Source organism: Cryobacterium sp. TmT2-59 (assembly GCF_004403545.1).
Taxonomy (GTDB): Bacteria; Actinomycetota; Actinomycetes; order Actinomycetales; family Microbacteriaceae; genus Cryobacterium; species Cryobacterium shii.
Map to the genome: position 1 here is coordinate 1 of NZ_SOGM01000062.1, position 56653 is coordinate 56653.

The window sequence follows — 56653 nt, forward strand, 5'->3', positions numbered from 1 at the left end:
CCAACTCGGCTTTGGTCTCGGTGAGTTCATCAGGATTCACGCCTGAAAATTAACAGATTCCAGCGACGATTAACAGCCGACACGCCCAACCTAACTAAGAACTACTAGGGGGTGGGGGCGTCCACGGCGCCACCGTACCGGCGGTTTCGGGACGCGTAGAGTTCCACCGCCCGCCACAGGTCGACGCGGCTGAAGTCCGGCCAGAGCGTGTCCAGGAAGACCATCTCCGCGTAGGCGCTCTGCCAGAGCATGAAGTTGCTGGTGCGCTGCTCCCCCGAGCTGCGCACGAACAGGTCGACGTCGGGCAGGTCGGCGGTGTACAGGTGCCTCTGAATGGCCTTCTCGGTGATGCCGGAGGGCTTCAGCCTGCCCGCGGCGACGTCCTCGGCCAGCGCGCGCACAGCATCCGCAATCTCGGTGCGCCCGCCGTAGTTCACGCACATGGTCAGGGTGAGCACGTCGTTGCCGGCGGTGAGACGCTCGGCGTACTGCAGTTCGGTGATGACGGATGCCCAGAGCCGGGGCTTGCGCCCGGCCCACCGCACCCGCACGCCCCACTCATTGAGCTGGTCCCGCCGGCGGTGCAGAACGTCCCGGTTGAACCCCATCAGGAAGCGCACCTCATCGGGTGAACGTTTCCAGTTCTCGGTGGAGAAGGCGTAGACGCTCAGGTGCTTGACCCCGATCTGGATGGCGCCGGCGACGACGTCGAGCAGCGCTCCCTCCCCCGCCTTGTGTCCCTCCACTCGCGGGAGTCCGCGGGCGTTGGCCCACCGGCCGTTGCCGTCCATGACGACGGCCACATGCTCGGGCACGGCCTTCGCGGGCAGCGCCGGCGGATACAGGCCGGTCCAGTCGAGGGGCTTGTAAGCCACCGCGTCCTTGTGGGTGAACGGCTTCTGGCCGAAGGGGTTGGGGATCATCGACTGACGTGCTCCAAGGATCGGAGGCCGCGCCCGAGATGCCACTGCGTATACGCGGCGACGATTCCGGTGGCCTGGGCTCTGGTCTGGTCCGGGGTTGATTGTGCGTGCTCCCAGTCGCCCGTGAGAAGGGAGGCGAGCAGTGCGATCGTGGCCGGGTCGAGCCTCGGCGAGCCGGGGGCGGCGCAGTCGTCGCAGACGATCCCGCCGACCTGCACGACCACGGCAGAGTGGCTGCCCTTGGCGCCGCACCGGGAGCAGTCCTCGAAGCTGGGCGCCCAGCCGGCCATCGACAGGGCGCGCAGCAGGTAGGAGTCGAGGGTGAGGCCGGCCCCGTGCTCCCGGCGGGAGAGGGATCGGAGAGCGCCGACGAGCAGCAGGTACTGCTGCAGGGACCCCTCCGCCTCGGTCAGTTTGTCGGCCGTCTCGACCATGGCGCTGGCGGCGGTGTAGCTCGGGTAGTCGTCGGCGATCAGGGCGCCGTAGGAACCCAGCGATTCGGCCTGGGTGATGATGTCGAGGGTTCGACCCTCGTAAAGCTGCACGTCGGCGACCATGAACGGTTCGAGCCTGGCCCCGAATTTGGAGGCGGTGCGACGCACGCCCTTGGCGACCGCGCGCACCTTGCCGTGCTGCCTCGTGAGCATGGTGACGATCCGGTCGGCTTCACCCAGCTTCTGGGTGCGCAGCACGACGGCTTCATCACGATATACAGGCACCCGTCGATTCTCCCACCTGGAAGCCACGCGCGCGGCCGAGCGGCCGGCCGCCGCGCCGGGCGGGGGCTTTCAGTGGTTTCATTAGGGGTGCCCTCCACGTCTTTCTTCATCCCGCTCTGGCTCGACCTCGCCGCCGTCGCCATCGGCGCCATTCAGGGCGCCATGTTCGCGGGGCGTTTCACGGATCGGCGTTTCGACCTGCTCGGGATCGCCCTGATCGGAGTCACCGTGGGCCTGGGCGGCGGGCTGCTCCGCGACATCCTCCTCGACGGGGTGCCGGCGGCGCTGCAGAGCAACTGGTACCTGCCCGTGGCCGCCGGAGCCGCCCTGCTCGGAATGCTGCTGCAGAGTCTGTTCAACCGCCTCGGCCCGTTCATCATCGCCCTGGACGCCGTCACCATCGGCCTGTTCGGTGCCCTGGGCACCAGCAAGGCGCTCGCCGCCGGCTTGCCGGAGGTGCCCGCCCTGTTCGTGGGGGTCGTCACGGCCGTGGGCGGGTCGGCCCTGCGCGACATGATGCTGAACGTTCCCATCGCAGTCATGCACGTCGGCTCGTTCTACGCGGTGGCCGCCGGGGCGGGCAGCGGACTCCTGGTGGTGCTGTTCCTGTTGCAGGTTCCGATCACCATCGCCGGGATCAGCTGCGTCATCGTGACCACGGTCATCCGGGTACTCGCCGCCCGCTACGGCTGGAGCCTGCCGCAGCAGCGGGCGATCGGCAGTTGGCCCCGGTGGAGACGACGCGAGAACGTGGTCGCCTTCCGCCGGGGCCGCAATCGCGGCATCTGACAATCCCCCCTCACGACGAATTCCGCTCTCGCCTTTCACCCGATCCGGGGTGAGACTAATGAGAAGAACTCACATTGTTTGGAGGATCCTCATGAACAAGTTCAAGGGCAACCCGCCCGAATCGATGCCGGACCTGATGCCGGTGCTGTCCCGAGGCAAACACCGGAACCCGCGCTCGGGCGCCTGTTTCATGGAGTTCGCGTCCTATCTCGCGGGCGAATCGTGGACGGACCATCCGGCCTGCACCCATCCTCTGCTCGCCTCCCTGGCGAGAATGGTGAACGACTGCACCTCGGACACCGCCCGGGCACGCCTGGTTCCCCTGATCCCGTCGGTGATCGGGCTGAACGGCGACAATCCGCAGGTTCGCCTGCTGATCGCCCTCCGCGCTGCCGCCTCCGCCCTGCCGGTCACGAGCGCCGACCACCAGCGCGCGCTGGCGGTGGGGATCCTCAACTGCGAGCGACACCTGACCCACACCGACGGCGAACTCAGCGACGACATCGCCGGCCGGATCCGGACGGCGTTCGACTCCGCACCGGAAACCGAACGCTGGGCGCGGGAGTTCATCTCCTCCATGGGCTCCTGGACGCGAAGCAAGTTCACGGACCGCACCGCGGAGACCATCATCCGGGTCTCGGTGCAGGGCATCGCGGAGGCCTGCACGCCCGATCCGGACGGCCAGCTCTACGCGCTTCTGTCCGGGGCGATCGAGGATTGCACGGCCGCGATGGCCCCGACCCGGTCGGCGGAGAAGATGCTCCACGGGGAGCCGGTGGCTCAGGCGAACCCGGTGCGCACAGAGCCGGTGCGTACGCACACCGCGCACGTCTAGCAGCCGCCGCACCGCGCAACCGCGGACGAAGAACGCCGTTCCGCCCGAGGGCCGCCGACTGGCGGCGATTCTCGGACGGAACGGCGTTTTCGGTGTGCCCGGGCCTCGGGCCTACCCGGGTGGACGGGGTCGGACCGGGTCGGACTAGACGCTGACCTCGGCCAGGGCGCGGTTGGCGGCTTCGGAGCGGATGCCGCGGTTCACTGCGGACACGACGGACTTGAGCGACGCGGTCGAGATGTCCGCGTCGATGCCGACGCCCCAGAACCGTTTGCCGTTGACGTCCAGTTCGACGTACGCGGCGGCGAGGGCGTCGCCGCCGGCCGACATGGCGTGCTCCACGTAGTCGTAGAGGGTGATCGCGATGCCGCGCTCGGCCATCACGCCGAGGAACGCGGCGATCGGGCCGTTGCCCGAGCCGACGGCGCTGGACACTGTGTCGTCGTCCCGCAGGTCCACCGACAGGTCGACCGTGCCGGAGAGATCGCTCGACGTGCGCGTGGAGTGCAGCTCGAAGCGGCCCCATTTGGCGTCGGGGGTGGTGTGGCTGGCCGGCAGGTACTCGTCGTTGAAGATCTCCCAGATCTGTTCGCTGGTGACCTCGCCGCCTTCCTGGTCGGTCTTGGACTGCACGACGCCCGAGAATTCGATCTGCAGCTTGCGTGGCAGGTCGAGGGCGTGGTCGGTCTTCAGCAGGTACGCGACCCCGCCCTTGCCGGACTGGGAGTTGACCCGGATGACGGCCTCGTAGCTGCGGCCGAGGTCCTTCGGGTCGATCGGCAGGTACGGCACGGCCCAGACCAGGTCGTCGACGGAGCGGCCGGTGGCTGCGGCATCCGCGGCCATCGCCTCGAAGCCCTTCTTGATGGCGTCCTGGTGCGACCCGCTGAACGCTGTGAAGACGAGGTCGCCGGCCCAGGGGCTGCGCTCGGGCACCGGCAGCTGGTTGCAGTACTCGGCGGTGCGCTTGACTTCGTCGATGTTGCTGAAGTCGATCTGCGGGTCGATTCCCTGCGTGAACAGGTTCACGCCGAGGGCGACCAGGTCGACGTTGCCGGTGCGCTCCCCGTTGCCGAACAGGCAGCCTTCGATGCGGTCGGCGCCGGCCAGGTAGCCCAGCTCGGCGGCGGCGATCGCGGTGCCGCGGTCGTTGTGCGGGTGCAGGCTGATCAGCACGTTCTCGCGGTGGGCGAGGTGCCGGCCCATCCACTCGATCGAGTCGGCGTAGACGTTGGGCGTGGCCATCTCCACCGTGGCCGGCAGGTTGATGATGACCTTGCGCTCCGGCGTCGGCTCGAGGATTTCGAGTACCTGGTTGCAGACGTCGACGGCGAACTCGAGCTCGGTGCCGGTGTAGCTCTCCGGGGAGTATTCGTAGTAGACGGTGGTGCCCGGGATCGTGGCTTCCATCGCGCGGCAGGTGCGGGCACCGAACAGGGCGATGTCGATGATGCCCTGCTTGTCTTCACGGAACACCACCTCGCGCTGCAGGATGCTGGTGGAGTTGTACAGGTGCACGATGGCCTGCTTCGCGCCCGCGATCGACTCGTAGGTGCGACGGATCAGGTGTTCACGCGCCTGGGTGAGCACTTGGATGGTGACGTCGTCCGGGATGGCGTCCTCGTCGATCAGGCTGCGCACGAAATCGAAGTCGGTCTGGCTCGCCGAGGGGAACCCGACCTCGATTTCCTTGTAGCCCATGCGCACGAGCATGTCGAACATGATGCGCTTGCGCTCGGGGCTCATCGGGTCGATCAGGGCCTGGTTGCCGTCGCGCAGGTCGACGGCGCACCAGCGCGGCGCCTGCTCGATGTGCCTGGACGGCCAGGTGCGGTCGGGCAGGTTGACCCGGAACTGCTCGTGGTACGGGCGGTATTTGTGGATCGGCATCGCCGATGCGGTCTGATTGTTCTTCATGATCCTTCATCTCCTCGCGAATGGTGGTCAGCCAACGACAAACTCCGCGACGAGGGAGGCCTCAGATTAGGACTCGTCGCGGCAGCTAAGGAGGAGCACACCGGCATGCATTCTGTTAATTTAGCACCGATTCCCGGCTCGCGTGATTGCATTCTCGGCAGCGAGGGTTTCAGCCGAGGCTGCGGGCGAAGGCAACGGCCTCCCGCATGGACAGCGACGGCAGGTAGGCGCGGGCGAGAGCCAGCCCGATGGTCGGCAGCGCGACCGGATCCGGGTAGGCCATGAACAGGGGGTGGAACTCGGGCTGGAACTTGCGTTTGAACGCCAGCAGGGACTGGAAGCCGTAGACCGGCTCCAGCGCTCGGCCGAGGAAGTTCACCACCCGTGCCGCCAGGCTGCCGTCCCGCTCGTCGCTCGCTCCTCCCCCGGTGCGGGCCAACGGGGCCGCGGACAGGCTGAGGAACTCGATCTCGGGTCGTTCGCTCTTCGTCTGTGCCGTCTGCGCGATCAGGAATTCCATCACCCCGTTCATGCTGTCCGGTCGGCGGCGCATGAAGTCCAGCGTCCAGCCGATGACGACCCCGTCGCGGTAGCTCGGCAGCCAGCTGGTCACGGCGTGCACGTGGTCATCGGCGTCGATCGCCAGCATCAGTCGCACCGCCGGGTCACGGAGCTCATCGAGTCCGCCGAGGGTGAAATCGAGTTCCGGCAGCTCCTTCTCCTGCACCCACTGTTCCGAGATCTCGGAGATCTGCACGGCCTGCAGCAGGGTCAGGCTGCGATAGTCCGTCCATTCCGCCCGCACCCCGGCGCGGTCGGCCCGGTTGATTGACGAGCGGATGTCTTGCCACTTCTTGCCCCTCGTGTCCCAGGTGCGCGGCCGCAGGATGGTCTCCTCCCCGATGCCCATGGACCGCCAGCCCATTCCGGCGAAGGTGGGCTGCCAGTGGTCGTGGAGGCTGTAGAAGACGGGCACCCAGCCGTTGTCGTCGCACATCGTGGCGAAGTCCGCGATCGCCTGGGCGCCGTCTTCGATGGGGCCGACCGGTTCCGTCGTGGTGATCGCAACGCCGTTGAACACCCGGTAGGCGATGGCCGTCGTTCCGGACGGGCTGAACCAGATCGAGTTGCCGTCCCAGGTGGTCATGAAGGCCAGGGACCCGCCTCCGCCGCCGCGGATGAGTAACTTCCGCAGCCTGGCCTGGTCGTTCCCGCCCCCGGACCCGCTGCTGCGGATGCCCTGGATGGCGCCGACGATCACGATGATCCAGAACGCGGGGCCCACCCACTGGTAGAGCGCGGTCGTTACCCAGTCCGTCGGGAGGAAGGAGAGCCGCTCCAGGCGGAGGAAGCCGACCGGAATGAACCGCTCCGGGACATCCGTCACGAGATCCAGCAGGGTCACCGTGGGGCGGAAACGGTCGCGCAACAGCCAGCCGCCGGTGACGTAGAGCGAGGCCAGTGCGAGGAAACCCGCCACGATCGAGAGCGCGAAGCGCCGACGCACGCCCGGACGGCTGCGCACCGGGAATCGCCGGAGGTTCGCGGCGATCAGGATCGCCGTCGCGACCGGCACGAGCACGGAAACCACGAGCACGAGTGCGACTTCCCAGTAGCGCAGGGGGTGCCACCGCCACACGTACGGCTGGCCGGAGATCGGCAGGAGCCCGTAGTACCAGGCGCCGAGCACAGCCATTGCGGCGTTGACGACGATCGCGAGCCAGGCGCCGAAGCGCCGTCCCCTGGCGAGGCCGTAGGCGGCGACGAGCAGGGTGACCAAAGGGAGCAGGCTGACCAGGACGGGCCCGACGCCGCCGACCCGTTCCAGGGTGAGCTCGTGCACGCACTGCCGGGTGATGTCGCCCAGCAGGCACCGGTCGACGACGTCGCCGGCCGCCGGCACGTCCTGAGTGAGCAGGAGGCCGAGCGGCGCCAGCACCCCGAACCGGGCGCCGGAGAAGATGGTGATGAGCGGTCCGACCGCGAGCACTCCCACGACCGCGGCGAGGAGCGTGCGGGTCTCATGGTGTGAGCTGCGCCGCCAGGTGAGGTCGATCGGCCGCGGGCGGAAGGCCGCCCCGAGGCCGAGACCGACGAGGGCAGCGATCAGACGGTAGACATCCGAGGGCTGGCCGGAGTACAGCAGGAGGACCAGCGCGCCCGAGATTGTGAACACGCGGATGCGGCGGCGCCACAGCGGTCCGGCGTAGAAGCTGGCGGCCATGATGGTTCCCACGATCGGAGTGAAGGGGTCGAGCGACCAGAGTTCGCTCACCCGTCGGGACCAGAACTCGCCGCCGGCGACGCCGAGACTCTGCCCGAGGATGCCGAGGCCGGCACCAAGGACGGCCGTGACGACGAACGCGATCGCGGTGCGGACGCCGCCCATCAGCCGTTCGGCCTGGCCGAGCACGACGACCGCGGCGAAGAGCGCCAGGACGACTTCTGCGGCGTTGTCGACGAAGAAGACGGAGGTGAGGGGGCTCCACCAGTGGCCGTTTTCGACCACCGATTCGTACCCGGTGCCGAGGATCCCCCTCAGGGCGGGCGACGGTCCGGTGAGCGGCCCCGTGACGAGGGCCGCCAGCAGCAGCAGCGCGTACCCCATGGCCAGGGGCTGCCCGGCCACCAGGCGCCGCAGGCCTGTCACGGTGAGGCCGGTAATCCGGTGGTTGTCGCGATGACCGGGAGCGCGCGTGTCCAGGCGTAGATGACCGTGTGCCAATCGTGTGCCGTGCCCGGTGACACGATGAGTTCCGTGGTCGCGCCCGCCCGGCGCGCTGCGGTCTCGAGGGTGTGCGCCCAGGCCAGGTAGCGGGCGTCGTCGGCGCCGACGGCGAAGATGATGTGGAGCGCCGCGTAGGGGGCGTGCGCGGCCAGGATGGCGGTCGGCGCCGCGGCGGCGTAGGCCGCCGCGCTGCCGTCGAACCCGATCTGGATGGTGTGGTCCGGGCTGCCGGACTTCGGCGCTATTTCGCCCGATATGTCGAAGATCGTGCCGTACAGCTCCGGGTGCGCGGCTCCGAGCTGGATCGAGCAGGTGCCGCCCTGGGAGAAACCGGCGATGGCCCAGCCGGTCGGCGCGGCCGCCACCGCCAGGTGCGACCGGATCCAGGCCGGCACGTCGACCGTCAAATAGGTGGCGGCGTTGCCGAGCGGGGAGTCGACACACATCGGGTTCCTGTCCGGGGCGCCCAGTTGGTCGGGCACGACGATGATCGGCGTGAGGCCGTGGTGCGCGGCCGCGTAGGCGTCGAGGATTTCGGCGAGCCGGTCGGAGGTGAAAACGTCCGACGGGCTCCCCGGCTGCCCGGAGAGCATCTCCACGACGGGCAGGATCGGCGGCCGGTCGACCAGGGCCGCGGCGGGCAGGTACACGAATGCGGGCCGCGCTGCGAAGCCGGAGGTGGATGCCGGGATGGTGACCTTTCCGATCGCGCCGCCGGTGGACCCGACCGGCGCCCGCTGCATCAGGTCGAGCGAGCCGTAGAGCGGGAGCCCCAGGGCAATCCGGAGGGTGGGGTACTCGCCGAATTCGGCGTTGATTCCCGCGGCCGTGCACAGCAGGATCAGGGGAATGGCGGCGACGGCGACCGTGCGACGCCATCGGGTGCTGCCGATGAGGTTGGTGACGGCGAGCACGAGCGCGGCGAAGAGGGCGGTCACCCACACGCGGGTCGGCAGGGACATGGACACTCCGAAGACATCCCAGACGTCGCTGAGCAGCCAGACCAGCACCCAACCGGACACGGCGGCGGCGGCAACGCCCGCGAGGAAGACGAGCGCACGACGGATGCTCAGGCGGCGCAGTGCCAGCACCACGACGACGACACCGGTCAGCGCGTACAGCCCGAGGAGGAACGGGCCGGCCAGGAGACTGGTGTCGAGCAGATCGGTCATGATGCGAATCCTCCGCCACCCACTCTCACACCGACCACGGCGAAGTGGCACGCGGGAGACCGGTTCTGAAGGACACTTCAGGAACCGCCGCCGTCGTTACAGAGAATTTACGGCTGGCATTCAGACTCGCCAGCCCGGGCGACGCCGAGGACGATGAGGCACTGGGCCGCGATGTAGCTGAGCATGACTAGGAAGCCGCTCTCCCAGATTCCCGCGTCCGGTACGAATTTGTTCAACGCCAGCAGGGAATCGGAGACCAGGACAGGGCGGCACCGACCGCGACCGGGGCGGAGCACGGGGTCACGGTGATCGCCATGGCCGTGGTCATGGAGGCGTAGATGGTGACCGGCACCAGCATCCCGCCGCGGTGCGGGCGCGAGCACGAGCATCAGCCCGCGGCGGACGGGCCGGCTAGAAGCCGAGGCGGCCCAGCTGTTTCGGGTCGCGCTGCCATTCCTTAGCGACCTTGACCCGCAGCGACAGGAAGACCCGTTTGCCGACGAGGGGCTCGATCTGCTTGCGGGCGCGCATGCCGACATCCTTCAACCGGCTGCCCGACTTGCCGATGATGATGCCCTTCTGGCTGTCCCGTTCGACAAACAGGTTCGCGTAGACCTCGACCAGTTCCTGGTCGTCGCGCTCGATGATGTCGTCGATGGTCACGGCGATCGAGTGCGGCAGCTCGTCGGTGACGCCCTCGAGCGCCGCCTCGCGGATGTACTCGGAGATGCGCGACTCGAGGCTCTCGTCGGTGACCGCGTCGGCCGGGTAGAGCGGCGCATCCGAAAGCGGAAGCAGCCGCAGCAGCTCGGCGCTGAGGATGTCGAGCTGGATGCGGCTGGTGGCCGAGATCGGCACGATCGCTTCCCAGTCGCGCAGCTCGGAGACGGCGAGGAGCTGGTTGGCGACACTCGTCTTGGAGGACGTGTCGATCTTGGTCACGATGGCCACCTTGCGGGCCCGGGGGAAGTTGTCGAGCTGCTCGTTGATGAAACGGTCGCCCGGGCCGATCGGCTCGTTCGCCGGGATGCACAGGCCCACCACGTCCACGCCGGCGAGGGTGGACTGCACCAGGCTGTTCAGACGCTCCCCGAGCAGGGTGCGCGGCTTGTGGATGCCGGGGGTGTCGACCAGGATCAGCTGACCGTTCTTCTGGTGCACGATCCCGCGGATTGCTCGCCTGGTGGTCTGCGGCTTCGAGGACGTGATGGCGACCTTCTCCCCCACCAGCGCATTCGTCAGGGTGGACTTTCCCACGTTGGGGCGTCCCACAAACGACACGAAGCCCGCGCGGAATCCATCTTCTTTAGTCATGACCATTCACTCTCTCATCGTCCGACACCCCGAGGAATGCGGTCTGTGCATCAATCAACGCTTGGTCTCGTTCCACCAGCACGGTGCTGATGCGCTTGCGGCGGCCCTCTGTGCGTTCCGCGGTGAGGACCAGCCCGCTGGTGGAGGCGACCGACCCGGCCACCGGCAACCGTCCGAGCGCCTTGGCCAGAAGTCCGCCCACCGAGTCGACCTCGTCGTCGTCGAGCTCCAGGTCGAACAGCTCGCCGAGCTCATCGACCGGCAGCCGGGCGCTCACCCGGAACCGGCCGTGGCCGAGGTCTTCGACCTCGACGACGTCACGGTCGTATTCGTCGGAGATGTCCCCGACGAGTTCCTCGATCAGGTCTTCGAGGGTGACCAGTCCGGCGATCCCACCATACTCGTCGACGACCATCGCGAGGTGGTTCGACTCCAACTGCATCTGCCGCAGCAGGGCGTCGGCCTTTTTCGATTCCGGTACGAACACCGCGGGCCGTTCCAGTTCACGGACGGTCAGGCTCTCCACGTTCGGGGGGCGTTCGTAGACGAGCCGGGCCACATCGCGAAGATAGAGGATGCCCGTGACGTCGTCGACCTCACCGTCGATGACGGGCACGCGCGAGAACCCCTTGCTCAGGAACAGGCCCATGGCCGCGCCGAGCGAGGAATCCGCCTCGATGGTGACCATGTCGGTGCGCGGAATCATCACCTCACGCACCACGGTCTCGTTGAACTCGAAGATTGAGTGGATCAGCTCGCGGTCTTCCTCCTCGAGCACGTCGAGCTCGGTGGCCTCGTCGACCATGCTCAGCAGCTGGTCCTCCGAGGTGAACGTGGCGAGCCGGGTGCGGCCGGGGGTGACCCGGTTGCCGAGCGCCACGAGCGCGTTCGCGATCGGCCCGAGCAGCACGCGGAGGAAGTGCACCAGCGGCGCCGTCGCCCGGAGCAGCCCGGTGGGGTGCGCCCGCCCGACGCTGCGCGGGCTCGCCCCGACCAGCACGAAGGACACCGCGGTCATCAGCAGGGACGAGAGGAGCAGGGCGAGCCACAGCTGCTCGATGGTGGTCGCGAACACGAGGGTCACGAGCACGGCCGCCGTGGTCTCGGCGATGATCCGCACGAAGCTGATCGTGTTCAGGTGCGCCCCGGTGTCGGCGGCGATCGCCGTCAGGGACCTCTTCGCCCGTGATTTCTCGGCCAGCTCGGCGATGTCGGCCCTGGACTGCACCGTGACGGCGGCGTCCACGGCGGCCATCAGGCCGCCGAAGGCGACCAGCACGATGGCTGCCGCGAGAAACCACCCGACGATCATCGGTTGCGGAGGCGTTCCTGCAGGGCGAAGCCGATCAGGATGTCCCGCTGGATGCCGAACATCTCCTTCTCTTCGGCCGGCTCGGCGTGGTCGAACCCGAGGAGGTGCAGGGTGCCGTGGGTGGTCAGCAGGAGCAGTTCTTCGAGGGTGCTGTGGCCGGCGGTCTCGGCCTGGGCCTGCGCGACCTGCGGGCAGAGCACGATGTCGCCGAGCAGTCCAGGCGGCGTTTCGGCGTCTTCGGTGCCCGGGCGCAGTTCGTCCATCGGGAAGCTGAGCACGTCGGTCGGCCCCGGCTCGTCCATCCACTGCACGTGCAGCTGTTCCATGGCGCCCTCGTCGACGAGCACGATCGCCAGCTCGGCATCCGGGTGCACGTGCATGGAGTCCAGCGCGTACGCCGCCAGGCGGAGGATGGCGGCCTCATCGACCGGGATGGCCGATTCGTTGTTGATTTCGATGCTCAAGAAGGTCTCCGTTTCGGAAGGCGGTCACGGGGGGTGTTGGGGCGGCCCGGCCCGCGGTTGGCGAATTCGTGCGCCTGCTCGGTCTCGTAGCGCAGGGCCTGCTTCTGGGCGTCGTATTCGGTCCACGCGTCGACGATGCGGCCGACCAGAGAGTGGCGCACCACGTCGTCGCTGGTCAGGCGCACGAAGGCGATCTCGTCGACGCCTTCGAGCACGCGGCTGACGAGCCGGAGCCCGCTCGATCCGGCCGGCAGGTCGATCTGGGTGATGTCGCCGGTGACGACCATCTTGGAACCGAAGCCCAGCCGGGTCAGGAACATCTTCATCTGCTCCGGCGTGGTGTTCTGCGCCTCGTCGAGGACGACGAAGGAGGAGTTGAGCGTGCGCCCGCGCATGTACGCCAGCGGGGCCACCTCGATGGTTCCGGCGGCCAGAAGTTTGGGGACGAGCTCCGGGTCCATCATCTCGTTGAGGGCGTCGTAGAGGGGCCGCAGGTACGGGTCGATCTTCTCGGTCAGGCTGCCGGGCAGGAAGCCGAGGCGTTCCCCGGCCTCGACGGCGGGGCGGGTGAGGATGATCCGGTCGACCTCCTTGCGCTGCAGCGCCTGCACGGCCTTGGCCATCGCGAGGTAGGTCTTGCCGGTCCCGGCCGGCCCGATGCCGAACACGATCGTGTCGGTGTCGATGGCGTCGACGTAGCGTTTCTGCCCGATCGTCTTGGCACGGATGCTGCGGCCCCGGGAGGTCAGGAGTGCCGGGCCGAGGCGCTCGGACGGACTCGTGCTGCTGTCTTCTCCGAGCATCCGTGCCGACGTGCTCACCTCGGACTCGGCCAGGTCCCGGCCCGAGCGGATCATGACCAGGAGTTCCTCGATCAGCAAGCGCGCCGCCTCGACCGGGCCCGCCTCACCGGAGAGGGTGATCTCGTTGCCGCGCACGTGCACGGTGACGCCCGGGTGCTCCTTCTCGATGGTGGCGAGAAGGCGATCCTGCGCACCCAGCAGACGCACCATGGCGATGCCGTCGACCTGGACGCGGACCTCGGCCCGGCCGGGCTCGTGGGAGTCAGCGGAACCCAAGCGATCCCTCCCCGAGTGCTGGATCCCCGGGCTGCTGGGCCAGGAGATGGGCGTGGACGTGGAAGACGGTCTGACCGGCCGCCGCCCCGGTGTTGAAGACGAGACGGAACTGCCCGTCGGCGAGGTCGGCCGCGAGTGCGTCGGCCACGGCCACGAGTTCGGCCAGCAGTCCGGGGTCGCCGGCCGCCAGTTCGACCACGTTGCGGTATTCGCCGGTCTTGGGCGTGATGACGATGTGCACCGGGGCCTGGGGCGCGATGTCGTTGAAGGCGATGATCCGGTCGGTTTCCGCGACGATCGTCGCCGGGATCTCGCGCGCGGCGATGCGGCTGAAAATGGACGGTTCTGCACCGGTGGAAGACATGTCTCTATCTTAAGCTTCCCGGCTACCAGCGGCCGAGCGTCGCGTTCAGGATCGCCAGGGCGGCCGGCCCGGCGGTGGATGTGCGCAGCACGTTGTCGCCGAGTCGCACCCGGGTGGCCCCGGCCTGCTCGAGCAGGGTGAGTTCCGCGGGCGAGATGCCGCCTTCGGGGCCGACCACGAGCAGGATGTCGCGGTCGTCGGTCGGTGCGGCCTGCGAGGTGAGGCGTTCGGTCGCGGTGGGCTCCAGCAGCAGCATGCGGGTGGAGCCGGCCAGGGTCGCCAGCGTCTTCGTGCTCGCCAGGTCACCGACCGCGGGCAGCCAGGCCCGGATCGACTGCTTGGACGCCTCACGCACGATGCTCGACCAGCGGTCCCGGCCCTTGGCGATCTTGGCGCCCTCCCAGCGGGTCACCGAGCGCGAGGCGGCCCACGGGATCACCCCGTCGATGCCGAGTTCCGTGGCCGCTTGCACGGCCAACTCGTCCCGGTCACCCTTGGCGAGAGCCTGGACCAGGCGGATGCGCGGGGTCGGCGGCGCGCTGACGGTCACCGTGTCCACCCGCAGGGTGAGCAGGGACGCCTCAGCGCCGACCACGGTGGCGCCGAGCATCAGCCCCGCGCCGTTTCCGATCTGCAGGTGCTCTCCCGGGCGAACCCGGCTGACGGTGACCGCGTGCCGCGCCTCGGCGCCGCCGATGCCGACGACGCCCCCGACCGTGCAGTCCGAGGCCCGGAGGGCCTCATCGATGAAGAAGTGTGCCATGGACGCCTAGCCGCGGAACCGATCGCGGAGCTTGGCGAACAAGCCCTGCTGGAAGGCGCTGAGCGCCGGCGCGGGGGCCTTGTGCCGGGCCGCGAACGCTTCGATCAGTTCGCGTTCCTTGTGGTCCAGGCGCGTCGGGGTGGTCACGTGCACGCCGATCTTCAGGTCGCCGCGCCCGTTCCCGCGCAGGCGAGTCACCCCGCGCTCCTTGATCGTGATGACCTCCGCGCTCTGCATACCGGGCTTGATCTCGACCTCGATGTCCCCGTCGAGGGCCTTCACCGTGGCGGTGGTGCCCAGGATCGCATCCGTCATCGGCACCTCGAGGGTGGCGAGCAGGTCGTCGCCGTCGCGGCTGAAGACGTCGTGGTGGCGCACCTTCATCTCGAGGTACAGGTCGCCGTTGGGGCCGCCGGCCGGGCCGGCCTCGCCGCTGCCGGGCATCTGCAGGCGCAGTCCGGTGTCGACGCCGGCCGGGATGTCGACGGGCACCGTGCGGCGCGCGCGCACGCGGCCCTGGCCCTGGCAGGTGACGCAGGGGGTCGCGATGATCGTGCCGTAGCCGCGGCAGGAACCGCAGGGGCTGTTGGTCATGACGTTGCCCAGCAGCGACCGGACGGCACGCTGGATGTTGCCGGTGCCGTGGCAGATGTCGCAGGTTACGGGCGACGTGCCCGGCTGGCAGCAGGTGCCGCTGCAGCTGGTGCAGACGATGGCGGTGTCCACCTCGAGCTCACGGTGGGTGCCGAAGATGACCTCGTCGAGGTCGAGTTCGACCCGGACCAGTGCATCCTGGCCGCGCTCCCGGCGGGACCTCGGGCCGCGGGTGCCGCCGCCTCCGCCTCCGCCGAAGAAGGTCTCGAAGATGTCCCCGAAGTTGCCGAAGTTGGCGTCGGCGTACCCGTTGCCGCCGCCGGAGCGGCCGTTCCCGCCGCGGTCGTAGTTGTCGCGCTGCTTCGCGTCGCTCAGCACGTCGTAGGCGTGCGTCACGGATTTGAACCGCTCCGACGCGTCCGCGCCCGGGTTCACGTCGGGGTGCAGCTGCCGGGCGAGCTTGCGGTACGCCTTCTTGATCTCGTCGGTGGTGGCGTCGCGTGCAACGCCGAGTACTTCGTAATGGTCAGCCAAAGCTGGCTCTCCTCGATATGTTCTGATACGTGGTGCTCCCCCGGCTTCTCGGCACGGGGAACTGGTCAATTCTCGCCGAGTAGGCGTGAAAGGTAGCGGGCGACCGCGCGCACGGCCGCCATGTTGTTGGAGTAGTCCATCCGGGTCGGGCCGAGCACGCCGAGGCGGGCCAGGTTGCCACCCTGCGACGAGTAGCCGCTGGTGAGAACGGATGTCTCGGCCAGCCCGAACGGCGCGTTCTCCCGGCCGATGCTGACGGACACACCGTGCTGGTCGGTGGCCATCTCACCGAACAGGCGCAGCAGCACGACCTGCTCCTCGATGGCCTCGAGCACCGGGTAGATGCTGCCGGTGAAGTCTTCCTCGGTGCGGACGAGGTTGGCCGCCCCGGCCATCACCAGCCGGTCCTGCCGGTTGGCCCCGACCTGGTCGTGCAGGGTTCCGGTGATCAGGTCGACGGCTTCCTGCTGCTCGAACGGTCCGAGCACGCCGGCTCCGGTCAGGGCGGCGGCGGCCTCGCTCATGCTGAGTCCGACCAGGGCGTGGTTCAGGCGGGTGCGGAGTTCGGCCAGAACGGGCTCGTCGAGCTGCCGGGGCAGGTCCACGATGCGTTGCTCGACCCGGCCGGCATCCGTGATCAGCACCGAGAGCAGGCGCGTCTCGGACAGGGGCACCAATTCGACGTGGCGCACCTTCGCGCGGGACAGCGAGGGATACTGCACCAGGGCCACCTGGTGGGTCAGCTGGGAGAGCAGGCGCACGCTTCGCGCCAGAACCTCGTCGAGGTCAGCGGACTGGCCGAGGAAGGTCTCGATCGCCTGGCGCTGCGCCGCGGACAGCGGACGCAGGTCGGCCAGGTGGTCGACGAAGAGGCGGTAGCCCTTGTCGGTCGGGATGCGGCCGGACGAGGTGTGCGGGGCCGCGATCAACTCTTCCTCTTCGAGGAGGGCCATGTCGTTGCGGATCGTGGCCGCCGAAACTCCGAAAGAGTGCCGGTCGACGATCGATTTGGAGCCGACCGGCTCGCGGGAGGCGACGTAGTCTTGAACGATCACGCGCAAAACTTCGAGGCCGCGGTCAGACACCATGTTGTCGCCTCCTCCCGTTCATCCTGAGCGCAGTGCACTGGCACTCTTCGTATGAGACTGCCAATCATACCGCGACCGGCTGTGGTTCCCCATTGCTCCCGCATGATTGACGGCAGTACCTTAGGCATGTAACAAGCGTCCCCCCTGTGCACCGAAAGGCACGATCATGAGCAATTCCACTGAGCCAACACCCGACGATTCGAACTGGGGACAGCGGCCGCCGCAGCCTCCGTACCAGCCCGCTGCTCCGACCGCTGCGGCACCCCTGACGGAGGCGGAAGACCGGCAGTGGGCGTCCCTCGCGCACCTCGGCGGCATCCTGAGCTTTGCGCCGTCACTCATTATCTGGCTGGTCTTCAAGGACCGCGGCCGCTTCACCAACGTCGAGGCGAAGGAAGCGCTCAACTTTCAGATCACGCTCCTGATCGGTTATTTCGCCATCAACTTGGTCGCCAACGTGATCGGCTTCCTCACCTTCGGCCTCGGGGGCGTCATCGGCATCCTCGCCTGGGCGCTCTACATCGTCGGGGTCGTCCTCTCCGTCCTCGGATTCCAGAAGGCCAGGGAGGGAACGCACTACCAGTACCCCTACGCCCTTCACTTGATCAAGTAGCCGCTTGATCGGTAGCCGCTTGATCGGTAGCCGCTTGATCGGTAGCCGCTTGATCCCGTAGCCCGGCACCAGCCAGAACAGTCAGAAGGAGCACGAATGTCCGAGTCCACCCCACCGCAACCGCCCGCCGGCCAGTACCAGGCCGCGAGCCAGATGAACCCCGCAGACGAGAAACTGTGGGCCACCCTGATCCACATCGGCGGGATCCTGTTCAATTTCCTGCCCGCCCTGATCGGCTACATCGTGCTCAAGGATCGCGGCCCGTTCATCCGGGCGCACACGGCCACGGCGCTGAACTTCCAGATCACGTTGTTGATCGCGTACACCGTCGGGGGGCTCCTGACCATCATCCTGGTCGGGTTCCTCATTCTCGCCGCAGCGGGCATCCTGAACATCGTGTTCGGCATCATGGCCGCCCTCGCCGCCAACAAGGGCGAGTACTACACCTACCCGTTGACGATCAAGTTCGTCAACTAGGGCCAGTCACTAGCGGCAGACACTGGTCGCCCCGAGCCAATTCGACGGAGATTTTGATTTAAAAACACGGATGCGGGCTGTTCGGCCCCGATTCCGGCAAAATCTCCGTCGAATTGGTTCCAGGACGGGCTGAGGGCAGTGGGTGCGCCCGTCAGCGCGGCAGTGGGTGCGCCCGTCAGTCGGCGAGGAGGCGGCGCACGACCGCATCCGCCAGCAGGCGTCCCCGCAGGGTCAACTCGACCGTTCCGCCGAGGGCGGCCCGGGCGTCGATCAGTTCGTCGGCGATCAGTCCGGCAACCTCCCGGCGCCCGAGCGGGGTGAGCGTGTCGATCCGGATGCCCTCACGGATGCGGGTGCGCAGCAGCACCCGTTCCACTTCGCGGGTCGCCGCGTCCAGGGTTTCGCGCCCGGCCGCCGGTGAATCCCCGGCCCGGATGCGGTCGGCGTACGCCGACGGATGCTTGACGTTCCACCAGCGCACCCCGCCGATGTGGCTGTGGGCGCCCGGCCCGACGCCCCACCAGTCCTGGCTGCGCCAGTAGGCGAGGTTGTGCCGGGAGCGGTCCGCGTCATCCGTGGCCCAGTTGCTGACCTCGTACCAGCCGTACCCGGCGGCGGCGAGTAGTTCGTCGGCCAGTTCGTAGAACTCGGCCTGCATGTCCTCGTCGACCGGCACCAGCTCGCCGCGTTTGATCTGGCGGGCCAGTTTGGTGCCTTCCTCGACGATCAGGGAGTAGGCGCTGATGTGGGTGGGGGCCAGCGCGATGGCGTGTTCGAGGCTGGTGCGCCAGTCGAGCAGGGTCTCCCCCGGTGTGCCGTAGATCAGGTCCAGGGACACGTCGAGGTCGGCGTCGCGGGCCCACTGCACGACGAGCGGCACCCGCTCGGGATCATGGGTGCGTTCCAGGGTGGCGAGCACGCTCGGCACGGCGGACTGCATGCCGAAGGACACCCGGGTGAAGCCGGCGTCGGCGAGGGTGGCGAGGTAGGCGGCATCAACGGAGTCGGGGTTCGCCTCCGTGGTCACCTCGGCCCCCGGGGCCAGGCCCCAGGTGGAACGCACGGCCTGCAGCATCCGGATCAGGTCGGCGGCCGGGAGCAGGGTCGGGGTGCCTCCGCCGAAGAAGACGGTCGCCGCCGGGCGCGCGGGCACGCCGGATGCCTCGAGGATGCCGCCTGCCGCCTCGACCTCGCTGATCGCCTGGCCGGCGTAGTCATTTTGGGACGCGCCCCTCAGCTCGGTGGCGGTGTAGGTGTTGAAGTCGCAGTAGCCGCAGCGCACCCGGCAGAAGGGCACGTGCAGGTAGACGCCGAAGTCGCGGTCCGCGGCCCGGTGCGCGGCAGTGGCCGGCAGCAGGCCGTCGCGGGGTGCGGGGTCGCCGAGGGGAAGGGCACTGCCCACGGGTCTATGCCCCGCCGATCGGGTGCAGCGCCCGCAGGTAGCGCTTCGTGAACTTCGCCTGCTGCAGCCGCAGCACCGGCGCGCCCAAGCGGTAGAACCAGGTGCTGGGGCGGGAAAAAGCCCGGATGGTGAGCCAGACGGAGTCGTCCTCCCGGTGGTCGACGATGAAGGACTCCTCGCCGCTCTCCGGGTGCCCGGCCATGGTGCCGTAGGCGAAGCCGACCTGGTCGGGCTCGTCGACCACGTAGACCACGCGCACCGGGGCGTCGATGGTGAACGGGCCGACCTTGACCGAGAGGTGCGCGGACATGCCGTTGACGATGTACGGGGTGCCGTCCTCGGCGAACGTGGCCTCGTCGGCGGGCTGCTTCTGGTCGCGGACGGCCTGCCCGTCGGCGCCGAAGACCAACCCGGTGTACTGCTCGCCCGTGCCGCCCTGCAGATCGGTCACGGTCATGCCGCTGCCCCGCTGCAGGCCCCAGGTCATCAGTGACTTCGAGGCCAGCTGGAAGCGGTCCGCGCCGCTGCCGAGACGAACGCTGCGCACGATCGGCCGGTAGCCCTTGGGCGGGTACCGGAGAAGGTCGGGCGCGAGGGTGCCGCCGATGGACGCGTAGGTGACGGCGGTGTCGGTGAAGGTGGCGCGGCGCATCCGTTTACTTCTTCTCTTTCTTGGCGGGCTCGTCGCCGGACAGTGCGGCGATGAAGGCCTCCTGCGGCACCTCGACCCGGCCGACCATCTTCATGCGCTTCTTGCCCTCTTTCTGCTTCTCGAGCAGCTTGCGCTTGCGGGAGATATCGCCGCCGTAGCACTTGGCGAGAACGTCCTTGCGGATGGCGCTGATGGATTCGCGGGCGATGATGCGGGCGCCGATCGCGGCCTGGATGGGCACGTCGAACTGCTGCCTGGGGATGAGCTTCCGGAGGCGTCCGGTCATCAGGACCCCGTAGTCGTAGGCCTTGTCGCGGTGCACGATCGCGCTGAACGCGTCGACCTGTTCGCCCTGCAGCAGGATGTCGACCTTGACCAGGTCGGCCTCCTGCGAGCCGATCGGCTCGTAGTCGAGGGATCCGTAGCCGGCGGTGCGGCTTTTGAGGTTGTCGAAGAAGTCGAACACGATCTCGCCGAGGGGCATCGTGTAACGGATCTCGACCCGGTCCTCACCGAGGTAGTCCATGCCGAGGAGGGTGCCGCGGCGGCTCTGGCAGAGTTCCATGATCACGCCGACGTAGTCCTTGGGGGCGAGGATGGCGGCCTTCACGATCGGTTCCTCGACCTTGGCGATCTTGCCGTTCGGGAACTCGCTCGGATTGGTGACCGTGACGGTCTTCTTGTCGTCGGTGGTGACCTCGTAGATCACGCTGGGCGCGGTGGTGATCAGGTCGAGCCCGAATTCGCGGTCGAGCCGCTCGGTGATGATTTCAAGGTGCAGCAGGCCGAGGAAACCGCAACGAAACCCAAAACCGAGGGCCACGGATGTCTCGGGCTCGTAGACCAGGGACGCGTCGGAAAGCTTGAGCTTGTCGAGGGCCTCCCGCAGGGCCGGGTAGTCGCTGCCGTCGATCGGGTACAGGCCCGAGTACACCATGGGCTTGGGCTCGGTGTAGCCGGGCAGAGCCACCGTGGCGGGCCGGAGGGCCGTGGTGACCGTATCGCCGACCTTCGACTGGCGCACGTCCTTCACGCCGGTGATCAGGTAGCCGACCTCGCCGACGCCGAGTCCCTTGCTGACCGTCGGTTCGGGCGAGGTGACGCCGATCTCGAGGATCTCGTGCGTCGCACGGGTCGACATCATCTGGATCTTCTCGCGCGGATTGAGCTTGCCGTCGATCATGCGCACGTAGGTGACGACGCCGCGGTAGCTGTCGTAGACCGAGTCGAAGATCATCGCGCGGGCCGCGGCGTTGGGGTCGCCGACCGGGGCGGGGATGAGGCTGGTGGCCCGGTCGAGCAGTTCCGCGACGCCCACGCCGGTCTTGCCGGAGACCCGGAGCACGTCGTCGGGGCTGCCGCCGATCAGGCTGGCGAGCTCCTTCGCGTACTTGTCGGGGTCGGCGGCCGGCAGGTCGATCTTGTTCAGCACCGGGATGATCGTGAGGTCGTTCTCCAGCGCCAGGTACAGGTTGGCCAGGGTCTGGGCCTCGATCCCCTGCGCGGCGTCGACGAGGAGGATGGCTCCCTCGCACGCGGCCAGGCTGCGGGACACCTCGTAGGTGAAGTCCACGTGGCCGGGGGTGTCGATCATGTTCAGGGCGTAGGTCTGGCCGTCGAGCTCCCACGGCATGCGCACGGCCTGGCTCTTGATGGTGATGCCGCGCTCGCGCTCGATATCCATCCGGTCCAGGTATTGGGCGCGCATCGACCGGTCGTCGACGACGCCGGTGATCTGCAGCATCCGGTCGGCCAGGGTGGACTTGCCGTGGTCGATGTGGGCAATGATGCAGAAGTTACGGATGAACTCGGGCGGGGTGGCGGCCGGTTCAAGCGCCGTGAGGGGTCTCGGTGACATGGTCTGGCAATTCTCCCATAGCTGGCTGGTTCCCGGTTTCGCCCGGCACCGGCGAACCAATTCGACGGAGATTCTCTTGTCGCAAACCTTTTTCGGTGCGTTCCGAGCGGTTTCGGTCAGAATCTCCGTCGAATTCGTTCAGGAAGGAGCGCCATCCGCCCCGTCAGGCGTGCGCTTTAGTCAGGACTGTCGGTGGCTGCACCTAGCCTGCTGTCATGTCCACTTCGGTCGGCACCACCCAGAAGCAACTCGGTCTCCTCTTCGACGCCGTCGCGGCGGCCGACCGGGTGATCGCCCGGAACCACGCGGTGCGAGCCGCCGCCGTCGATGAGGCCCGCCGGTTCAGCGAAGCCCACGCCGCGGAGATCCCGCTCGGCCCGCACTCCCGCTGGGACCGCGACGAGATCGCCCGCCGCGAGTTCTCCAGCGAGCTCGCCGCGACGCTGCACCTGCCCGAGCCCACCGCGGACAACCTGATCGCCGAGAGCCGCGCCCTGACCGAAAACCTTCCCGGCACCCGGGCGGCGCTGGAGGACGGGCTGATCAGCTACCGGCACGCCCAGACTCTGATCGGGCAGGCCTGCTCGATCCCTCTCCCCGGCCTGCCCGCCTTCGAACAGGCCCTGCTGCCGGCCGCCCAGAACCAGACCGTGGCCAAGCTCAAGCACACGGCCCGGGTGCTGCGGGAACGCCTGCACCCCGAGACCATCACCAGCCGCCGCGCCCGGTCCATCCTGGAACGCACCTCCTGGCTGCAGGCCGAACCCGATGGCATGGCCACCCTTCATCTGAACACCGGGGCCGAGCTCGTGCAGTCGATCTTCACCCGGGCCAACGACATCGCCGTCAGCCTTCTGGGTCCGGGCGAGCAGCGCACCCTCACCCAGGTGCGCACCGATGTACTCAGCGACCTGCTCATCAACGGTGTCACCCCGACCGGGGTCGGCGACGGAGTCCGGGCCACCGTCCAGGTCACCGTTTCCGTGATGACGCTCCTCGGACACAGCGAGGAACCCGGTCACCTCGAGGGCTACGGGCCGATCGATCCGGACACGGCCCGGGACCTGGCCTCGCGGGCGCCGAGCTTCACCCGGCTGCTCACCCACCCGGAGACGGGCGTCGTCCTGTCGGTCGGGCGCGACAGATACAAGGTTCCCAAACGGATGCGCCGCTTCCTGCGGCTCCGAGACGAGACCTGCCGCTTCCCCGGCTGCAACAAGTCGGCGCGGCGAGCCGAACTCGACCACACCCACGACTGGCATCTTCTCGGCCAGACCGCGCACGACAACCTCGCCCACCTCTGCAAGGCCAACCACGCCCTGAAATCCGAGACCCGATGGCAGGTGGCCCAGACGCCGGGCGGCATCCTGACCTGGACGTCACCGACGGGCCGGGACTTCGTCACCGCGCCGGCCAGGGTGCTCCCCACCGGGCCACCGGGAACCGCACCGCCGCTACTGCCGGAGGACGCGCCGTTCTGAGCGGACAGGCACCGTTTGTGCATGTGCGGAACGTGGATGTGCGGAAATTCAGCACAATCTGTCGAGATCCCTGCCTAAATGGGGAGATGACCCCAGCCACCCCGGTCCTCTTCGTCCACGGGATCCGCACCTCGGCCACGATGTGGCGGCGCCAGTTGTCCGCCCTGGGCGAGACCGGGCATCCGGTCCTGGCGATCGATCTGCCCGGGCACGGCTCGCGCATCGACGAACCATTCACCGTGGCGGGCGCCCTGACAGCCATCGATCAGGGCGTCGAGGCCCTGGGCGGCCGGGTGTTGCTGGTCGGGCTCTCCCTGGGCGGCTACTACGCCATCGAGTACGCCGCGCGGCACCCGCAGAAGGTGATCGGGTTGGTCGCCGCGGGAAGCTGCGCGATTCCGGCCGGGTGGCCCCTGGACGCCTACCGGAGCCTGGCCCGGCTCGTCCGCCGGCTGCCCGACCACGGATTGTGGCTTCACACCGCACTCGTGCGGGCCCTCCTGCCGCGAGACGGGGCCGCAGACACGCTCGCCGGCGGGGTTCCGCTGAATGTGATGGATGCCGGCCTCGGCGCCACCGGCACGCTCCGCCCGCTCGACAGCCTCTCTCGCTACCCCGGACCGGTGTGGCTGGTCAACGGCTTTTTCGATCAGTTTCGGCTGCACGAACGCCGCTTCCTTGCCGCCTGCCGGGACGGTCGTCTCGTGATCGTTCCCCGGGCCTCGCACCTGGTCAGCCTGGCCCAACCGGAACGGTTCACGGCGGTGCTCGGCGAGATCCTCCGGGAGGTCGCCGCCGGCCGGGCCCGGCCGAGTGTCGGGCCGGGCGAATAACTGGTATCGTTTCCTGTTGGCTTGCGTGTTGGGTCCCACCCCACACGATTATTGCCGTTCGGCGCCCTCTACCGCCAAGCGGCCCATCCGAACAAGAACCTAACGAAAGCGTATAAACGTGGCAAATATCAAGTCGCAGATCAAGCGTATCGGCACCAACAAGAAGGCCCAGGAGCGCAACAAGGCCGTCAAGAGCGAGTTCAAGCGCGCGATCCGCGCGACGCGCCTCGCCGTCACCGCTGGTGACAAGGACAAGGCCGTCGCCGGCCTCGCCCTGGCCTCGAAGAAGCTCGACAAGGCCGTCAGCAAGGGCGTCATCCACAAGAACCAGGCTGCGAACAAGAAGTCCGCCATCGCGAAGTCGGTCGGCGCACTCGTCTAGTCTCCAACTGACCTGGATCCGGGCCGTCTGACGGTCCCGACCTCGTGCTCGAAAAGCCCCCGCCGATTCGGCGGGGGCTTTCGTGTGTCCGGGGCTACCCAGTTGGGCGAGTCAGCGCTCGGCGGCCAGGTCAAGCCCGGTCAGCGGCGGCGCGGTCAGCTCTCGCCCTTGCGAGCGATCACGCCGATCAACCGCTCGAGGGCGAACACCGGGTCGCGCTCGGCGCCCTTGACCGCGGCATCCGTTTCGGCCAGGGCCACGACGCAGCGCGCGAGTCCCTCGTCCGACCAGCCGCGCAGGTCGCGCTGGGCCCGCTCCACCTGCCACGGTGCCAGACCGTACTGGGAGGCCAGCTGGGCCGAGCCGCCTCGCACCCCGCAGAGTTTCGCCATGGTGCGGATCTTCATCGCGAACGCCGCGACCACGGGCACCGGATCCGCGCCGGAGGCCAGCGCGTGCCGCAGGATGACGAGGGCCTCGCCGCGGTGCCCCGCGATCGCGGCGTCGGCCACCTTGAAGGCGTTCGCCTCGACCCGTCCGCCGTAGTACCGGTCAACGGTCGTTTCGGTCACCTCGGCGCCGGTGTCGGCGATCAGCTGCTGGCAGGCGGCGGACAGTTCGGCGAGGTCTCCCGAGAACGCCCCGACGAGGGAGCGGAGCGCGCTGGGCGTGACCCGTTTGCCGGCGGCCTTGAATTCAGAGGATGCGAAGTCGTGCCGGTCGGTGTCCTTTTTCAGCTCGGCGCAGACGACCTCGATGCCGCCGCCGGTTCCGGCCCGGATCAGGTCGAGCAGCTTCTTGCCGCGCACCCCGCCGCCGTGCCGGAGCACCAGGTAGGTGTCTTCCGCCGGGTTCTGCAGGTAGTCGATGGCTTCGGCGAGGAAGGTGTCGCTGCACTTCTCGACCGAGCTCACGCGGATCAGCCGCGGTTCGCCGAACAGGGACGGGCTGGCCACGGTGAGCAGCTCGCCGGGCGAGTAGCTGTCGGCCTGCACATCGCTGATCTCGAGGCTGGGGTCTTCCAGTTTGAGGAAATCCCGCAGCTGGCGGATCGCTCGCTCGGCCAGGAACACCTCGGTTCCGGAGACCAGCACGATCGGCGCCGGACGCACCTGATGCCAGGCCAGCTGCGGGATCGCAGCCGATTTCGGTGCGGCCTTGGGCGCGCTGCGGGGTGCGGTGCGGCCGGCTGAGGCGGTGCGTGCGGCCACTCGGTTCCCTTCGTTGCTGGTTCCACAGCCAACTGGTCGACAGCGTGCTGGTTCACACCCGTGGAGGAGCTCACACCGGTGGCGCGATTCAAGCCTAGTCGGGGCCGCCGACCGGCACGGTCTCCGTCCACACGGTGAGGGCACCGCCGCCGTCCGGGGCGGGCGCGACCACGATCATCCCGCCGAGGTCCGTGCGCAGGGCGAGCGTGCCCGCGGATGCCAGCATGCCGAGGAGGGCGTCGGTCGGGTGCCCGTAGCCGTTATCTCGGCCCACCGAGATGAGCCCGACGGTGGCTCGCAGGTCGGCATAGAGTTGAGGGCTCTGGTCCCTCGACCCGTGGTGGGCCACCTTGACCACGTCCACGGTGGCGAGTGGGGCGACCCGGCGGAGGGCGTCCTGCGGTTCCTGGCCGAGGTCGCCGAGGAAGATCGAACGGATTCCGCGCCCGTCAAACCCGATGGTCACGCTCCCGGCGTTGCCGGTCTGCATCGCCGGGGAACCCCGAACGGGCCAGAAGATCTCCCAGCGCAGTGCGCCGAGCGTTCCGGTGTCGCCGCGCGCGGCCTGACGCACGTCCGCGCCGCCCCGCGCAAGGCGCAGGTGGAGGCGCTCGTCCTCTGCGTTCTCGGGGACGCCGACCAGGGCCGTTCCGACCCGGCCGATCACGGCCTCGACGCCCCCGATGTGGTCGAGGTCGTAGTGGGTGAGCACGAGCAGATCGATCCGGTCGATTCCGAGGGTGTCGAGGCATTCCGCCAGGAGCGCCGGATCAGGCCCCACGTCGACCAGTGCGTAGAGGTCCTGATCCCGCACCACGACCGCGTCACCCTGCCCGATGTCGCAGGCCGCGATCTGCCAGTCCGCCGGGAAGGCCACGGCACGTCCCACGCCCGACCCGATCAGGGTCCCGGTGTAGGCGCCGCCCGCCAGGACGAGCACGGCGACGGCGGTCGGCGGCCACCAGCCCCGGACCGCCCCCGGACGGCGGAGAACGAGCGCCACGAACGCGACGGTCAGGATGCCCGTGGCAGCCACCCCGACGACTCCCCCGAGCCACGGCAGCCGACTCCCCGGCAGGAGCGCGCTCGTGCGCGCAATCGCCGCGATCCAGGCCGCGGGCAGCCAGGCCAGGTACAGGACTCCCCCGGCGATCCCCGGCAACCAGGGCAGGAGCAGGCAGGCCACCAGGCCGACCACGGTCGCGAACGGGGCCGCCGGGCCCGCCAACAGGTTCGCCGGCACCCCGTACAGCGGAAGCGTCGGGGTCAGCAGCACCAGAACGGGCTGGCAGGCCAGCTGCGCGGCGAGCGGGATTGCGATCACCGCTGCCAGCGCGGTCGGCATCCAGCGGCTCAGCACCCGGGTCAACGGACCGGCGAGCACCAGGAGCCCGCCCGTGGCCAGCGCCGAGAGCGCGAAGCCGTAACTGCGCGCCAGCCACGGATCTGCCACCAGCAGAACCACGACGACCAGGGCCAGCAGCGGCACACCCCGGCCCGGCCGGCCGGACGCGACGGAGAGCATCAGGATCGTGGCCATCAGCGCCGCGCGAAGCACGCTGGGCTCCGGTGTCACGAGCACCACGAAGCCCAGCAGCGTGGCGAGGGACAACGTGATGCGCATCCCGCGTCCGAGCCGCAGGTACCCGCCGAGCAGCATGATCCCCGCGATCACCACCGCGCAATTCGCGCCGGACACCGCGGTGAGGTGACTGAGCGAACTCGCCTTCATCGATAGGTCCAGATCCGCGCTCACCTGGCTGGTGTCACCGATCGCGAGTCCGGGCAGCAAGTCACCCCCGTCGCCCGGCAATTCCCGGGCCGCCTCGACGAAACGGGTTCTGAGTGCGTTCGCCCAGGCCAACCACCATGGGGGTGCCGCCACGGACTCTGCCCGGCTCCGACCGAAGAACAGCGCCGCAGCGGAATCCCCCGGGTCCGTGGCCCGAAGGGATCCGTCCAAACGCACGACCGAGCCGATCTGCAGGCTCGCGGTTCCCCGGCCGGAGGACTCGGCGAAGACCAGCACGGGCACGGAGACTCGCGACGAGCGCTTGCCCTCGGTCAGCTCGGTGACCGTGCCGCGGAATCTGACCCGGGCTCCCGTTCCCCCGGTGCCGAATCCGCCCGGAGACGCGGTCTCCACCGGCACGGACCACACCGTGATGAGCGCAGAGGCGTTCGCATGACGACTCGCCGCGGCACGCACGTCCGCCGGCAGCCGGGCCGGCCCCGAGACCAATACGACCGAAGCGACCAGGGCGGAGACCGCGAGGCTCACCCCGACGGTGGCCCAGAGTGGACGCCACCGGGCACGTCGGTCGAACACCGCGGCCACGACGAACAGGCCCGCCCCCAACCAGAGCCCAACGGCGGCAGAAGCGGGAACGCCGCCGGGTGCTCCCACGAGGACGCCGGCGGCCAGCCACGCCGTCGCCGCCGGCACGACCAGGCGCAGGTCGATCCCTGTCGTGGACTCCATCTGTGGAGGTTAGGTGCGGCGGCGCCGTCACCCCAGGGCCCACTGCATCTGTGGCCCGTTTACCCAGGTCCACGGCTGTGGAGGTCCGGTGGTTGGCTCACGATCCACCGACTACGCTGGGCCCAGCCGATGAGACTGGGGGGGCTTATGCCAATTCACGATGAGAGTTCGATTGCGGAATCCGCGGAGCAGACGGACGGAAAGAGACTGCGGGGCCCGGGTTTTTGGCTGAGAATCGCCGTTGCGGTCGTGGCCGTCGTGTTGTTGGCGATCCGCGGCATCCGTTCGTACGACAACGGCGGCAGCGGGCCGATCGTCCTGGCCCTGGTCATCGCCGGTGGGATGGTCGGTGCTTTGCTGCTCTACTTCGGTGTCTCGAATGCGCGCCGGATCGATCGAGCACAACGAGCGTTTCCTTCGGCTTGGATCGTCCCGGTCCTCGTGGCACCGCTCCTGGCTCAGGAGCTGTCGGCGCTGACGACCGCCCTGGGGCTCGCACCGTCGCGGGTGAATCCGACCAGATACGCGACCCTTGTCGTCGACGACCAGAGCGTGCAATTCCTGTCGGGCCGTGCCACCGGGAGCCCTGCGGCGGCCTTCCCCTCGAACCTGGTTCGGAGCTTCACTGTCGGATCCGTGCAGATCGGGATGCGCATCATGGCCACCATCGAGGTCGAGGTGGCCTCATCCGAGCGAACCTTGGTGCTGCCGGTCACCCCGATGAGGAGCCGCGGCAACTGGCTGCGCGCGGTGCCGGATGCCGATATCGCGCGGCTGGCCGAAGATCTGCGACGCGCGATCGGTGCCGGGGGGATATAGCCCTGACGGCTCAGCCGCGCACCGACCTGGGCGAACGGTCCAGGTCGGCGGATCGACCGGTCAGGAACGGCATGCAGCACCCCGCGAGCAGGGCGCCGATGCCGCCCCAGACCAGGTCCCCAATGGTATCGACGTAGCCGACGAAGATCTCACTGTCGATGAACGTGTGCCCGAACCACTCGAAGACCTCCCACAGCACTCCGAGCGACAGCCCCAGTGCGGTGGTCATCACGATGGCCGAAATCGTCGGTCGCCGCAGCGTCCCGGTGTCGGCCAGGACTCCCAACCTCACGAACAGGAGGTAGCACAGTGCGGCGCTGAGCCCGTTGGTGACAAGGTGAACCGGGAGGTCCCACCACCGAGTCGAGATGTAGATCTGTAGCACGCTGCTCCACACGGCGATGAGAACCACCGTGCCGAAGGCGATGTCGACGCTCGGCCGGACGCCGATCACCCGGGGAAAGAACATTCCGACGAACACGACCGCGAGGCTCAGCCCCGCGATCGTGCCCCAGCCGAGGGCTGCGATAACGATGCCGATCAGGGCCAGCACCCGCAGCCCGTCGGCGACCGTCTCGGCCGCTCCCGACGGTGTGCGCAGGAGTGAACGGATCATGGCAGCACCTCAAAGGGTTCGGATGTCCCGGCCGAGCGGCCCCCGCACCGCACAACGGCCTGCACGGGTTCATGGTCGGATGCCGCCCGGCCGTCGAACCGGGCCGCGTTGATGCCCACACTGAGCACGTCGACTCCGTGCCCCACCAGGATGAGGTCGATGCGCTTGCCGCCGGGGCGACGGCGTCGGTAGTTCGAAAAGGTCCCCCACTGCGGCGTCAGCCGCTCGACTGCGACCTCCCAGGAGTCCAGGAGCGCCCCGTCGGCTATCAGCCTGCGGTACACGGCCGAGCCCTCGTCGGCGTTGAAGTCGCCGGTCAGCACGATCGCGGCGCCGGGCTCCGCGGCGCGCGCGGACCGCACGAGGTCCAGGATGTACTTCGCCGACTCCAGTCTCGAGCGCCAGGAGAGGAAGTCGAGATGGGTGTTGAAGGCGAGCAACCGTGCTCCGGTCGCCGTATCGGTGAATTCGGCCGACACGACGATGCGCCGCACCAGGTTTCCCCACGACCGGGAGCCCGGCGTCTCCGGAGTCGCGGACAGGGCCTGTTGCCGCCAACCCGTCAGTTCCAGCCGCCGCGAGTCGTAGAACACCGCGCAGTGCTCGTCAGCTCCGGCGGCATTGCGGCCGCGGCCGACCCAGCCGTAGTCCTCTCCGAGGGAATCCGCGACGAATTCGACCTGATCGGCCAGGGCTTCCTGCACGCCGAGGAGCGTGGGCTGCTCGGCGCGCAGGATACGTCGTAGCAGAGGCTTCCGTGTCACCCACCGGTCGGGACTGCCCGGCTGCATCCGGGGCATGCGTCGACGGATGTTGTAAGTCATCACGTGCAGGTCGGGGGCGGTCACCGGACCGATGAGCGAAACATCCGTCATCGGACCCAGAGTACGCTCGCCACGCGCAATCCAGAACCCGGTGCGTGGGCGTCTCGTCTCAGCTGCGAACGTAGGCCGCGAGGTGCTGCCCGGTGAGGGTGGAGCGGGCGCCGACGAGCTCGGCGGGTGTGCCCTCGAAGACGATCCGGCCGCCGTCGTGCCCGGCGCCGGGGCCGAGGTCGATGATCCAGTCGGCGTGCGCCATCACCGCCTGGTGGTGCTCGACGACGATGACCGACTTGCCCGAGTCGACGAGCCGGTCGAGGAGGCGGAGCAGCCGTTCGACGTCAGCGAGGTGCAGCCCGGCGGTCGGCTCGTCGAGCACGTAGACGCCGCCCTTCTCCGCCATGTGGGTGGCGAGCTTGAGCCGCTGCCGTTCACCGCCGGACAGGGTGGGGAGCGGCTGGCCGATGGTCAGATAGCCGAGCCCGACCTCGGCGAGCCGGTTCAGGATGGCGTGCGCGGCCGGTGTGCGGGCCTCGCCGGCGCCGAAGAATTCCTCGGCCTCGGCCACAGACATTGCGAGCACCTCGCTGATGTCGCGGCCGCCGAGGTGGTATTCCAGCACCGAGGCCAGAAACCGCTTCCCCTCACACTCCTCGCAGGTGGTGGCGACGCCGGCCATCACGCCCAGGTCGGTGTAGATCACTCCGGCGCCGTTGCAGGTGGGGCAGGCCCCTTCGGAGTTGGCGCTGAACAGCGCCGCCTTCACGCCGTTGGCTTTCGCGAAGGCCTTGCGGATCGGGTCGAGCAGCCCGGTGTAGGTCGCCGGGTTGCTCCGGCGGGAGCCGCGGATCGCGCCCTGGTCGATGGACACCACTCCTTTGCCGGCGGGGATCGAACCGGCGGGGATCGAACCGTGCACGAGCGAGCTCTTGCCCGATCCGGCGACGCCGGTGACGACGACCAGCACCCCGAGCGGGACGTCGACGTCGACGTCCCGCAGGTTGTGCGCCGTCGCGCCGCGGATCTCCAGCGCGCCGGTGGGCGTGCGCACCGTCTCCTTGAGGGTGGCGCGGTCGTCGAGATGGCGCCCGGTGAGGGTGTCGCTGGCCCGCAGCCCCTCGAGGGTGCCTTCGAAGCAGACGGTACCGCCCGCGGCTCCCGCGCCTGGGCCGAGGTCGACCACGTGGTCAGCGATCGCGATCATCTCCGGCTTGTGCTCCACGACGAGCACGGTGTTGCCCTTGTCACGCAGGCGCCGCAGCAGGTCGTTCATTCGCTGGATGTCATGGGGATGCAAACCGATCGTGGGCTCGTCGAAGACGTAGGTGACATCCGTCAGTGAGGAACCGAGGTGCCGGATCATCTTGACCCGCTGGGACTCGCCGCCGGACAAGGTGCCCGTCGGGCGATCCAACGAAAGGTAGCCCAGACCGATCTCCACGAACGACTCGAGGATGCGCTGCAGTGCTCCGAGCAACGGAGCCACGGACGGCTCGTCGATGCCCCGGACCCAGTCGACGAGGTCGCTGATCTGCATCACGGCGGTGTCGGCGATGTTCAGGCCCTGGATCTTCGAGGATCGAGCGCCCTCGTTGAGCCGGGTGCCGCCGCACTCGGGGCAGGTCGCGAAGGTGACCGCCCGGTCGACGAAGGCGCGAATGTGCGGCTGCAACGCGTCGACGTCCTTGGACAGGAATGACTTCCGCATCTGCGGGATCAGGCCCAGGTAGGTCAGGTTGATCCCGTCGACCTTGATCTTGGTCGACTCCTTATGGAGCAGGTCGTTCAGCTCCTTTTTCGTGTAGTTGCGGATCGGCTTGTCGGGGTCGAACCAGCCGCAGCCGCGGAAAATTCGCCCGTACCAGCCCTCCATCGAGTAGCCGGGGATCGTGAGCGCGCCCTCGTTCAGGGACCTGGCGTCGTCGTAGAGCGCCGTCAGGTCGATGTCGCTCACCTTGCCCATGCCCTCGCAGCGCGGACACATCCCGCCGGTGATGCTGAAGCTGCGCTGTTCCTTGACGGTCTGCCCGCCGCGTTCGATGGAGACGGCACCCGCTCCGCTGATGGAGGCCACATTGAAGGAGAACGCCTGGGGTGAGCCGATGTGGGGTTGCCCGATCCGGCTGAAGGCGATTCGCAGCATCGCGTTGGCGTCGGTGGCGGTGCCGACGGTGGAACGGGGGTTGGCGCCCATCCGCTCCTGGTCGACGATGATCGCCGTGGTCAGCCCGTCGAGCACGTCGACATCGGGCCGCGCCAGGGTCGGCATGAACCCCTGCACGAAGGCGCTGTAGGTCTCGTTGATCAAGCGCTGCGACTCCGCGGCGATCGTGCCGAACACCAGCGAGCTCTTGCCCGAGCCGGAGACGCCGGTGAACACCGTCAGGCGGCGCTTCGGGATCTCGACGCTGACGTCCTTGAGGTTGTTCACGCGTGCGCCCTGCACGCGGATGACATCGTGGCTGTCGGCGGCGCTCATCGGTTCTCCCTGTGTTCTGCCGGAGGGTCACCTGCCGGGCGCTGTGCTACCGGGCGGTTCTGCCGGGCAATCTGGCCGGCTACCAGCGGTTCACCCGATTCTCCCGTATCGGCGCGGGCGCGACAACGGTTGCCGCCCCTGATCCGGTGATCTGGGTATCCGCCGGCTGTCAGTGGTCCTGGATCAATGGTCCTGGATGAGCCCGAGCACGTTGCCGTCGGGGTCGGAGAACGTGGCTACCAGGCGGCCGGCGCCCACGTCGTGCGCGGGTTCTGTGACGGTGGCGCCCGCTTTGGTCACCTCGGCCAGCTTCACCTCGATGTCGGGCACGTGCCAGTAGGCGACGGGTGAGGTCAGGCCCTGCGGTCCCCCGCCCGGGACCAGCCCGATCTGCTGCCCCTCCGCCTCGAACCCGACGTAGTAGGGCCCGTCGGTCTGCGGTTCGACGCCGAGCAGGGCGGCGTACACCGCCTTGGCCCGCGCCAGGTCGGAAACGGGATGCAGCACGGTCTTGATCCCCTGGGTGGAAGAGGTGGTCATGGTACCTCCTGACGTCGGTGTGGCGCGGTCATCTGGTCGTGGAGATGTCCACGGCGATCACTGTAGCCGCGGCCCGGTGACTCCCGCTAGGCAAATGAGTCCTCGCGGAACGGTCGACGCGGGGCGCGGATCCGCGGTTCCGAGCGGTTGCTCCCGCGGGGTGCCCGAACCAATTCGACGGAGATTTTGCCCGAAAGTGCCCGAAACAGGCCGGATAGACATTTTTAGATGAATATCTCCGTCGAATTGGTTCAACGACGGGGGACGGGGACGCTCGGGACGGGGACGGGGACGGGGACGGGGACGGGGGGGGACGGGGGGGAGGGGGAGGATCAGACCGTGATCAGGGCGGCCAGGCCCTCGAAGGTCTTGTCGCCGATGCCGGTGACATTGCGCAGGTCGTCGACGCTGGCGAACGGGCCGTTGGCATCCCGGTAGTCGAGGATGCGCTGCGCCATCGCCGGCCCGATCCGGGGCAGGGTGTCGAGTTCGGCCAGGGTCGCCGTGTTCAGGTTGACGGGAACCGTGGCGGCGCCGGTGCCCCCGCCGGCCCCGCCCCCGGCCGCCCCGCCGGCGGGCGACCGCGGCGGCGTCTCGCCGAGTTGGGGCAGGTAGAGCTGTTCGCCGTCGGCAACTCGGCGGGCGAGATTCGCGCCCGCGGGATCGGCAGTCTCGGTGAGGCCGCCGGCGGCGGCCACGGCATCCATCACCCGGGCCCCGACGGACAGCTCGTAGAGGCCGGGACGCTGCACCGCGCCGAGGACGTGCACGAAGAGGACGGCGCCCGCGGTGGTGGCCCCCGCGGTCGAGGGCGTGGCGCCCAACGGCTGGGCGCCCGAGGGAACAGCGCCCGAGGGAACAGTTCCCGGCGCCTGAGTTGCAGACGGCAGTGTGCCCGGAGCCGTGCCGCCGGCGGCGCCGGCCGCGGCCACCACCTGGTGTCCGGACTGCTGGCCCACGGCCGAGACGACCACGGCCGTCGCCAGCGCGGCGATCAACAGCACGACGGCGGCGCCCACCCCGATGCGGAGCCGGGGGGCCGCGCGCGCATGCGCGGCCGGGGCCAGGCGATCGAGAGCGGATACGACCGGATCATGAGCCATCCCGGCAGGCTAGGCCGCCCGGGGGTACTCCCCCGGGCGGCCAGCGCCGAACTGTGCTCCCGCGCCCTGGACGCGGCCCTGTGGAGGCGAGGCTAATTTCTGCGGGTGACGATGCTCACCAGCCGCGGCTCCCGCACGATCACGTGCTGCACCTCCCGGTCGCCGATCCGCCGGATGACCTCGGCGGACGCGCGGGCCAGGCGTTCTAGGTCCTCGCCCGAGATCTTGGGCGACACCTCGATCCGATCGCGAACCTTGCCGTCCACCTGGACGACCGCCGTCACCGATTCCTCGACGAGCAGGGTGGGGTCCGCCTTGCGCCACTGCACCAGGGCGACACAGGGGTCGTAGCCCAGGTGCTGCCACATGTCTTCGGCCGCGTAGGGGGCGAACAGGTTCAACGCCATGGCGGTGACCTCCGCGGCTTCGCGCACCGCGCCATCCGCGGGGCCCGCGCCCGTGTCGATCACCTTGCGGGTGGCGTTGACCAGTTCCATCAGGCGGGCGACGACGACGTTGAACTTGAACGACTCGACCAGGCCGGGCGCGTCGGCCAGGAAACGGTGCGTGACCCGGCGGAGTGCCGCATCACCCGACTTCCACTCGACGTCGGGTGTGCTGGTCACGTCCCGGGCGACGCGCCAGGCGCGGGCCAGGAACTTGGCCGAGCCGACCGGCGAGACATCCGCCCAGTCGATGTCGTCTTCCGGCGGGCCGGCGAAGGCCATGGTGAGGCGCACGGCGTCGACGCCGAACTGGTCGACCTCCTCCGTGAAGTACACCAGGTTGCCCTTGCTCTTGGACATCTTGGCGCCATCGAGGATGACCATCCCCTGGTTCAGGAGAGCGGTGAACGGTTCGGTGAACGTGACGTAGCCGAGGTCGAACAGCACCTTGGTCATGAACCGGGCGTAGAGCAGGTGCAGGATGGCGTGCTCGACGCCGCCGACGTACTGGTCGACCGGAGCCCACTTGTCGGCTTCCTTCGGGTCGAACGCTTTCGTGTCGTCGGTGGGGTTGAGGAAGCGGAGGAAGTACCAGGAGCTGTCCACGAACGTGTCCATGGTGTCCGCGTCGCGGCGGGCCGGCGTGCCGTCGATCGGGTTGGGCACATTCACCCAGTCCGTCGCGCCGCCGAGCGGAGAGGTGCCCTTGGGCTTGAGGTCGAGGCCGTCGGTCGGCGGCAGCAGCACGGGCAGCTGGTCCTCCGGAACCGGGATCTCGGTGCCGTCCTCGCCGTGGATGATCGGGATCGGGGTGCCCCAGTAGCGCTGACGGGAGATGAGCCAGTCCCGCAGGCGGTAGTTCTTGGCCGCGCGGCCGGTCCCGTCGGCGGTCAGCTGCTCGATCATGCGCTTGATCGCGTTGTTCTTGCTGAGACCGTTCAGGGACCCGGAATTGATCAGGCGGCCCTCACCGGCCAGGGCGACGCCCGTGGCGGCCGGGTCGAGGGCGGGGAGCTCTTCGGTGCCGTCGAGCATCCCCTGCGTGATCACGGGGATCATGCCGGTGGCGGGGGCGCTGGTGTCGACCACGACGATCACGGGCAGGTCGAATTTGCGGGCGAAGTCGAGGTCGCGCTGGTCGTGGGCCGGCACCGCCATCACGGCGCCGTGGCCGTAGTCGGCGAGCACGTAGTCGGCGGCCCAGATCGGCAGGCGTTCGCCGTTGGCGGGGTTGATCGCGTACCGCTCGAGGAAGACTCCGGTCTTCTCCCGGTCGGTGGCCTGGCGTTCGATCTCGGTGCTGTTCTGGACCTGCACCAGGTATTCCTGGAACCGTTCCCGGACGGCCGGCGAGGCATCCGCGACCAGCTCGGCGGCGAGGTCGGCGTCGGGGGCGACCACCATGAAGGTCGCCCCGAAGAGGGTGTCCGGGCGGGTCGTGAACACGCTGACGCGCTCCTCACGGCCCTCGATCACGAAGTCGACGTCGGCGCCGATGGAGCGGCCGATCCAGTTGCGCTGCATGTTCAGGACCTTGGCCGGCCAGGTGCCCTCGAGCTGGTTCAGGTCGTCGAGCAGCCGGTCGGCGTAGTCGGTGATCTTGAAGTACCACTGGGTGAGCTTCTTCTTCACCACCACGGCGCCGCTGCGTTCGGAGGTGCCGTCGGCCAGGACCTGCTCGTTGGCGAGGACGGTCTGGTCTACCGGGTCCCAGTTGACCCAGCTGTCCTTGCGGTAGGCGAGGCCCTTCTTGTACAGCTGCAGGAACAGCCACTGGTTCCATTTGTAGTACTCGGGGTCGCTGGTGTGCAGTTCACGGGACCAGTCGAAGGATGCCGCGTAGAGCTTCATGCTCTTCTTCTGCTGCGCGATGTTGTCGTAGGTCCAGCCGCGCGGGTCGATGCCGCGCTTGATCGCCGCGTTCTCGGCGGGCAGGCCGAACGAGTCCCAGCCGATGGGGTGCAGCACGTTGAAGCCCTGCTGGCGCCAGTAGCGAGCGACGATGTCGCCGAGCGCGTAGACCTCGGCGTGCCCCATGTGCAGGTCGCCGGACGGGTACGGGAACATGTCGAGAACGTACTTGCGCGGGCGGGTGTCGCCCGGGTCGTTGGTGCGGAAGGGCTCGAGTTCCTCCCAGATCGGCTGCCACTTCGCCTGGATGGCGGCGAAATCGTAGACTTCTTCGTCGCTTCCCTGGCCGGTGCGGGTGTGGTCGTACTCGTGTGCCACGTGACTCTCTTCGTTGCAGTGGGGATTGCGCCAGCAGGCACAGGGCCGCCCGGAGGCGTCGTCCAACGTCTAGGTTACTAAACCTGGCCCTGGCCCGTTGCTGGCCCGGACGGGCGGGTGCCGAGGACGGCCAGGAGCGCCGCCGCCTTGATCCGGGTTTCCTCGATCTCCTCGCCGGCGTCGGACAGGGCCGTGATGCCGCCGCCGGTGCCGATGGACGCCCCGGTGGGGCCGAGCACGATGCTGCGGATGACCATGGCCAGGTCCACGGATCCGTCCCGCCCGAGGTAGCCGAAGGCGCCGGCATAGATGCCGCGCGGGCCGTCCTCGAGGGCGTCGAGGAGGGTCATCGCGCTGATCTTGGGTGCGCCCGTCATGGATCCGGCGGGGAAGCAGGAGGCCACGGCGTCCACGACGCTGACCCCGGGCGCGAGGCGCGCCTCGACGGTGCTGACCAGCTGGTGCACATGGGCGTAGCTCTCCACCGCCAGCAGGCTCGGCACGCTGACCGACCCGACCTCGGCGATCCGGCCCAGATCGTTGCGCATCAGGTCGACGATCATCAGGTTCTCGGCGCGTTCCTTGACGCTGGCCTCGAGCTCCGCCCGGAGCGCCCGGTCCTCCGCGGGCCGACTGGAGCGGGGCCGGGTGCCCTTGATCGGTTTGGTCGTGACCCGCCCGCCGGGGGTCACGGCGAGGAACTGTTCCGGCGAGGCGCTGAGCAGGGCGGTGTCGCCGAAGCGCAGGAGCCCGCCGTGGTGGCTGGGGCTGCCGGCGCGGAGCAGCAGGTAGGCCCGCACCGGGTCGGGGCGGACGTCGACCAGGATCTCATTGGTGAGGCAGAGCTGATAGGCGTCCCCCGCCCGGATCGAGGTCTGGCACCGGTGCACGAGTTCCGCGTAGCGGTCGTCGTCGTGCCGCCAGCGGGCCACCGCCCCGCCCGGGAGCGGTTCAGGGGCCACGGATGCCCCGGCAGGCAGGTCGGCGAGGGTGCGTGGCATCCGTTCCGCCCATGCCCGGGCGGCGCCGACTGGTTCGCCGGGGCACTGGCGGGCCACCGCCGTGACGGTGCCCGCAGCGTGATCGAACACGAGCATGCGGTGCACCTCGAGCAGGGCGGCGTCCGGATAGCGCGAATCGTGCGCCGGCGTGCCGACGGTCTGGGCACCGAGTTCGTAGCCGAGCCAGCCCACCCAGCCGAGCCGGAAGCCTGCGTCGTCGTCCTCGCCGGCACCGTCGTCGGCGCCATCGTCCTGCGCCGGGGCGAGGTCCTCCTGGAGGAACTCGAACACGGTGCTCGGCCGGATCTCCGCGGGCGTCGCCGTGCACCCGGCGGTGGCCACCGTCACGGTGGCATTCGGCACCGAGGCCGTCACGAAGCGGGATGCGGGCGAGGCGGCACCGAGATAGCTGTGTCCGGTGCGGGAGCTCTCCCCGCCATCCAGCCAGAATGCGTAGGGACTGTCGCGGTACAGGGCATGGAAAACGCTCGCCGGATCCCGCCACTCGGGCAGGGGAACGCGAAGAATCGACCCGGTCACGGTCTCAGCCTAGGTGCCCGGTTCCCGGCCGTCGTGCCAGGCCGGTCCGGGCCGGGTTCCGGGATCCGGCATCCGGCATCCGGCCTAGGCTGGGCCGGGTGAACGACATCCTCAGCTCGATCCTCGACACCGTCGCCAGTGTCGACCCGGTCGTGCGCACCCTGCTGGCCGGTCTCGGCATGGTGCTGGAGACATCCGTGCTGGTCGGACTCGTGGTTCCGGGCGATTCCATCGTGATCGTCGCGAGCACGGCGGTGGGGAACACGGTCGAGTTCGTGGGACTGGTCGTCACCGTGATCGTCGGCGCCCTGGTCGGCGAGAGCATCGGGTTCGCGCTGGGGCGGCACTTCGGCCCGTGGATCCGGTTGAGCCGGCTCGGACGCCGTCTGGGCGAGCGCAACTGGGCCCGGGCGGAGATCTACCTGGCCCGTCGCGGCGGGATCGCCGTGTTCCTGTCCCGGTTCCTGCCGGTGCTGCACTCCCTGATCCCGCTGACCGTGGGGATGAGCCCGATGCGCTACCGCACGTTCATGGCGTGGACCGTGCCGGCCTGTGTGCTGTGGTCGCTGGCCTACGTCTCGGTCGGGTGGGCCGCCGCCGACGGTTACCGGGAGCTCGCCGACCGGCTCCACTTCGCCGGATACCTCTTCGTGGCCGCGATCGCGGCCTTCGTGCTGCTCGTGCTCCTGATCAAGAAGTGGTTGAACCGTCGGGAGGCCCGGCACATGGAGCAGCCGGACGGGCCGGCGACCCTGCACGAGGAGTAACGGGACCGGTTCCGGGTGCCTGCTGTCGCGAGCGTCGCGTCTATCGCCGCGGGCGTGCCGGGCCGGGCACGGTGACGCGCGCGGTGATCAGCTCGTCGGGCACCGGGGTGTGCGAGATCAGCAGCACGGCGCGTCCGTCTTCGGCGGCCGTCTCCAGGATGTCGCGGACCAGCTGCTCGCCCTGGGCTTCGTCGACGTTCGCGGTCGGTTCGTCGACGATGAGCACCGGGAAATCCGCGAGCAGTGCGCGGGCCAGCGCGATCCGCTGGGCCTGGCCGCCCGAGACCAGGGCGCCCTGCTCCCCCACCCGAGCGTCGAGGCCGCCGCGCTGACGGGTCCAGGCGCCCAGGCCCACCCGGCCGAGAACGGCCAGAAGGTCGTCGTCGGTGGCGGTGTCGCGGGCGAAGAGCAGGTTCTGACGGATGCTGTCGTCGAAGAGCCAGGGGCGCTGCTCGCACAGTCCGACGCGCGCCCGCACCGCGTCCTGGGGCAGCGTGCGCGCCTCGACGCCGTCGAGCCGGTAGGAGCCCGTGTAGTCGAGGAAGCGCACCAGGACCAGGGTGAGGGTGCTCTTTCCGGCGCCGCTCGGGCCGAAGAGGTGCACCCGGTCGCCGGGCGCCAGGCGCAGGGTGACGTCGGTGAGCGCCGGGGCATCCGTGCCGGGCCAGCTCGCGCCCAGGCCGGCCAGTTCGAGGACCGGCCGCGCGCCCACGGTGACGCCGACGCCGGGTGGGGTGTCGAGCGGGGTGTCCAGCAGCGCATCGAGCGAGGCATCGAGTGGGATCTCCGGCGGGACCTCCGCCGGGACGGCCGAGGTCACCCGGCGGGCGCTGGAGCGCACCTGCCGCCACACGCCGAGCGCCAGGGGGATCAGGCCGAACACCTCGAAGACCGCCATCGGCACGAGGACGACGACGGCGAAGCCCGGCCCGGTCAGTGCGCCGGCCCCGGTGACCAGGCCCGCACCGTCGGGCCCGGAGTTGAGGAGCTCCGGGATGCCGACCCACAGGGCCCCGACGGTCGCGGCGCCCGCGAACAGGGACAGCACGGCGCCCTGCACGCCCACGCCCAGTGAGCGACGCAGGGAGGCCCGGCGCAACCGGTCGTCGGCCGCCGCCAGGGTGTCCAGCCGCCCGGGGAGGGCGCCGAAGGCGGTGAGCACGTCGAGGTTCTCGACGACCTCGAGCACCTCGCCCGCGAGGGCTCCACGCAGGGGGGCGAGTTCCCGCTCCGACCGGGCGGACAGGGCGCTGGAGGCAAGCGTCGCGACGACGCCGGCGAGGAGGAGGGCCAGGGCCAGCGTCAGGGCGGCCGCCGGGAGCACCAGCCAGACCCCGAACACGCTCAGGGCCGCGAGGATGCCGGCGGTCGCGAGCGGCTGCACGACCCGCAACGGCAGGTCCTGCAGGTCGTCGACGTCGCGGACGAGGCGGGTGAGCAGGTCCCCGCGGCCGGTGTTCGAGAGCCCGGCCGGGGCGAGGGGCACGAGCCGGGCGAACACGCCCAGGCGCAGGTCGGCGAGCTGGCGGAAGGCGGCGTCGTGGCTGGCCAGCCGTTGCAGGTACCGGAAGGCGGACCGGCCCAGGGCGAAGGCCCGCACGCCGACGACGGCCATCGAGAGGAACATGATCGGCGGCTGTTCGGCGGCGCGGGTGATCAGCCAGGCTGAGGAGGCCAGCAGGGCCACCGCGAAGATCGCGCTCGCCACGCCGGCGGCCAGGCCGGGGGCGAACCGGCGCGCGCGCGGCTGGGCGAGCCGGAGCACCGTCCGCACCGCCGACGGGTCCGCGTTCCCAGACCCACAGGTCTCCGGCGCGGGTTTTTCCGGCACGGTGTTTTCCGGCACGGTGTTTTCCGGCACGGTGTTTTCCGGCACTGTGTCTTCCGGCACGGTGTCTTCGGGCACGGTTTGCTCAGACATGGGCCACCTCACTCAGCTGCACGATCTGGTCGGCGGCGGCGCGCAGGGCGGGGCGGTGGCTGACCACGATCACGATCCGCCCCTCGTCGGCCAGTCGGCGCAGCCCTGCGGCGAGTAGCGTCTCCGCCGCGGCGTCGAGGGCCGAACTGGGTTCGTCGAGCACCACGATGGAGCAGCCGTGGGTGCGGGCACGGTAGATCGCCCGCGCCGCGGCGACCCGCTGGGACTGCCCGCCGGACAGCCCCGCCCCGGCGACGCCGAGCAGCGTGTCCGGGGCCAGGTCGGCCGCCCCGGCCCAGGCCAGTGCGGTCGTCACCGCGGCCGGGTCGACGGATGCGTCGCCGAGGGCAAGATTGTCGGCGATCGTTCCCTGGAAGAGTCCGGGTCGCTGCCCGGCCCAGGCCAGCTGGGGCCGGCCGGTGCCCGGGGTCAGGGCGCGGTCGCCGAGGCTGATGCGGCCCTCGAACGGGACGAAACCCTGCAGGGCCGCCACCAGGGTGGATTTTCCGGCTCCGCTCGGGCCGACGACCACGGCCAGCTGCCCCGGGCGGAAGACGGCGCTGAAATCGGACACCGTGGCATCCGTGCCCCGCCGGATCGTGACCTGTTCGAACCGGAGCGGGCCGCCCGGCTTCGGCAGCACCGGGCTCGGCGACGGGACCGGGACGGACGCGGAGACCGGGGCCGGGACCGGCGCGGAGTCCGGCCGGCCCTCGTCGAGGAGGGCGAAGACCTCTTCGGAGGCCGCGAGCCCGTCGGCCGCGGCGTGGAACTGGGCGCCGACCTGGCGCACGGGCAGGAACGCCTCCGGGGCCAGCAGCAGCACGAAGAGCCCGACCCCGAGGGAGAGGCTGCCATCCACCAGACGCAGGCCGATCGACACGGCGACGAGGGCCACCGACAGGCTGGCCGCCAGTTCCAGCACGAAGCCGCTGAGGAAGGAGACCCGCAGCACCTTCATGGTGCGCGTGCGGTAGTCGTCGGTGATGGTGCGCACCCGCTCGAACTGGCGGGCCTGCCGGCCGTAGATCTTCAGTGTGCCGAGGCCCCCGACCAGGTCGAGGAACCCGGTGGACAGTCGGTGCAGGGAGTCCCATTGCTGACGCTGTACGGCCAGGGTGGCCTGGCCGATCAGAATCATGAAGACCGGGATGAACGGCAGCACCACGATCACGGTGATCCCGCTGGGCAGGTCCTGCCAGAGCATGACCAGGATCAGCAGGGGCGTGGCGATGCCGGCGAGCAGCAGCTGGGGCAGGTAACGGGCGAAGTAGTTGTCCAGCGCGTCAAGGCCCTGCGTCACCAGGGTGGCCACGCTCGCGCTCTGCCGGCCGGCCAGCCAGTCGGGGCCCCGTTCGGCGAGCCGGTCGAGCACCTGGCGCCGCAGCTGGCTCTTGACCGAGGCCGCCCCGCGGGTGGCGGCGACCTCGAGCAGCCAGACCAGCACCGCGCGCACGACGACGACGCCGGCGAGGGCGCCGATCGTGCCGGCCAGTTCGCTCCTCTGCGCGCCGGCCACCGCGAGCGTGATGCTCTGGCTGAGCAGCCAGGAGAACGCGATCACCGTGACGGTCTGCGCCAGCCCGAGCACGGCTCCGGCTGCCAGGAACCACCGGGCGGCGGTCGCGTAGCGGAGAAGCCGGGGATCGAGAGGACGCATCCGTTTCAGTTTACGGCGGATTCAATGTGCGGCGGACTCAGCGAAGGGCGGACTCAGTGGACGGCGGAGTCTACCGCCGCCGTCACGGTCTTCCGGCTGACCCGCTTGCGCAGCACCCAGTAGGTCCAGCCCTGGTAGAGCAGGATGACCGGCATCGCGAACAGGGCCGTCCAGCTCATCACCTGGAGTGTGTACGGCGTCGACGAGGCGTTGTCGATGGTCAGGCTGTTGGCCGCGTCGTTGCTCGCCGGCATCACGTCGGGGAACAGGGAGGCGAAGAGCGTCAGCACGGCGAAGGCGATCGTCGCCGCCATCAGCGTGAACGCCCAGCCCTCCGACCCGCGCAGATTTGCGAGGAACGACGCGATCAGCGCGGCCGCCGCGACGCCCGCGAAGACGGCCGTCGCGACGCTGCCGAAGACCAGCGTGGTCCAGAGCAGGAAGGACGCGGCGACCAGGATCGTCACGAGGCCGGCCTTCACGGCCAGCTTCTGGGCCCGCTGACGGATGTCGCCCTCCGTCTTCAGGGAGATGAACACCACGCCGTGGGTGAAGAAGAGCAGGAGCGTGGTCAGCCCGCCGAGCAGGGCGTACGGGTTCAGCAGGTCGAAGAAGGTGCCGATGTAGTTGTGCCCGGCATCCAGCTGCACGCCCTGGACGACGTTGGCGAAGGCCACGCCCCAGAGCAGGGCGGGGACCGCGGACCCCACGACGATCATGAGGTCGAAGCGCGCCTTCCATACGGATTCGGGCCGCTGGTGGCGGTATTCGAACGACACGCCGCGCACGATCAGCGCGAGCAGGATCACGAGCAGGGCCAGGTAGAACCCGCTGAACATCGTCGCGTACCATTCCGGGAATGCCGCGAAGAGCGAGGCCCCGGCGACGATGACCCAGGTTTCGTTCAGGTCCCAGACCGGGCCGATGGTGTTGATGATGACGCGACGGTCGAGGTCGTCCTTGCAGAGGAAGGGCAGGGACATCCCGACGCCGAAGTCGAAGCCGTCGAGCACGAAGTAGCCGATGAACATCGCGGCGATGATCCAGAACCAGAGAATGTTGAGTTCCATCATGAGCTCCTAGTACACCGTGACCTGTGGCTTGACCTGGCCCGAAACCGGGTCGGGAACCGGCGCGGGGGCGGGTCCCTTCTTCACAGCCTGGAGGATCAGTTTGAATTCGACGACGGCGAGGATGCCGTAGATCAGTGTGAACGCGACCAGCGAGATCAGGATCTCGAGACCGCTGACATTGGGCGACACCCCGTCCTGGGTGCGCAGCAGCCCGAACACGAGCCAGGGCTGGCGGCCCATCTCGGTGAAGACCCAGCCGACGCTCATGGCGAGCAGCGAGAACGGGAAGCTCCAGATGGCGACCTTCCAGATCCACGCGGCCTTCGGGGTGCGCCCGTTGCGGGTCAGCCAGAGCCCGACGACGGCGACCAGGATGTGCGCGATGCCGAGACCGATCATCCAGCGGAACGCCCAGTAGGTGATCCAGATCGTGGGCGTGTAATCGCCCGGGCCGTACAGGGTCACGTACTGCGCCTGCAGGTTGTCGATGCCCTCGACGGTGCCGTCCAGGATGTGCGTCGACAGGAATGACAGGAGGTAGGGGATGCGCACGGAGAACAGCTCGCTGACACCGTCCGGGGTGCCGAGGGTGAAGATGGAGAAGGAGGCGTTGGCCCCGGTCGCCGTCTTGTACATGGCCTCGGCGGCCGCCATCTTCATGGGCTGCGCCGCGGTCATCGCCAGGCTCAGCGAGTCGCCGAAGAAGGTCGTCAGCGCGCCGGAGATGACCATCATCCACATCCCGAATTTGAGAGCGGGACGCATGGTGTCCTCGTTCTGCTTGCGGGCCAGGTGCCAGGCGGCCACCGAGATGACGAGGCCGGATGACACCATGAAGCAGGCGAAGATCGTGTGCGGGAACGAGGCCAGGGCGATCGGATTCGTCAGCAACTCGCCGATATCCGTCAGCTCCGCTCGCCCGCGCGTCTCGTTGATGCGGAAGGCGATCGGGTTCTGCATGAACGCGTTCGCGGCCAGGATGAAGTAGGCGGAGGCGATGCTGCCGGCGACGGTCAGCCAGATCGTCGCCAGGTGAAGGCCGCGCGGCAGCTTGTCCCAGCCGAAGATCCACAGCCCGATGAAGGTGGCTTCAAGGAAGAACGCGGTGATCCCCTCGAACGCGAGCGGGGCGCCGAAGACGTCACCGACGAAGCGGGAGTAATCGGACCAGTTCATCCCGAACTGGAATTCCTGCACGATTCCGGTGACGACGCCCATGGCGAAGTTGATCAGGAAGATCTTGCCGAAGAAGTGGGTGAGCTGCAGGTACTTGGCCTTGTCCGTGCGCACCCAGGCGGACTGGAAGATCGCCACGGTCAGCGCGAGGCCGATCGTCAGCGGGACGAACAGGAAATGGTAGACGGTGGTCAGACCGAACTGCCATCTCGACAGGAGTAAGGGATCCAGCCACTCGTTCATGCGCCCTCCAGCGACTTCGGTTTCTACAATACGTAGAAGACATTACCCTTCTACCCGCCGTAGAACTGCGGTATTCATCCTTGTTACACTCCCCCTTATGGGGAATTTGGGCGTGCTCGAGAGACTGCTGATGGATGTGCTCTGGGACTCCGGGGAGTCCCTGCCCGCCACGGACCTGCGCGACCGGCTGCTCACCCCGGCGGCCGTGGCGGCCAGCAAGAAGCCCCTGGCCACCACGACGGTGCTGACCGTGCTGTCCCGGCTGGAAACGAAGGGCTTCGTGACCCGCGACCGGGACGCGCGCCCGCACCGGTACCGGGCGGTCACGACCCGGGCCGAACACACCGCCGAGTTGATGCACGAGGTGCTCGGGTCGGCTCCCGACCGCCAGGCGGCCCTGGCCCGGTTCATCGGCAACGTCAGCCCCGCGGAGGCCGAGGCGCTGCGGCACCTCCTCGGCACCATCAGAACGAGCACCCCCGCGACGAACACCAGCAGCGCGAGCACCAGCAGCACCAGCACCAGCACCAGCACCAGCACCATCCGCCGCGAGTGAGTCGCGTGCAGCCGGGATCCGCGTGCTCGTCACCGCGATAGGCCTGATGGTCGTGGCCGTCGCCCTCGCCGGCCCGATCCCGATCCTCCTGGCCGGTGCGCGCTGGCCGGTGGGCTCCCCCGTTCTCGCCCTGACGCTGTGGCAGTCCATCGCCCTGGCCGGCGGCCTGTCCATGATCGGCTCGCTCCTCGCCTTCGGGCTCCTCCCCTTCGGCAGCGACCTGCCGGGCGGCATCCGTTCGCTGGCCGGGCATCTCGGGGCCGGTAGCCTTCCGGCCGGCACGACGCTCACGTCGGTGCTGATGCTGTGCGGGGCCCTGATCCTCGGCGGTCACCTGCTGCTGAACCTCGCGGCGACCTTCTTTCGCGCGGAACGGCAGCACCGGCGGCACCATCATCTGATCGGTCTGCTCAGCCATCCGGTGCCGGACAGACCGGGGATGCACGTCATCGACCATGACGCGCCCGTGGCCTACTGCCTGCCCGGCGCGGCCCGGTCGGCGACCGGCCTGTCGATGGGCCTGCTCCGGCTGCTCGACGAGGACCAGTTGCGCGGGGTGATCGAGCATGAGCGCGCCCACCTGTTGCAGCAGCACCATCTCGTGCTACTCGCGTTCAAGTCCTGGCACAGCGCCCTGCCGAGGTTTCCCATCGCCAATCGCGCCGAGAACGCGGTCGCCCTGCTGGTGGAGATGCTCGCCGACGACCGGGCCAGGCGCGTGGTGCCCGACCGCACGCTGGCGACCGCCATCGCGCTGGTCGGGTCGGCGCACCAGGTGGACCCGCTGGGCGGGGACGTCGTCCCGGGCGACGGCCCCGACGATCCGTTCGACCTCGTCACCCCGCGGGTGCGCCGGCTGCTCACGCCTCCGCCGGCCCTGCCGCTCCCCGTCGTCGTGGCCGCAGTGACGTGTTCGGCGTCGCTCCTGGTGCTGCCGACGCTCCTCCTCTTCGCTGCCTGAGCGTCGCTGCCTGAGCGTCGCTGCCTGAGCGTCGCTGCCTGACCGCCCCACGAACCAATTCGACGGAGATTCTCGGCTTCCGGACCGGTTTGGGCCGAAAACCGGCCCGTGGGCGCAGAATCTCCGTCGAATTGGTGAGGGGTGCCTAGAAGAGGTTCGCCTGCTTGAGCCAGGCGGCCGCGATCTTCTCGGCCGAGAGCTGGTCGTTCACGCTCTCGGAGTTGAGGCTGACCAGGTCTTCGGCGCTCAGGGCGGCACTGACCTTGTTCAGCACCGCGGCGGCCCTGTCGTCGACCTTCTTGGACACGACGGGCACGACGTTGTCCGGGAAGAACAGCCCGTCGGGGTCTTGCAGGGCCACGAGGTTGTCCGACTTGATGTTGGGGCTGGCCGTGTAGATGTTAGCCAGCTGGATGTCGTTGTCGACCAGGGCCTTGACGGTGAGCGGGCCGCCGCCATCCTCGACCGGCTTGAACCCGGCGGTCTCGATGCCGTACTTCTCCTTGAGCGCCGTCGGCCCGTAGGGCCGGGTCTCCAGCTCGGAGTTGCCGCCCACCGTGATCGGCTCGGTCACGTTCTTGAGCGACGCGATGTCCGTCAGCTTGTACTTGTCGGCGAAGGCCTGCGTCACGGTCCAGGAGTTCTGGTCCGTCGCGGCCGCCATGTCCAGCACGCTCAGGCCCTTCGGTAGCGCATCCTGCAGTTCGGCGTAGGTCTCGGCGGCGGTGCCGCCGGCGGCCTTCGAGTCGAGAGCCTGCAGCAGGCTTCCGGTGTATTCGGGGAAGACGTCGATGGCCCCGCCCTTGATCTCGGGCAGGTAGACCTCGCGCTGGCCGATTTTGAACTGGCGGTCGACCGTCACGCCGTTCGCCTCGAGCGCCTGGGCATAGATTTCGGCGACGATTTCGTTGGAGTAGTAGTCCTGGGAACCGACGACCAGGGTCCCGGAATCACCGGAGCCGGAACTTCCGGAGTCCAGCGGGTCACCGGACGCACACCCTGCAAGGGCTACGACGGCCCCAACCGCGACCGCGGCGACTGCCGCGAGCCGGCCTTTATTCACTGTGAACATTAGTGGTTTCCTTCCGTGATGGCGGGTTCCATCCCCGGGCTGGGTCTGGCTGACCTGGCCCGGTCGACTGGGAGGCGTCCGGACGCAACACCTCTAGGGACGACAAGTCTCTGCACAACGGTGAATATTCCCTCGAGCGCGAAAGCGAGCAGGATGACGAGGATGGATCCGCCGAGCATCTCCCCATAGTCTCTCGTCTTGAGGCCGGCGAACAGGAACCGGCCGAGTCCGAAATCCGCCACATACGCGGCCAGGGTCGCTGTGGCGACGACCTGGAGGGTGGCGGACCGCAACCCGGCGATCAGCAGCGGCAGGCCCAGCGGGATCTCGACCGTGCGCACGATCTGGGCCTCGGACATGCCCACGGACCGCGCGGAGTCGATGACGGCCCGGTCGATCGCTTCGAAGCCCGTGTAGGCGCCCGCGAGGATCGGCGGGATCGCCAGCACGGTGAGCGCCACGTACGGGGCGCCGAGCCCGATCCCGATCCAGAGCGCCACCAGGGTGAGCAGCCCGAGGGTCGGGATGGCCCTGAGCCCGCCGGACGTGGCCACGGCCAGGCCGCGGCCACGGCCGGTGTGGCCGATGACGAACCCGCACGGGATGGCGATGGCGGAGGCCATCAGCAGCGCCACGACGGTGAAGCCGAGGTGCTCGACCAGGCGCACGGAGATGCCGCCCGGCCCGGTGTAGTTGGCCGGGTCGAGGATCCAGTTCAGTGCGTCGACAAAGAGGTTCATGTGGTGACCTCGACGATCCGGGCCTCGCGCGCGGCGGCCCCGTTCGAGCCGGCCAGGCGCGTCCACGGCAGGGCGACCCGGCCGAGAACGACGAGCGCCCCGTCGAGCAGGAGCGCGACCAGCACGGTCGCCACAATGCCGGCGATGATTTCGGCCTCGATGCCGCGCTGGAAGCCATCCGTGAAGAGACTGCCGAGGCTCTGGGCGCCGATCACAGCCCCCACCGTGGCGAGGCTGACCGTGCTGACCGCCACGACCCGGAGGCCGGCGAGGAGAACGGGGCCGGAGAGCGGCAGTTCCACCTGCCAGAAGATGCTCCAGCCGGAGTAGCCGAGCGCGACGGCCGACTGGCGCACGTCCGCGTCCACGGATGCCAGGCCGTCGGCCACCACGCGCACCATCAGCGCCACGCCGTAGAGGGTCAGGGCGATGACCAGGTTCAGGGGCGATCGGAGGCTGGTGCCCACGATGGCCGGGAGCACGAAGAAGAGCGGCAGGGACGGGATGGCGTAGAGCAGCCCGCTGACGGTCAGGATGACGCCCCGGCTGAGCCGGTACCGGTTCGCGAGCCAGCCGAGCGGCAGCGCGATCAGGAAGCTGAAGACGATCGGCGGCACGCTGAGGACGAGGTGATCGAGGGTGCGATCCCAGATGAGGTCCAGATTCGACCAGATCCAGGTCACTGCGGCTCCCCACCCTGCGCCGGAGCACCCGGCCCCGGGAACGGGCCGGCCTTTGTCTCGTGGGGCCGGCCGCCGGGCACTAGTACTCCGGCCAGACGCCCCTCGCTGTCAACGAGGACGTCACCGTCGCCCCGGCGCTCCAGATGCAGGGCGCGCTTGCCGCGGTCGGCTCCGACGAAGCTGGCCACGAAATCGTCGGCCGGGTTGGCCAGGATCTCGGCCGGCGAGCCAATCTGCGCGATCCGGCCGCCCTCGCGCAGGATCACGACCTGGTCGCCCAGGAGAAACGCCTCCTCGATGTCGTGCGTGACGAAAACGACGGTCTTTCCGAGCTCGCTCTGCAGCCGGATCAGTTCCTGCTGCAGCTCCGCCCGAACGATCGGGTCGACGGCCCCGAAAGGCTCGTCCATCAGCAGGATGTTGGGGTTGACCGCGAGTCCACGGGCGACGCCCACCCTCTGCTGCTGTCCGCCGGACAGCTGGCTCGGGTACCGGTCCGCGAGGGAGCGGTCCAGGCCGACGGTGTCGAGCAGGGCCAGGGCGTCCTGCCTGGCATTCTTCTTCGGCGTCCCGCGCAGGAGGGGCACGGTGGCCACATTGTCGATCACGGTGCGGTGCGGCAGCAGGCCGGAATTCTGCATCACATAGCCGATGCGGCGGCGGAGCTGCACGGGCTCGAGGGTGTGGATGCCGACGCCGTCGATCTCGATCGCGCCGGACGACGGGTCGACCATCCGGTTGATCATGCGCAACAGGGTGGTCTTGCCGGAACCCGACGACCCGACCAGCACCGTCGTCTGGTGTGACGGGAGGGTCAGGCTGAAGTCCTCAACGGCCAGGGTGCCGTCCGGGAAATGTTTGCTCACCGAGCGGAACTCGATCACGGAAGTCGCTTTCTAGGCGGTGCCCGGCCCGTAGTAGCCGAGGAGGTAATCCTGCATGACACGTCGGCATTCCGCGATGAAACGCTCGTCGCCCTGGGGGTTCGCCCGGAACGCGCGGGACAGGATCGAATCGGCCATCTCGACCGCAACTTCGAGGCGGAAAGTCAGCTCGGCGCCGCCGGCGAGGCCGAACTCCTCCGCGAGGACCACGGCCAGCTGCCGGGCGAAGAATCCGGAGTCGAGATCGGCGGTGATCGGGGACAGTTCACGGTCCGAGAAGTGCATGATGCGAAAACCCGGCTCGGAACGATACAGGTCGACGAAGGCCGTGATGGAGCAGTCGACGGCGTCCCACCAGGTCTGCGGGGAGCTCTGCTTGAGCTCATCCGCCACCCGCTGCCGGTACCGCTGCACCGCTCGCTCCCGCAGCGCCTGCAGCACGGCCACCCGGTCGGGGTAGTAGCGGTACACGGTACCGATCGACGCCCCGGCGCGCTCGGCCACCATCGCCGTGGTGATGCGGTCGAAGCCCACCTCGTCGACGACGACGGCAGCGGCGTCGAGCAGGCCGGACAGGCGTGCCGTGCTGCGCTGCTGAATTGGCTCGGTCCGAACCGTCTGGCCCGGTACGAAAGGATCCCCACCGAAAAGGTCACTGAGTGACACTTGTCCTCCTTGAAAGATAAGTCATCAGCCTACGGTGCAAAACACGCTCCGGATGCCAGGAACGGCGCGCCCCGCCGGTGAATGTGAGAAACCCGCGTTTTTTCCACGGATGCCGCCGCGCGCTGCCGATGCGGTTTCCGCCGCGGGCGCGGGTTTGACCGCGGCCGGCGCGTGCGAGACTAGGGACTGTGTCGACGTCTCCTCGAATCCTGCCCACGGGCGCACCCGCGAAGATGATGCATCGCGCGGCCCGCGTCGAGGATTGGCTGCATTTCAAGCGGGAACGCTCGGCCCGCAAACGCGGCTACCTGCCGACCGTCATCCCCTATGCCGGCTACGGCTCGACCGAGTGGGTGCGCATCCTCTGCCGCGTGCTCCTGGCCAAGCCGGAAAAGCCGGAGAAGCCGGCCAGAACGGTTCACCATCGTTGGCGGGCCGAGCGGCGGGACGCGGGCATTCGTGGCTGGCGCAGTTTCACCAGCGTGCCGGTCAACGACGTGACCGTGACCATCGAGATCAACGGCAGCACCCATCGCGTGCGCGCCGACCGCGGCGGCGTGGTCGACACGGTCGTCCAGGTGAAGCTCACGCCCGGCTGGCACGTGGCCCAGCTGCACACGGATGACGCGTTCCAGCCGGTCGACGCCCCCATCTTCATCGTTGCGCCCTCCGTGAGCCACGGCATCATCTCCGATATCGACGACACGGTCATGGTCACCACCCTCCCCCGGCCGCTGCTCGCCGCCTGGAACACCTTCGTGCTCGACGAGCATGCCCGCGTTCCGACCCCGGGCATGGCGGTTCTGCTGGACCGGCTGGCCGCCACCGCGGAGGGCGCCCCGATGATCTACCTCTCGACCGGCGCCTGGAACGTCGCTCCGACGCTGACCCGATTCCTGTCTCGCAACCTGTACCCCTCCGGGGCGCTCCTCCTCACCGACTGGGGCCCGACCCACGACCGCTGGTTCCGCAGCGGTCAGGATCACAAGCGGGCGAATCTGCGGCGCCTGGCCCAGGAGTTCCCGGAGATCCGCTGGATTCTGATCGGCGACGACGGCCAGCACGATGAGGCCATCTACGGCGAGTTCCAGCGGGACTTCCCCGGCAGCGTGGAGACGGTCGCGATCCGCCAGCTGTCGCCGGGTGAGGCCGTACTGGCCGGACGCCCGGCCAAGGCTGCCAAAGTCGTCACAGACACCGTGGAGGAGCCGCACGACCCGCGCTGGGTCTACGGCCCGGACGGCGCGAGCCTGGCTCGCCAGCTCGCGGAGCGCGGCCTGCTCTAGCCGGTCCCGCCCGTGGACCCTGGATGGCCTCGGAACGGACGTCAGGCCGCCAGGATGCGATCCAGCCCCCGGTTGATCTGGCGCGCCCAGAGCGGCCCGCGGTAGAGGAAACCGGTGTACCCCTGCACGAGGGTGGCCCCGGCAGCGAGCCGTTCGGCGACCTGTTCGGCCGTTTCCACGCCCCCGACGGAGATCACGCAGAGGCTGGCCGGCACCGACGCCCGGATCAGGCGGAGCACGGCCAGGGACCGGGCGTGCAGCGGCGCGCCGGAGAGGCCGCCGGCGCCGGCGGCCAGGACGACGGCCGCATCCGTTTTCAGCCCGTCCCGGGACAGCGTGGTGTTGGTGGCGATGATGCCGTCGAGGCCGAGCGACACGGACAGTTCGGCGATGCGGGTGACCTCGTCGTCGCTGAGGTCGGGGGCGATCTTGACCAGCAGCGGGGTGGCACCGGCCTCGGCTTTGACCGCGCGCAGCAGCGGGGCGAGCTGGTCGAGTTCCTGCAGACCGCGCAGGCCGGGAGTGTTGGGCGAACTGACGTTGACCACGAGGTAGTCGGCCAGGGGCGCCAGCAGGGCGGCACTGGCCAGGTAGTCGGCCGTGGCGTCCTCCACCGGCGTGACCCGGCTCTTGCCGATGTTGATGCCGAGGACCGGGCGTCCACGCACGGCGCGCACCCGGGACAGGCGGACGCGGGCCGCGCGGGCGCCGTCGTTGTTGAACCCCATCCGGTTGATCACCGCACGGTCGGGGATCAGGCGGAACAGTCGCGGCGTCGGGTTTCCGGGCTGCGGGACGGCCGTGATCGTGCCGACCTCCACATGGCCGAAGCCGAGCTGACCGAGCCCGATGACGGCCTTTCCGTCTTTGTCGAATCCGGCGGCGAGGCCGAACGGCGACGCGAAATGCAGCCCGAGGGTGTCGACGCCGAGGTCCGTCCGGGGCCGGGTGAAGCGGTGCACGAGGCGGCCGAAGCCCAGCGCGGGCACGGCCCGGATCACCGAGAAGGCCAGGTGGTGCGCGCGTTCGGGGTCGAGCCGGGCAAAGAAGAGCGAGAAGACGAGCGGGTACACGGGACCTCTAAGGTTCGGTTCTGCGGTTCGGTTCTAGGGCTCGGTCGGGCCGGCAGCGGCCGCCGGGGCTGCGGCGGTGACGCCGTGCTCGATGCGGAGCTGGGAGATGGCGGCCTCGAAATCCTCGAGCGAGTCGAAGGCCTGGTAGACGCTGGCGAAGCGCAGGTAGGCCACCTCGTCGAGTTCGCGCAGCGGGAGCAGGATCGCCAGGCCGACGTCGTTCGCGTCGACCTGCGACGAGCCCGTCTGACGGATGGTCTCCTCGACCCGCTGGGCCAGCATGGCCAGGTCGGAATCGGTCACCGGGCGGCCCTGGCAGGCCTTGCGCACGCCGGCGACGATCTTGTCCCGGCTGAACGGTTCGACCACCCCGCTGCGCTTGACGATGTTCAGGCTGGCCGTCTCGGTGGTGCTGAACCGGCGGCCGCACTCCGGGCACTGCCGGCGCCTGCGGATCGAGAGTCCGTCGTCGCTCGTGCGCGAGTCGATGACTCGGGAGTCGGGGTGGCGACAGAACGGGCAGAACATTGTGCTGCCAGCCTACTCGGTGCCGAATTGCGCGGTGGCGAAACGCGCGGTGACGGCGTCCCCGTGGGCCGGCAGTGCCTCGGCGGCGGACAGGGCCGCGATGTGCCCGGCGACCTCACGCAGGGCCTCCCGGGTGTACGTGACCACCTGCTGCGGGCGGAGGAAGGTGTAGGCGCCGAGCCCGGAGGAGAACCGGGCCTGCCCGCCCGTGGGCAGCACGTGGTTCGAGCCGGCCGCGTAGTCGCCGAGGCTGACCGGGGAGTGCGGGCCGAGGAAGATGGCGCCGGCGTTCTCGATCAGGGCGAGGACGGCTTCCGGGTCCCGGGTCTGGATCTCGAGGTGTTCCGGTCCGAAGGCGTTGCTGAACGCGGCCGCCGCGGCCACGTCGTCCACGAGCACGATCCCGGACTGCCGCCCGTTCAGCGACGCGGTGACGCGGGCACTGTGGGTGGTGGTCTCCATCAGCCCGACGAGGTGCTCGGCGACGGCGTCCGCGAGCACGGCCGAGTCGGTGACGAGCATGGCTGCGGCCAGTTCGTCGTGCTCGGCCTGGCTGACCAGGTCTGCCGCGACGAGTCGCGGGTCGGCGGAGGCATCCGCAATGACGAGGATGTCGGTGGGGCCGGCCTCGGAATCGATGCCGGTCACCCCGCGGACGAGGCGCTTCGCGGCGGCCACGTACACGTTGCCGGGTCCGGTGACGAGCTGCACCGGGTCGAGCCCGAGGCCGGGAACGCCGTAGGCGAATGCGCCGATGGCGCCGGCTCCGCCCATGGCGTAGATCTCGTCGATGCCGAGCAAACCGGCGACCGCGAGGATGGTGGGGTGCACGCGGCCGTCGAAGTGGCTCTGCGGCGGTGAGGCCAGCGCGATCGAGGACACGCCGGCGATCTGGGCGGGCACCACGTTCATCACGACGCTGGACGGGTAGACGGCCTTGCCGCCCGGCACATACAGGCCGACCCGGTTGACCGGCTGCCAGCGCTGCACGATGGTGGCGCCGTCGGCAATGGTGGTGGTCACGGTCGGCGGGACCTGGGCCGCGCTGGCGATGCGCACCCGGCGGATGGTCTCCTCGATGGCCGTGCGCACGGCGGGCTCCAGCCCGACCAGCGCCTCGGCGACGTGGGAGGCGGGGACCCGCACGTGGGCCGGTCGCACCCGGTCGAGACGTTCCGCCTGGCCGAGGAGGGCATCCTCGCCCCTGGCCCGTACATCGTCGATCAGTTCGGCTGCGATATCGCTTGCCGCGGTCACGTCGGTGAGCGCGCGCGGGACGGCCGCAAGCAATTCCGCCGGAGTGGGCCGGGTCCCTCTGAGGTCAATAGTCTGGATCATCGCCTTCCAGCCTAGCGATCAACTCCCGCCCACCGGGAATAGTCTGAACGCCGAGGAGATTGAGTCACTGAGATGAACGACACCAAAACGCCCCAGAACGCCGCCGCACCAGCCGCCGTGCCAGCCGCCGTGCCAGCGGTGCCAGCCGCCGTTCCCCTGGCCGAGGACCCCAATGCGCCGCTGGACCTGGCCGCGTTCAAGCACGCCTTCCGGCGTCACGCCGCCGGCGTCGCCGTGGTCACCGCGTTGCGGCCCGACGGCACCCCGGTGGGGTTCACGGCCACATCACTGGCCTCCCTCTCGTCGGTCCCGCCCCTGGCCACCTTCAACATTGCCCGGTCGGCCAGCACCTGGCCTGCGATCGCCGAGAGCGACCGGGTCGTCATCCACATTCTCGGGGCGCGCAACCGCGGCGTCGCCGAGGTGATGTCCGGTCCGGCCGACAAACGCTTCGACGGCGACCACTGGCAACCCGGACCGCACGGCCTGCCCGTGCTGAAGGACGTCACCTCATGGATGGTGGGCCGGATCATCGAGCGCGTCCTGGTGCACAACAGCGCCGTGGTGGTCGTGAAGATCGAGTCCGGCGGCATGGGCGAGAACGACCAGGCCCTGCTCTATCACGAGCGCACCTACCGCGTGCCGGGGGCCGATGTCCAGCCCCGACGGGTCTAGCCCCGACTGGTCTTACTCGACCCGGCCTGGGCCTTCGCGTCCCTCAGGCGGCGGCGTTCGGCCTCGGCCACGGCGGCCACCTCGGGCGTGGGCGCGGTGCCCCCGAGGTGCCGCGGCTGCCACCATTGCCCCGCACCGTCGACCGGGTAGGCGGCCTGCAGTCCGTCGACGAGACCCTGGAGGGTGCCGTGGAGCGCCTGCGTCAACGATTGGGCGTCCTCCCCCGCAGCCGCCGATAATTCGGCGACCGTGAACGCCTCACCGACGGCGAAGCTGACCGGAACGCCGGATGCCTCGCGCAGCGATGGCTTGTGATTCTTGGTGAGCAGGCGGTGGCCGCCCCAGACGGCGATCGGGATGATCGGGACTCCGGCCTCGGCGGCCATCCGGACGGCGCCGCTCTTGAGTTCCCGCACGGTGAAGGACGCGTTCACGCCGCCCTCCGGAAACACTCCGAGCAGTTCTCCCTCCTTCAGCGCCTTCACGGCCTGGCCGTAGGCTTCCGCACCCGCCTTCATATCGACCGAGATGTGCCGCATTCCGCGTAGCAGCACCCCGACGAGCTTCTGGTCGAACGCGCCCTTTTTGGCCATGAAACGGATGTGACGCCGGTTCTTGTGCCACAGCATCCACTCGACCAGGGCGAAGTCCATGTAGCCGAAGTGGGTGATCGCCAGCACGGCTCCCCCGGTGTCCGGCAGGTTCTTCAGGCCCGTGACGGACGGCTTCAGGCGCAGCAGGCCGAAAACGGCCCGGCCGGCCGTGATCGCC

51 protein-coding genes and 1 pseudogene (1 of these 52 cut by a window edge) are annotated in these 56653 nt (G+C 69.1%); 13 read left to right on the forward strand and 39 right to left on the reverse strand.

Annotated features, from left to right (window positions below):
• Positions 1–104: 104 nt before the first annotated feature.
• Together E3T24_RS10310 and recO are read right to left on the reverse strand one after the other, a co-directional pair.
• Positions 105–923, reverse strand: coding sequence for an isoprenyl transferase (locus E3T24_RS10310; RefSeq protein WP_134365822.1), 819 nt, complete (start codon positions 921–923; stop codon positions 105–107).
• Complete coding sequence (recO, locus tag E3T24_RS10315; protein ID WP_134365823.1) at positions 920–1642, reverse strand: DNA repair protein RecO; 723 nt, start codon at positions 1640–1642, stop codon at positions 920–922. Before recO ends, E3T24_RS10310 begins: the two co-directional genes overlap by 4 nt.
• Positions 1643–1729: 87 nt before the next feature.
• On the opposite strand from recO, the gene E3T24_RS10320 reads away from it, so the two are divergent.
• Both E3T24_RS10320 and E3T24_RS10325 read left to right on the forward strand, forming a co-directional pair.
• Entirely contained in the window at positions 1730–2431 is a 702-nt protein-coding gene (locus E3T24_RS10320; RefSeq protein WP_241975862.1) for a TRIC cation channel family protein, read from the forward strand.
• Between the two features lie 91 nt (positions 2432–2522).
• On the forward strand, positions 2523–3266 hold the full coding sequence (locus tag E3T24_RS10325) for a hypothetical protein (protein ID WP_174776548.1): 744 nt from the start codon (positions 2523–2525) through the stop codon (positions 3264–3266).
• 144 nt (positions 3267–3410) lie between these two features.
• Here E3T24_RS10325 and leuA read toward each other — a convergent pair whose 3' ends face one another.
• From leuA to hrcA, 12 genes are all read right to left on the reverse strand, one after another.
• The gene (gene leuA, locus E3T24_RS10330; RefSeq protein WP_134365824.1) at positions 3411–5183 is read right to left on the reverse strand and encodes a 2-isopropylmalate synthase; all 1773 of its coding nucleotides are present in this window, start codon (positions 5181–5183) and stop codon (positions 3411–3413) included.
• A 169-nt stretch (positions 5184–5352) separates the two neighbouring features.
• A complete protein-coding gene (locus tag E3T24_RS10335) occupies positions 5353–7833 on the reverse strand; it encodes a phosphatidylglycerol lysyltransferase domain-containing protein (RefSeq protein ID WP_241978684.1) in 2481 nt (826 codons plus the stop codon).
• On the reverse strand, positions 7830–9083 hold the full coding sequence (locus tag E3T24_RS10340) for an alpha/beta hydrolase-fold protein (RefSeq protein ID WP_134365825.1): 1254 nt from the start codon (positions 9081–9083) through the stop codon (positions 7830–7832). Before E3T24_RS10340 ends, E3T24_RS10335 begins: the two co-directional genes overlap by 4 nt.
• 232 nt (positions 9084–9315) lie before the next feature.
• Positions 9316–9441, reverse strand: coding sequence for a hypothetical protein (locus tag E3T24_RS18175; RefSeq protein WP_255572673.1), 126 nt, complete (start codon positions 9439–9441; stop codon positions 9316–9318).
• Positions 9442–9494: 53 nt separating this feature from the next.
• Positions 9495–10397 (reverse strand): GTPase Era, encoded by a 903-nt coding sequence (gene era / locus E3T24_RS10350; RefSeq protein ID WP_134365827.1) that lies wholly within the window; start codon positions 10395–10397, stop codon positions 9495–9497.
• Positions 10390–11709, reverse strand: coding sequence for a hemolysin family protein (locus E3T24_RS10355; RefSeq protein ID WP_134365828.1), 1320 nt, complete (start codon positions 11707–11709; stop codon positions 10390–10392). The genes era and E3T24_RS10355 overlap by 8 nt, the downstream gene beginning before the upstream one ends.
• Positions 11706–12173 carry an rRNA maturation RNase YbeY gene (ybeY, locus tag E3T24_RS10360; RefSeq protein ID WP_134404361.1) on the reverse strand — a complete coding sequence of 156 codons (468 nt, stop codon included), beginning with the start codon at positions 12171–12173 and terminating at the stop codon, positions 11706–11708. Before ybeY ends, E3T24_RS10355 begins: the two co-directional genes overlap by 4 nt.
• On the reverse strand, positions 12170–13186 hold the full coding sequence (locus E3T24_RS10365; RefSeq protein ID WP_134365870.1) for a PhoH family protein: 1017 nt from the start codon (positions 13184–13186) through the stop codon (positions 12170–12172). Before E3T24_RS10365 ends, ybeY begins: the two co-directional genes overlap by 4 nt.
• A 52-nt stretch (positions 13187–13238) precedes the next feature.
• Positions 13239–13616 carry an HIT domain-containing protein gene (locus E3T24_RS10370; RefSeq protein WP_134365830.1) on the reverse strand — a complete coding sequence of 126 codons (378 nt, stop codon included), beginning with the start codon at positions 13614–13616 and terminating at the stop codon, positions 13239–13241.
• Between the two features lie 22 nt (positions 13617–13638).
• Positions 13639–14379, reverse strand: a complete 741-nt coding sequence (locus tag E3T24_RS10375; RefSeq protein ID WP_134365831.1) for a 16S rRNA (uracil(1498)-N(3))-methyltransferase — start codon at positions 14377–14379, stop codon at positions 13639–13641.
• Between the two features lie 6 nt (positions 14380–14385).
• Positions 14386–15507 (reverse strand): molecular chaperone DnaJ, encoded by a 1122-nt coding sequence (dnaJ, locus tag E3T24_RS10380; protein ID WP_134365832.1) that lies wholly within the window; start codon positions 15505–15507, stop codon positions 14386–14388.
• 65 nt (positions 15508–15572) lie between these two features.
• Positions 15573–16595, reverse strand: coding sequence for a heat-inducible transcriptional repressor HrcA (hrcA, locus tag E3T24_RS10385; RefSeq protein WP_134404365.1), 1023 nt, complete (start codon positions 16593–16595; stop codon positions 15573–15575).
• Between the two features lie 166 nt (positions 16596–16761).
• Here hrcA and E3T24_RS10390 point away from each other — a divergent pair, with 166 nt between their 5' ends.
• Both E3T24_RS10390 and E3T24_RS10395 read left to right on the forward strand, forming a co-directional pair.
• Positions 16762–17208, forward strand: a complete 447-nt coding sequence (locus tag E3T24_RS10390; protein WP_134402634.1) for a DUF4870 domain-containing protein — start codon at positions 16762–16764, stop codon at positions 17206–17208.
• 96 nt (positions 17209–17304) lie between these two features.
• Complete coding sequence (locus E3T24_RS10395; RefSeq protein WP_241975864.1) at positions 17305–17685, forward strand: DUF4870 domain-containing protein; 381 nt, start codon at positions 17305–17307, stop codon at positions 17683–17685.
• Between the two features lie 175 nt (positions 17686–17860).
• On the opposite strand, the gene hemW is transcribed toward E3T24_RS10395, so the two are convergent.
• Genes hemW through lepA form a run of 3 tightly spaced genes read right to left on the reverse strand, consistent with a single transcriptional unit; the run spans position 17861 to position 21597 of the window.
• A complete protein-coding gene (gene hemW / locus E3T24_RS10400) occupies positions 17861–19087 on the reverse strand; it encodes a radical SAM family heme chaperone HemW (RefSeq protein ID WP_134365836.1) in 1227 nt (408 codons plus the stop codon).
• Positions 19088–19091: 4 nt separating this feature from the next.
• A complete protein-coding gene (locus E3T24_RS10405) occupies positions 19092–19739 on the reverse strand; it encodes a DUF1990 domain-containing protein (RefSeq protein WP_134365837.1) in 648 nt (215 codons plus the stop codon).
• Between the two features lie 4 nt (positions 19740–19743).
• Positions 19744–21597 carry a translation elongation factor 4 gene (gene lepA / locus E3T24_RS10410; protein ID WP_134365838.1) on the reverse strand — a complete coding sequence of 618 codons (1854 nt, stop codon included), beginning with the start codon at positions 21595–21597 and terminating at the stop codon, positions 19744–19746.
• 215 nt (positions 21598–21812) lie between these two features.
• Here lepA and E3T24_RS10415 point away from each other — a divergent pair, with 215 nt between their 5' ends.
• From E3T24_RS10415 to rpsT, 3 genes are all read left to right on the forward strand, one after another.
• Positions 21813–23078, forward strand: a complete 1266-nt coding sequence (locus E3T24_RS10415) for an HNH endonuclease signature motif containing protein (RefSeq protein WP_134404369.1) — start codon at positions 21813–21815, stop codon at positions 23076–23078.
• Positions 23079–23164: 86 nt separating this feature from the next.
• Positions 23165–23911, forward strand: a complete 747-nt coding sequence (locus tag E3T24_RS10420; protein ID WP_134434592.1) for an alpha/beta hydrolase — start codon at positions 23165–23167, stop codon at positions 23909–23911.
• A 118-nt stretch (positions 23912–24029) separates the two neighbouring features.
• The gene (rpsT, locus tag E3T24_RS10425) at positions 24030–24293 is read left to right on the forward strand and encodes a 30S ribosomal protein S20 (RefSeq protein WP_134365841.1); all 264 of its coding nucleotides are present in this window, start codon (positions 24030–24032) and stop codon (positions 24291–24293) included.
• A gap of 155 nt (positions 24294–24448) precedes the next feature.
• Here rpsT and holA read toward each other — a convergent pair whose 3' ends face one another.
• Positions 24449–25429 (reverse strand): DNA polymerase III subunit delta, encoded by a 981-nt coding sequence (gene holA / locus E3T24_RS10430; RefSeq protein ID WP_241975865.1) that lies wholly within the window; start codon positions 25427–25429, stop codon positions 24449–24451.
• Positions 25430–25598: 169 nt separating this feature from the next.
• Positions 25599–27986: a ComEC/Rec2 family competence protein gene (locus E3T24_RS10435; RefSeq protein ID WP_134434593.1), complete on the reverse strand. Its 2388-nt coding sequence runs from the start codon at positions 27984–27986 to the stop codon at positions 25599–25601.
• Between the two features lie 249 nt (positions 27987–28235).
• On the opposite strand from E3T24_RS10435, the gene E3T24_RS10440 reads away from it, so the two are divergent.
• Complete coding sequence (locus tag E3T24_RS10440) at positions 28236–28805, forward strand: hypothetical protein (protein WP_134365844.1); 570 nt, start codon at positions 28236–28238, stop codon at positions 28803–28805.
• 10 nt (positions 28806–28815) lie between these two features.
• Here the strand turns inward: E3T24_RS10440 and E3T24_RS10445 are convergent, their stop codons facing one another.
• The 7 genes from E3T24_RS10445 to E3T24_RS10475 all read right to left on the reverse strand — a co-directional run bounded on the left by E3T24_RS10445 (position 28816) and on the right by E3T24_RS10475 (position 38580).
• Positions 28816–29421 carry a hypothetical protein gene (locus E3T24_RS10445; protein ID WP_134365845.1) on the reverse strand — a complete coding sequence of 202 codons (606 nt, stop codon included), beginning with the start codon at positions 29419–29421 and terminating at the stop codon, positions 28816–28818.
• The gene (locus E3T24_RS10450) at positions 29418–30296 is read right to left on the reverse strand and encodes an endonuclease/exonuclease/phosphatase family protein (protein WP_134365846.1); all 879 of its coding nucleotides are present in this window, start codon (positions 30294–30296) and stop codon (positions 29418–29420) included. Before E3T24_RS10450 ends, E3T24_RS10445 begins: the two co-directional genes overlap by 4 nt.
• 58 nt (positions 30297–30354) lie before the next feature.
• On the reverse strand, positions 30355–32721 hold the full coding sequence (locus E3T24_RS10455; RefSeq protein WP_134365847.1) for an excinuclease ABC subunit UvrA: 2367 nt from the start codon (positions 32719–32721) through the stop codon (positions 30355–30357).
• A 183-nt stretch (positions 32722–32904) separates the two neighbouring features.
• A complete protein-coding gene (locus E3T24_RS10460; RefSeq protein ID WP_134365848.1) occupies positions 32905–33261 on the reverse strand; it encodes a VOC family protein in 357 nt (118 codons plus the stop codon).
• Positions 33262–33593: 332 nt separating this feature from the next.
• Positions 33594–34364 carry a helix-hairpin-helix domain-containing protein gene (locus E3T24_RS10465; protein ID WP_134365849.1) on the reverse strand — a complete coding sequence of 257 codons (771 nt, stop codon included), beginning with the start codon at positions 34362–34364 and terminating at the stop codon, positions 33594–33596.
• A gap of 92 nt (positions 34365–34456) precedes the next feature.
• Entirely contained in the window at positions 34457–37039 is a 2583-nt protein-coding gene (gene leuS / locus E3T24_RS10470) for a leucine--tRNA ligase (protein WP_134365850.1), read from the reverse strand.
• 77 nt (positions 37040–37116) lie between these two features.
• Positions 37117–38580 (reverse strand): anthranilate synthase component I family protein, encoded by a 1464-nt coding sequence (locus E3T24_RS10475; protein WP_134365851.1) that lies wholly within the window; start codon positions 38578–38580, stop codon positions 37117–37119.
• Between the two features lie 98 nt (positions 38581–38678).
• Here E3T24_RS10475 and E3T24_RS10480 point away from each other — a divergent pair, with 98 nt between their 5' ends.
• Positions 38679–39347, forward strand: a complete 669-nt coding sequence (locus tag E3T24_RS10480; RefSeq protein WP_134365852.1) for a DedA family protein — start codon at positions 38679–38681, stop codon at positions 39345–39347.
• A 40-nt stretch (positions 39348–39387) separates the two neighbouring features.
• On the opposite strand, the gene cydC is transcribed toward E3T24_RS10480, so the two are convergent.
• From cydC to E3T24_RS10500, 4 genes are read right to left on the reverse strand one after another with little or no spacing between them, the layout of a single operon-like run.
• Entirely contained in the window at positions 39388–41268 is a 1881-nt protein-coding gene (cydC, locus tag E3T24_RS10485) for a thiol reductant ABC exporter subunit CydC (RefSeq protein WP_134434594.1), read from the reverse strand.
• Positions 41261–42928: a thiol reductant ABC exporter subunit CydD gene (gene cydD / locus E3T24_RS10490; RefSeq protein WP_134404385.1), complete on the reverse strand. Its 1668-nt coding sequence runs from the start codon at positions 42926–42928 to the stop codon at positions 41261–41263. The genes cydC and cydD overlap by 8 nt, the downstream gene beginning before the upstream one ends.
• 53 nt (positions 42929–42981) lie before the next feature.
• Complete coding sequence (cydB, locus tag E3T24_RS10495; protein ID WP_134434595.1) at positions 42982–43998, reverse strand: cytochrome d ubiquinol oxidase subunit II; 1017 nt, start codon at positions 43996–43998, stop codon at positions 42982–42984.
• 9 nt (positions 43999–44007) lie between these two features.
• Positions 44008–45420 (reverse strand): cytochrome ubiquinol oxidase subunit I, encoded by a 1413-nt coding sequence (locus tag E3T24_RS10500; protein ID WP_134434596.1) that lies wholly within the window; start codon positions 45418–45420, stop codon positions 44008–44010.
• Positions 45421–45517: 97 nt separating this feature from the next.
• On the opposite strand from E3T24_RS10500, the pseudogene E3T24_RS10505 reads away from it, so the two are divergent.
• Together E3T24_RS10505 and E3T24_RS10510 are read left to right on the forward strand one after the other, a co-directional pair.
• Positions 45518–45880: pseudogene (locus tag E3T24_RS10505) on the forward strand (BlaI/MecI/CopY family transcriptional regulator); the annotation flags it as partial.
• Between the two features lie 118 nt (positions 45881–45998).
• Positions 45999–46937 (forward strand): M56 family metallopeptidase, encoded by a 939-nt coding sequence (locus tag E3T24_RS10510; RefSeq protein WP_134434597.1) that lies wholly within the window; start codon positions 45999–46001, stop codon positions 46935–46937.
• Positions 46938–47082: 145 nt separating this feature from the next.
• Here the strand turns inward: E3T24_RS10510 and E3T24_RS10515 are convergent, their stop codons facing one another.
• From E3T24_RS10515 to E3T24_RS10535, 5 genes are read right to left on the reverse strand one after another with little or no spacing between them, the layout of a single operon-like run.
• The gene (locus E3T24_RS10515) at positions 47083–48009 is read right to left on the reverse strand and encodes an ABC transporter substrate-binding protein (protein WP_134402643.1); all 927 of its coding nucleotides are present in this window, start codon (positions 48007–48009) and stop codon (positions 47083–47085) included.
• On the reverse strand, positions 48009–48749 hold the full coding sequence (locus E3T24_RS10520) for an ABC transporter permease (protein ID WP_134365860.1): 741 nt from the start codon (positions 48747–48749) through the stop codon (positions 48009–48011). Before E3T24_RS10520 ends, E3T24_RS10515 begins: the two co-directional genes overlap by 1 nt.
• A complete protein-coding gene (locus E3T24_RS10525) occupies positions 48746–49432 on the reverse strand; it encodes an ABC transporter permease (RefSeq protein ID WP_134434598.1) in 687 nt (228 codons plus the stop codon). The genes E3T24_RS10520 and E3T24_RS10525 overlap by 4 nt, the downstream gene beginning before the upstream one ends.
• Positions 49429–50316, reverse strand: coding sequence for an ATP-binding cassette domain-containing protein (locus tag E3T24_RS10530; RefSeq protein ID WP_134434599.1), 888 nt, complete (start codon positions 50314–50316; stop codon positions 49429–49431). Before E3T24_RS10530 ends, E3T24_RS10525 begins: the two co-directional genes overlap by 4 nt.
• 12 nt (positions 50317–50328) lie before the next feature.
• Complete coding sequence (locus E3T24_RS10535; protein ID WP_134365863.1) at positions 50329–50982, reverse strand: TetR/AcrR family transcriptional regulator; 654 nt, start codon at positions 50980–50982, stop codon at positions 50329–50331.
• A gap of 188 nt (positions 50983–51170) precedes the next feature.
• Here E3T24_RS10535 and E3T24_RS10540 point away from each other — a divergent pair, with 188 nt between their 5' ends.
• Positions 51171–52268 carry a phosphatase domain-containing protein gene (locus E3T24_RS10540; RefSeq protein WP_347232657.1) on the forward strand — a complete coding sequence of 366 codons (1098 nt, stop codon included), beginning with the start codon at positions 51171–51173 and terminating at the stop codon, positions 52266–52268.
• A gap of 41 nt (positions 52269–52309) precedes the next feature.
• Here E3T24_RS10540 and E3T24_RS10545 read toward each other — a convergent pair whose 3' ends face one another.
• From E3T24_RS10545 to hisD, 3 genes are read right to left on the reverse strand one after another with little or no spacing between them, the layout of a single operon-like run.
• Complete coding sequence (locus E3T24_RS10545; protein ID WP_134365864.1) at positions 52310–53341, reverse strand: quinone-dependent dihydroorotate dehydrogenase; 1032 nt, start codon at positions 53339–53341, stop codon at positions 52310–52312.
• 33 nt (positions 53342–53374) lie between these two features.
• Positions 53375–53869 (reverse strand): transcriptional regulator NrdR, encoded by a 495-nt coding sequence (gene nrdR, locus E3T24_RS10550; RefSeq protein WP_134365865.1) that lies wholly within the window; start codon positions 53867–53869, stop codon positions 53375–53377.
• A gap of 12 nt (positions 53870–53881) precedes the next feature.
• Positions 53882–55207, reverse strand: coding sequence for a histidinol dehydrogenase (gene hisD / locus E3T24_RS10555; protein ID WP_134365866.1), 1326 nt, complete (start codon positions 55205–55207; stop codon positions 53882–53884).
• Positions 55208–55279: 72 nt separating this feature from the next.
• Here hisD and E3T24_RS10560 point away from each other — a divergent pair, with 72 nt between their 5' ends.
• A complete protein-coding gene (locus E3T24_RS10560; protein WP_134434600.1) occupies positions 55280–55882 on the forward strand; it encodes a flavin reductase family protein in 603 nt (200 codons plus the stop codon).
• Here the strand turns inward: E3T24_RS10560 and E3T24_RS10565 are convergent.
• Positions 55879–56653, reverse strand: partial view of a lysophospholipid acyltransferase family protein gene (locus tag E3T24_RS10565; RefSeq protein WP_134365868.1) — the 3' portion only. 35 nt of this gene lie beyond the right edge of the window; 775 of the gene's 810 nt are visible here — the last part of the coding sequence; the start codon falls outside the window, past its right edge; its stop codon occupies positions 55879–55881. The two genes, E3T24_RS10560 and E3T24_RS10565, sit on opposite strands and share 4 nt — an antisense overlap.

What these genes read in the sequence shown, in the direction of transcription:
- E3T24_RS10310 (WP_134365822.1), bottom strand. Translation starts at nt 923, where the DNA reads ATGATCCCCAACCCCTTCGGCCAGAAGCCGTTCACCCACAAGGACGCG.
- E3T24_RS10325 (WP_174776548.1), top strand. Translation starts at nt 2,523, where the DNA reads ATGAACAAGTTCAAGGGCAACCCGCCCGAATCGATGCCGGACCTGATG.
- leuA (WP_134365824.1), bottom strand. Translation starts at nt 5,183, where the DNA reads ATGAAGAACAATCAGACCGCATCGGCGATGCCGATCCACAAATACCGC.
- E3T24_RS10340 (WP_134365825.1), bottom strand. Translation starts at nt 9,083, where the DNA reads ATGACCGATCTGCTCGACACCAGTCTCCTGGCCGGCCCGTTCCTCCTC.
- E3T24_RS18175 (WP_255572673.1), bottom strand. Translation starts at nt 9,441, where the DNA reads ATGCTGGTGCCGGTCACCATCTACGCCTCCATGACCACGGCCATGGCG.
- era (WP_134365827.1), bottom strand. Translation starts at nt 10,397, where the DNA reads ATGACTAAAGAAGATGGATTCCGCGCGGGCTTCGTGTCGTTTGTGGGA.
- E3T24_RS10355 (WP_134365828.1), bottom strand. Translation starts at nt 11,709, where the DNA reads ATGATCGTCGGGTGGTTTCTCGCGGCAGCCATCGTGCTGGTCGCCTTC.
- E3T24_RS10365 (WP_134365870.1), bottom strand. Translation starts at nt 13,186, where the DNA reads ATGGTGCGTCTGCTGGGTGCGCAGGATCGCCTTCTCGCCACCATCGAG.
- E3T24_RS10370 (WP_134365830.1), bottom strand. Translation starts at nt 13,616, where the DNA reads ATGTCTTCCACCGGTGCAGAACCGTCCATTTTCAGCCGCATCGCCGCG.
- E3T24_RS10375 (WP_134365831.1), bottom strand. Translation starts at nt 14,379, where the DNA reads ATGGCACACTTCTTCATCGATGAGGCCCTCCGGGCCTCGGACTGCACG.
- hrcA (WP_134404365.1), bottom strand. Translation starts at nt 16,595, where the DNA reads ATGGTGTCTGACCGCGGCCTCGAAGTTTTGCGCGTGATCGTTCAAGAC.
- E3T24_RS10390 (WP_134402634.1), top strand. Translation starts at nt 16,762, where the DNA reads ATGAGCAATTCCACTGAGCCAACACCCGACGATTCGAACTGGGGACAG.
- E3T24_RS10395 (WP_241975864.1), top strand. Translation starts at nt 17,305, where the DNA reads ATGTCCGAGTCCACCCCACCGCAACCGCCCGCCGGCCAGTACCAGGCC.
- E3T24_RS10405 (WP_134365837.1), bottom strand. Translation starts at nt 19,739, where the DNA reads ATGCGCCGCGCCACCTTCACCGACACCGCCGTCACCTACGCGTCCATC.
- lepA (WP_134365838.1), bottom strand. Translation starts at nt 21,597, where the DNA reads ATGTCACCGAGACCCCTCACGGCGCTTGAACCGGCCGCCACCCCGCCC.
- E3T24_RS10415 (WP_134404369.1), top strand. Translation starts at nt 21,813, where the DNA reads ATGTCCACTTCGGTCGGCACCACCCAGAAGCAACTCGGTCTCCTCTTC.
- E3T24_RS10420 (WP_134434592.1), top strand. Translation starts at nt 23,165, where the DNA reads ATGACCCCAGCCACCCCGGTCCTCTTCGTCCACGGGATCCGCACCTCG.
- E3T24_RS10435 (WP_134434593.1), bottom strand. Translation starts at nt 27,986, where the DNA reads ATGGAGTCCACGACAGGGATCGACCTGCGCCTGGTCGTGCCGGCGGCG.
- E3T24_RS10445 (WP_134365845.1), bottom strand. Translation starts at nt 29,421, where the DNA reads ATGATCCGTTCACTCCTGCGCACACCGTCGGGAGCGGCCGAGACGGTC.
- E3T24_RS10450 (WP_134365846.1), bottom strand. Translation starts at nt 30,296, where the DNA reads ATGACGGATGTTTCGCTCATCGGTCCGGTGACCGCCCCCGACCTGCAC.
- E3T24_RS10455 (WP_134365847.1), bottom strand. Translation starts at nt 32,721, where the DNA reads ATGAGCGCCGCCGACAGCCACGATGTCATCCGCGTGCAGGGCGCACGC.
- E3T24_RS10460 (WP_134365848.1), bottom strand. Translation starts at nt 33,261, where the DNA reads ATGACCACCTCTTCCACCCAGGGGATCAAGACCGTGCTGCATCCCGTT.
- E3T24_RS10465 (WP_134365849.1), bottom strand. Translation starts at nt 34,364, where the DNA reads ATGGCTCATGATCCGGTCGTATCCGCTCTCGATCGCCTGGCCCCGGCC.
- cydC (WP_134434594.1), bottom strand. Translation starts at nt 41,268, where the DNA reads ATGTCTGAGCAAACCGTGCCCGAAGACACCGTGCCGGAAGACACAGTG.
- cydD (WP_134404385.1), bottom strand. Translation starts at nt 42,928, where the DNA reads ATGCGTCCTCTCGATCCCCGGCTTCTCCGCTACGCGACCGCCGCCCGG.
- cydB (WP_134434595.1), bottom strand. Translation starts at nt 43,998, where the DNA reads ATGGAACTCAACATTCTCTGGTTCTGGATCATCGCCGCGATGTTCATC.
- E3T24_RS10500 (WP_134434596.1), bottom strand. Translation starts at nt 45,420, where the DNA reads ATGAACGAGTGGCTGGATCCCTTACTCCTGTCGAGATGGCAGTTCGGT.
- E3T24_RS10515 (WP_134402643.1), bottom strand. Translation starts at nt 48,009, where the DNA reads ATGTTCACAGTGAATAAAGGCCGGCTCGCGGCAGTCGCCGCGGTCGCG.
- E3T24_RS10520 (WP_134365860.1), bottom strand. Translation starts at nt 48,749, where the DNA reads ATGAACCTCTTTGTCGACGCACTGAACTGGATCCTCGACCCGGCCAAC.
- nrdR (WP_134365865.1), bottom strand. Translation starts at nt 53,869, where the DNA reads ATGTTCTGCCCGTTCTGTCGCCACCCCGACTCCCGAGTCATCGACTCG.
- hisD (WP_134365866.1), bottom strand. Translation starts at nt 55,207, where the DNA reads ATGATCCAGACTATTGACCTCAGAGGGACCCGGCCCACTCCGGCGGAA.
- E3T24_RS10560 (WP_134434600.1), top strand. Translation starts at nt 55,280, where the DNA reads ATGAACGACACCAAAACGCCCCAGAACGCCGCCGCACCAGCCGCCGTG.